The organism is Devosia sp. Soil_C_22, from assembly GCF_057657195.1.
The window spans coordinates 114,011-169,731 of record NZ_JBDGIY010000003.1; the positions used below are offsets into that span (position 1 = coordinate 114,011).

Annotated in this window: 56 protein-coding genes and 1 tRNA gene (1 of these 57 cut by a window edge); 13 read left to right on the plus strand and 44 right to left on the minus strand. The window is 65.1% G+C overall.

Going from position 1 to position 55,721, the window contains the following annotated elements; all coding sequences use genetic code 11:
- The 16 genes from AC3A6I_RS20635 to AC3A6I_RS20710 all read right to left on the minus strand — a co-directional run.
- Positions 1 to 416, minus strand: partial view of a methyltransferase gene (locus tag AC3A6I_RS20635; RefSeq protein WP_487545763.1) — the beginning only. The gene continues 607 nt to the left of window position 1, outside the view; 416 of the gene's 1,023 nt are visible here — the first part of the coding sequence; its start codon is at positions 414 to 416; the stop codon falls past the left edge of the window.
- A 60-nt stretch (positions 417 to 476) separates the two neighbouring features.
- The gene (locus tag AC3A6I_RS20640; RefSeq protein ID WP_487545764.1) at positions 477 to 2,162 is read right to left on the minus strand and encodes an alpha-amylase family glycosyl hydrolase; all 1,686 of its coding nucleotides are present in this window, start codon (positions 2,160 to 2,162) and stop codon (positions 477 to 479) included.
- A gap of 186 nt (positions 2,163 to 2,348) precedes the next feature.
- Entirely contained in the window at positions 2,349 to 2,705 is a 357-nt protein-coding gene (locus tag AC3A6I_RS20645; protein ID WP_487545765.1) for a hypothetical protein, read from the minus strand.
- 113 nt (positions 2,706 to 2,818) lie between these two features.
- Entirely contained in the window at positions 2,819 to 3,412 is a 594-nt protein-coding gene (locus tag AC3A6I_RS20650; protein ID WP_487545766.1) for a 6-phosphogluconolactonase, read from the minus strand.
- Complete coding sequence (locus AC3A6I_RS20655; protein WP_487545767.1) at positions 3,375 to 3,584, minus strand: hypothetical protein; 210 nt, start codon at positions 3,582 to 3,584, stop codon at positions 3,375 to 3,377. The genes AC3A6I_RS20650 and AC3A6I_RS20655 overlap by 38 nt, the downstream gene beginning before the upstream one ends.
- A 52-nt stretch (positions 3,585 to 3,636) precedes the next feature.
- The gene (locus tag AC3A6I_RS20660) at positions 3,637 to 5,463 is read right to left on the minus strand and encodes a glycoside hydrolase family 2 protein (protein ID WP_487545768.1); all 1,827 of its coding nucleotides are present in this window, start codon (positions 5,461 to 5,463) and stop codon (positions 3,637 to 3,639) included.
- A 115-nt stretch (positions 5,464 to 5,578) separates the two neighbouring features.
- Positions 5,579 to 6,991 carry an ABC transporter substrate-binding protein gene (locus AC3A6I_RS20665; protein WP_487545769.1) on the minus strand — a complete coding sequence of 471 codons (1,413 nt, stop codon included), beginning with the start codon at positions 6,989 to 6,991 and terminating at the stop codon, positions 5,579 to 5,581.
- A gap of 60 nt (positions 6,992 to 7,051) precedes the next feature.
- A complete protein-coding gene (locus AC3A6I_RS20670) occupies positions 7,052 to 7,909 on the minus strand; it encodes a carbohydrate ABC transporter permease (RefSeq protein WP_487545770.1) in 858 nt (285 codons plus the stop codon).
- Positions 7,906 to 8,853 (minus strand): carbohydrate ABC transporter permease, encoded by a 948-nt coding sequence (locus tag AC3A6I_RS20675; protein ID WP_487545771.1) that lies wholly within the window; start codon positions 8,851 to 8,853, stop codon positions 7,906 to 7,908. Before AC3A6I_RS20675 ends, AC3A6I_RS20670 begins: the two co-directional genes overlap by 4 nt.
- 20 nt (positions 8,854 to 8,873) lie before the next feature.
- A complete protein-coding gene (locus AC3A6I_RS20680) occupies positions 8,874 to 9,968 on the minus strand; it encodes an enolase C-terminal domain-like protein (RefSeq protein ID WP_487545772.1) in 1,095 nt (364 codons plus the stop codon).
- Positions 9,969 to 10,284: 316 nt separating this feature from the next.
- Positions 10,285 to 11,007, minus strand: a complete 723-nt coding sequence (gene kduD, locus AC3A6I_RS20685; protein WP_487545819.1) for a 2-dehydro-3-deoxy-D-gluconate 5-dehydrogenase KduD — start codon at positions 11,005 to 11,007, stop codon at positions 10,285 to 10,287.
- A gap of 38 nt (positions 11,008 to 11,045) precedes the next feature.
- Positions 11,046 to 11,903, minus strand: coding sequence for a 5-dehydro-4-deoxy-D-glucuronate isomerase (gene kduI, locus AC3A6I_RS20690; protein ID WP_487545773.1), 858 nt, complete (start codon positions 11,901 to 11,903; stop codon positions 11,046 to 11,048).
- 18 nt (positions 11,904 to 11,921) lie between these two features.
- Positions 11,922 to 12,776: a carbohydrate ABC transporter permease gene (locus tag AC3A6I_RS20695; protein ID WP_487545774.1), complete on the minus strand. Its 855-nt coding sequence runs from the start codon at positions 12,774 to 12,776 to the stop codon at positions 11,922 to 11,924.
- Entirely contained in the window at positions 12,773 to 13,693 is a 921-nt protein-coding gene (locus AC3A6I_RS20700; RefSeq protein ID WP_487545775.1) for a carbohydrate ABC transporter permease, read from the minus strand. Before AC3A6I_RS20700 ends, AC3A6I_RS20695 begins: the two co-directional genes overlap by 4 nt.
- Before the next feature lie 83 nt (positions 13,694 to 13,776).
- Positions 13,777 to 15,054, minus strand: a complete 1,278-nt coding sequence (locus tag AC3A6I_RS20705) for an ABC transporter substrate-binding protein (RefSeq protein ID WP_487545776.1) — start codon at positions 15,052 to 15,054, stop codon at positions 13,777 to 13,779.
- Positions 15,055 to 15,081: 27 nt separating this feature from the next.
- Positions 15,082 to 16,197, minus strand: coding sequence for a mandelate racemase/muconate lactonizing enzyme family protein (locus AC3A6I_RS20710; RefSeq protein ID WP_487545777.1), 1,116 nt, complete (start codon positions 16,195 to 16,197; stop codon positions 15,082 to 15,084).
- 225 nt (positions 16,198 to 16,422) lie between these two features.
- On the opposite strand from AC3A6I_RS20710, the gene AC3A6I_RS20715 reads away from it, so the two are divergent.
- Positions 16,423 to 17,103, plus strand: coding sequence for a GntR family transcriptional regulator (locus AC3A6I_RS20715; protein WP_487545778.1), 681 nt, complete (start codon positions 16,423 to 16,425; stop codon positions 17,101 to 17,103).
- Between the two features lie 62 nt (positions 17,104 to 17,165).
- On the opposite strand, the gene AC3A6I_RS20720 is transcribed toward AC3A6I_RS20715, so the two are convergent.
- Complete coding sequence (locus AC3A6I_RS20720) at positions 17,166 to 18,173, minus strand: LacI family DNA-binding transcriptional regulator (RefSeq protein WP_487545779.1); 1,008 nt, start codon at positions 18,171 to 18,173, stop codon at positions 17,166 to 17,168.
- Positions 18,174 to 18,347: 174 nt separating this feature from the next.
- Between AC3A6I_RS20720 and AC3A6I_RS20725 the strand changes: the two genes are divergently transcribed.
- Complete coding sequence (locus AC3A6I_RS20725; protein ID WP_487545820.1) at positions 18,348 to 20,249, plus strand: glycoside hydrolase family 127 protein; 1,902 nt, start codon at positions 18,348 to 18,350, stop codon at positions 20,247 to 20,249.
- Positions 20,250 to 20,404: 155 nt separating this feature from the next.
- Here AC3A6I_RS20725 and AC3A6I_RS20730 read toward each other — a convergent pair whose 3' ends face one another.
- Entirely contained in the window at positions 20,405 to 21,163 is a 759-nt protein-coding gene (locus AC3A6I_RS20730; protein ID WP_487545780.1) for a FadR/GntR family transcriptional regulator, read from the minus strand.
- Positions 21,164 to 21,500: 337 nt separating this feature from the next.
- On the opposite strand from AC3A6I_RS20730, the gene AC3A6I_RS20735 reads away from it, so the two are divergent.
- Positions 21,501 to 22,550, plus strand: a complete 1,050-nt coding sequence (locus tag AC3A6I_RS20735) for an L-idonate 5-dehydrogenase (protein ID WP_487545781.1) — start codon at positions 21,501 to 21,503, stop codon at positions 22,548 to 22,550.
- 47 nt (positions 22,551 to 22,597) lie between these two features.
- Here the strand turns inward: AC3A6I_RS20735 and AC3A6I_RS20740 are convergent, their stop codons facing one another.
- The 18 genes from AC3A6I_RS20740 to AC3A6I_RS20825 all read right to left on the minus strand — a co-directional run bounded on the left by AC3A6I_RS20740 (position 22,598) and on the right by AC3A6I_RS20825 (position 38,176).
- Positions 22,598 to 23,122 carry an RNA pyrophosphohydrolase gene (locus AC3A6I_RS20740; protein WP_487545782.1) on the minus strand — a complete coding sequence of 175 codons (525 nt, stop codon included), beginning with the start codon at positions 23,120 to 23,122 and terminating at the stop codon, positions 22,598 to 22,600.
- A complete protein-coding gene (locus AC3A6I_RS20745; RefSeq protein WP_487545783.1) occupies positions 23,122 to 24,240 on the minus strand; it encodes a divergent polysaccharide deacetylase family protein in 1,119 nt (372 codons plus the stop codon). Before AC3A6I_RS20745 ends, AC3A6I_RS20740 begins: the two co-directional genes overlap by 1 nt.
- Before the next feature lie 375 nt (positions 24,241 to 24,615).
- Complete coding sequence (locus AC3A6I_RS20750) at positions 24,616 to 25,983, minus strand: S41 family peptidase (protein WP_487545784.1); 1,368 nt, start codon at positions 25,981 to 25,983, stop codon at positions 24,616 to 24,618.
- 6 nt (positions 25,984 to 25,989) lie between these two features.
- On the minus strand, positions 25,990 to 27,387 hold the full coding sequence (locus AC3A6I_RS20755) for a murein hydrolase activator EnvC family protein (RefSeq protein WP_487545785.1): 1,398 nt from the start codon (positions 27,385 to 27,387) through the stop codon (positions 25,990 to 25,992).
- A 248-nt stretch (positions 27,388 to 27,635) separates the two neighbouring features.
- Positions 27,636 to 28,115, minus strand: coding sequence for a 23S rRNA (pseudouridine(1915)-N(3))-methyltransferase RlmH (rlmH, locus tag AC3A6I_RS20760; RefSeq protein WP_487545786.1), 480 nt, complete (start codon positions 28,113 to 28,115; stop codon positions 27,636 to 27,638).
- Between the two features lie 23 nt (positions 28,116 to 28,138).
- A complete protein-coding gene (gene rsfS, locus AC3A6I_RS20765) occupies positions 28,139 to 28,540 on the minus strand; it encodes a ribosome silencing factor (RefSeq protein WP_487545787.1) in 402 nt (133 codons plus the stop codon).
- 180 nt (positions 28,541 to 28,720) lie between these two features.
- Positions 28,721 to 29,344 carry a nicotinate-nucleotide adenylyltransferase gene (locus tag AC3A6I_RS20770; RefSeq protein WP_487545788.1) on the minus strand — a complete coding sequence of 208 codons (624 nt, stop codon included), beginning with the start codon at positions 29,342 to 29,344 and terminating at the stop codon, positions 28,721 to 28,723.
- 157 nt (positions 29,345 to 29,501) lie between these two features.
- Positions 29,502 to 30,797 carry a glutamate-5-semialdehyde dehydrogenase gene (locus AC3A6I_RS20775; protein ID WP_487545789.1) on the minus strand — a complete coding sequence of 432 codons (1,296 nt, stop codon included), beginning with the start codon at positions 30,795 to 30,797 and terminating at the stop codon, positions 29,502 to 29,504.
- The gene (gene proB / locus AC3A6I_RS20780; RefSeq protein WP_487545790.1) at positions 30,797 to 31,933 is read right to left on the minus strand and encodes a glutamate 5-kinase; all 1,137 of its coding nucleotides are present in this window, start codon (positions 31,931 to 31,933) and stop codon (positions 30,797 to 30,799) included. Before proB ends, AC3A6I_RS20775 begins: the two co-directional genes overlap by 1 nt.
- Entirely contained in the window at positions 31,933 to 32,976 is a 1,044-nt protein-coding gene (obgE, locus tag AC3A6I_RS20785; protein ID WP_487545791.1) for a GTPase ObgE, read from the minus strand. The genes proB and obgE overlap by 1 nt, the downstream gene beginning before the upstream one ends.
- The gene (locus AC3A6I_RS20790; RefSeq protein ID WP_487545792.1) at positions 32,973 to 33,530 is read right to left on the minus strand and encodes a GNAT family N-acetyltransferase; all 558 of its coding nucleotides are present in this window, start codon (positions 33,528 to 33,530) and stop codon (positions 32,973 to 32,975) included. The genes obgE and AC3A6I_RS20790 overlap by 4 nt, the downstream gene beginning before the upstream one ends.
- Before the next feature lie 2 nt (positions 33,531 to 33,532).
- Positions 33,533 to 34,072, minus strand: coding sequence for a GNAT family N-acetyltransferase (locus AC3A6I_RS20795; protein ID WP_487545793.1), 540 nt, complete (start codon positions 34,070 to 34,072; stop codon positions 33,533 to 33,535).
- A complete protein-coding gene (locus AC3A6I_RS20800; protein WP_487545794.1) occupies positions 34,063 to 34,701 on the minus strand; it encodes a GNAT family N-acetyltransferase in 639 nt (212 codons plus the stop codon). The genes AC3A6I_RS20795 and AC3A6I_RS20800 overlap by 10 nt, the downstream gene beginning before the upstream one ends.
- The gene (locus AC3A6I_RS20805; RefSeq protein WP_487545795.1) at positions 34,701 to 35,369 is read right to left on the minus strand and encodes a Type 1 glutamine amidotransferase-like domain-containing protein; all 669 of its coding nucleotides are present in this window, start codon (positions 35,367 to 35,369) and stop codon (positions 34,701 to 34,703) included. The genes AC3A6I_RS20800 and AC3A6I_RS20805 overlap by 1 nt, the downstream gene beginning before the upstream one ends.
- Positions 35,370 to 35,507: 138 nt before the next feature.
- Positions 35,508 to 35,777: a 50S ribosomal protein L27 gene (gene rpmA, locus AC3A6I_RS20810; RefSeq protein ID WP_487545796.1), complete on the minus strand. Its 270-nt coding sequence runs from the start codon at positions 35,775 to 35,777 to the stop codon at positions 35,508 to 35,510.
- 12 nt (positions 35,778 to 35,789) lie between these two features.
- The gene (locus AC3A6I_RS20815; RefSeq protein ID WP_487545797.1) at positions 35,790 to 36,581 is read right to left on the minus strand and encodes a 50S ribosomal protein L21; all 792 of its coding nucleotides are present in this window, start codon (positions 36,579 to 36,581) and stop codon (positions 35,790 to 35,792) included.
- Positions 36,582 to 36,962: 381 nt separating this feature from the next.
- A complete protein-coding gene (locus AC3A6I_RS20820; RefSeq protein WP_487545798.1) occupies positions 36,963 to 37,706 on the minus strand; it encodes an MBL fold metallo-hydrolase in 744 nt (247 codons plus the stop codon).
- Positions 37,707 to 37,717: 11 nt separating this feature from the next.
- Positions 37,718 to 38,176, minus strand: coding sequence for a gamma-glutamylcyclotransferase family protein (locus AC3A6I_RS20825; protein ID WP_487545799.1), 459 nt, complete (start codon positions 38,174 to 38,176; stop codon positions 37,718 to 37,720).
- A 112-nt stretch (positions 38,177 to 38,288) separates the two neighbouring features.
- Between AC3A6I_RS20825 and AC3A6I_RS20830 the strand changes: the two genes are divergently transcribed.
- Positions 38,289 to 38,378, plus strand: a tRNA-Ser gene (locus AC3A6I_RS20830).
- A 378-nt stretch (positions 38,379 to 38,756) separates the two neighbouring features.
- On the opposite strand, the gene AC3A6I_RS20835 is transcribed toward AC3A6I_RS20830, so the two are convergent.
- Genes AC3A6I_RS20835 through AC3A6I_RS20870 form a run of 8 tightly spaced genes read right to left on the minus strand, consistent with a single transcriptional unit; the run spans position 38,757 to position 46,162 of the window.
- The gene (locus AC3A6I_RS20835) at positions 38,757 to 40,016 is read right to left on the minus strand and encodes an NAD(P)/FAD-dependent oxidoreductase (RefSeq protein WP_487545800.1); all 1,260 of its coding nucleotides are present in this window, start codon (positions 40,014 to 40,016) and stop codon (positions 38,757 to 38,759) included.
- A 9-nt stretch (positions 40,017 to 40,025) separates the two neighbouring features.
- A complete protein-coding gene (locus AC3A6I_RS20840; protein WP_487545801.1) occupies positions 40,026 to 40,361 on the minus strand; it encodes a non-heme iron oxygenase ferredoxin subunit in 336 nt (111 codons plus the stop codon).
- Between the two features lie 41 nt (positions 40,362 to 40,402).
- The gene (locus AC3A6I_RS20845) at positions 40,403 to 41,503 is read right to left on the minus strand and encodes an amidohydrolase family protein (RefSeq protein ID WP_487545802.1); all 1,101 of its coding nucleotides are present in this window, start codon (positions 41,501 to 41,503) and stop codon (positions 40,403 to 40,405) included.
- A complete protein-coding gene (locus AC3A6I_RS20850; RefSeq protein WP_487545803.1) occupies positions 41,500 to 42,573 on the minus strand; it encodes an amidohydrolase family protein in 1,074 nt (357 codons plus the stop codon). The genes AC3A6I_RS20845 and AC3A6I_RS20850 overlap by 4 nt, the downstream gene beginning before the upstream one ends.
- 13 nt (positions 42,574 to 42,586) lie before the next feature.
- Positions 42,587 to 43,906: an ABC transporter substrate-binding protein gene (locus tag AC3A6I_RS20855; protein ID WP_487545804.1), complete on the minus strand. Its 1,320-nt coding sequence runs from the start codon at positions 43,904 to 43,906 to the stop codon at positions 42,587 to 42,589.
- Between the two features lie 47 nt (positions 43,907 to 43,953).
- Positions 43,954 to 44,814, minus strand: coding sequence for a carbohydrate ABC transporter permease (locus tag AC3A6I_RS20860; RefSeq protein WP_487545805.1), 861 nt, complete (start codon positions 44,812 to 44,814; stop codon positions 43,954 to 43,956).
- Complete coding sequence (locus AC3A6I_RS20865) at positions 44,811 to 45,746, minus strand: carbohydrate ABC transporter permease (protein WP_487545806.1); 936 nt, start codon at positions 45,744 to 45,746, stop codon at positions 44,811 to 44,813. The genes AC3A6I_RS20860 and AC3A6I_RS20865 overlap by 4 nt, the downstream gene beginning before the upstream one ends.
- Before the next feature lie 2 nt (positions 45,747 to 45,748).
- The gene (locus AC3A6I_RS20870) at positions 45,749 to 46,162 is read right to left on the minus strand and encodes a Rieske (2Fe-2S) protein (RefSeq protein ID WP_487545807.1); all 414 of its coding nucleotides are present in this window, start codon (positions 46,160 to 46,162) and stop codon (positions 45,749 to 45,751) included.
- A gap of 245 nt (positions 46,163 to 46,407) precedes the next feature.
- Between AC3A6I_RS20870 and AC3A6I_RS20875 the strand changes: the two genes are divergently transcribed.
- The 9 genes from AC3A6I_RS20875 to AC3A6I_RS20915 all read left to right on the plus strand — a co-directional run bounded on the left by AC3A6I_RS20875 (position 46,408) and on the right by AC3A6I_RS20915 (position 55,446).
- Complete coding sequence (locus AC3A6I_RS20875; protein WP_487545808.1) at positions 46,408 to 47,802, plus strand: aminotransferase-like domain-containing protein; 1,395 nt, start codon at positions 46,408 to 46,410, stop codon at positions 47,800 to 47,802.
- 495 nt (positions 47,803 to 48,297) lie between these two features.
- A complete protein-coding gene (locus tag AC3A6I_RS20880; RefSeq protein ID WP_487545809.1) occupies positions 48,298 to 49,047 on the plus strand; it encodes a GntR family transcriptional regulator in 750 nt (249 codons plus the stop codon).
- 37 nt (positions 49,048 to 49,084) lie between these two features.
- Positions 49,085 to 50,461, plus strand: a complete 1,377-nt coding sequence (locus tag AC3A6I_RS20885; protein WP_487545810.1) for an ABC transporter substrate-binding protein — start codon at positions 49,085 to 49,087, stop codon at positions 50,459 to 50,461.
- A 67-nt stretch (positions 50,462 to 50,528) separates the two neighbouring features.
- Positions 50,529 to 51,452: a DUF6772 family protein gene (locus tag AC3A6I_RS20890; protein WP_487545811.1), complete on the plus strand. Its 924-nt coding sequence runs from the start codon at positions 50,529 to 50,531 to the stop codon at positions 51,450 to 51,452.
- An 8-nt stretch (positions 51,453 to 51,460) separates the two neighbouring features.
- Positions 51,461 to 51,793: a hypothetical protein gene (locus AC3A6I_RS20895; protein WP_487545812.1), complete on the plus strand. Its 333-nt coding sequence runs from the start codon at positions 51,461 to 51,463 to the stop codon at positions 51,791 to 51,793.
- A 5-nt stretch (positions 51,794 to 51,798) separates the two neighbouring features.
- Positions 51,799 to 52,707: a carbohydrate ABC transporter permease gene (locus AC3A6I_RS20900; protein ID WP_487545813.1), complete on the plus strand. Its 909-nt coding sequence runs from the start codon at positions 51,799 to 51,801 to the stop codon at positions 52,705 to 52,707.
- Positions 52,704 to 53,591: a carbohydrate ABC transporter permease gene (locus tag AC3A6I_RS20905; RefSeq protein ID WP_487545814.1), complete on the plus strand. Its 888-nt coding sequence runs from the start codon at positions 52,704 to 52,706 to the stop codon at positions 53,589 to 53,591. Before AC3A6I_RS20900 ends, AC3A6I_RS20905 begins: the two co-directional genes overlap by 4 nt.
- 2 nt (positions 53,592 to 53,593) lie before the next feature.
- Positions 53,594 to 54,433, plus strand: a complete 840-nt coding sequence (locus tag AC3A6I_RS20910) for an amidohydrolase family protein (RefSeq protein ID WP_487545815.1) — start codon at positions 53,594 to 53,596, stop codon at positions 54,431 to 54,433.
- Entirely contained in the window at positions 54,433 to 55,446 is a 1,014-nt protein-coding gene (locus AC3A6I_RS20915; protein WP_487545821.1) for a zinc-binding alcohol dehydrogenase family protein, read from the plus strand. Before AC3A6I_RS20910 ends, AC3A6I_RS20915 begins: the two co-directional genes overlap by 1 nt.
- Positions 55,447 to 55,721 lie beyond the last annotated feature (275 nt).

The following is a 55,721-nucleotide window of genomic DNA, read 5'->3' on the forward strand; positions in this document are numbered from 1 at the left end:
CCGGTGCCGAGCGCCGCCGAATAATCGAAGATGCGGAACACCTCGGCCGCCTGCACGAAGGCGCCGGGGCTCTTGAGCAGCAACTCGAAGCGCTGGTGGATGTCGGGCGCGATCGCCAGCAGGAACCACAGCCTCGCCTCGAGCAGGTCCCGCACCACCAGGATCTGCCGGAAGCCCGCGGTGAGCGCCAGCACGCCCTCCCCCTCGACCACACCGGTCGCAGTCAGTTGCCCGACCAGCAGCGCCAGCCCGACCGGATGCAGCTCGCCCGCTCCTGGCAGATGCGCCACCGCGACCGGCCCGCCCTCCAGCCGATCGATCCAGCCCAGCCGCAAAGCCCGCTCGAGGCTGCGCGCCCCGACCTCGCTCGCCAGCAGCCGGTCGATGCTCCGGAACGGCTCAGCCGCCTCGCCCATGTCGTGCCCCTCGTAAGAGGGTCGATCGATAGCACGCGAGGCTGCGACGCAGCTATCCCGTCACCACGCCACGGCACTCCACGGACCGAGCCGCAGCACTTGACCGTCCTGCGAATACTCGCCGGTACAGGCGGGCACGCCGTCGAGCGAACAGTTCAGCACCCCAGCCTGATCGGACGGGTTCAGGGCCATCGTGAGCGTGCCGTTCTCGAACACCCAGCTCACCAGCAGGCAATTGCCGTAGCGATAGGATTTCGTGTCGAGATGGGGCGACGCAGAGAGTGGCCAGAGTTTTTCGCGGCGCCAGGCCGTGAGTTGCCGGAACCGCTCCAGCGCCGCCCGATGCTCGGGCGCCTCGAAGTCGCTCCAGCCAAGCTTGGCCTGCTCGAACGTGGCGAGATCGTTGGGATCGGGCAACCCCGCTTCCGGCACCGTCTCGTTGAACATCTCTTCCATCTGCTTGTAGCGGTCGTCCTGCTTGTCCCTGGCCGCTGCGTCAGGCAGATCGGTGAAGAATGGGAAGGGAGTGCGCAGCTGCCCTTCCTCGCCCATGAAAAACAGCGGGATCTGCGGGCCCAGCAGCGCCACGAAGTGCAGAAAATCGAGCTTGTTCGCGCCGATCCGGTCCGGCAGCCGCTTGCTGTCGCCACGGTTGCCGACCTGGTCGTGGTTCTGCACGTAGGTGATGAACGCATCGGCCGGCAGGCGGCTCGCCGGTTCGCCGCGTGTGTGCCCATCCGTCGGTCCGTCGACCTCGCCGTCGTGCACGAAGCCATCGGCCAAGGCCTTCTCAAGGTCGGCGATCGGGTCCTTGGCCGGATCGTCATACCCATATTTGGGCTCGCCGGTGACGAGGTGGTTGAGCACGTGATGGATGTCGTCGTTCCACTGCGCGACGAAATTCAGGGGTTCGTTCGTCTCCTCCGCCCGGTCGAGCCAGCTGGCGGCGTTGTCGACATTCTCGACGGTCAGCTTGGCATGGTCCTTGGCGCCGCGCGCGGCCTTGGACAGATCTCCGAGGAACTGGTCACGACGCCCGGTCTTGATCTCGTGGATGGCATCGAAGCGCAGCCCGTCGAAATCATACTCGGTCAGCCACATGATGGCGTTCTCGTAGTAGAACTGCCGGACCATCGGCTGCTCGAAATTCACCCCCGGCCCCCAGGGCGTCTCGACCTCCGGGTTGAACCACTCGGGCGCATAGTCGACGACGAAATTGTCCGTCTCGCCGAAGTGGTTGTAGACCACGTCGAGCACCATGCAGAGCCCGAGCTCATGCGCCCGGTCGACCAGCGCGCGCAGCTCCTCGGGCGTGCCATAGGCGGTCTCGGGCGCAAAGATCAGCGTGCCGTCATAGCCCCAGTTGCGCGCGCCCGGGAACTCGTTGATCGGCATGATCTCGAGGCAGGTATAGCCGGCATCCCGGAAATGCTCGAGCCGCCGGCGCAGGGCGTTGAACGTGCCTTCGGGCGTCACCGTCCCGACATGCACTTCGCAGATCACCGTTTCGTGCCACGGCCGTAGCGGGCCGCTGCGCTCCGCTCGCGGGATCGGGCGCCGGACGACGCTCCACCCGTTGGTGTGACCGTCCTGCTGCCGCGACGCGAGATCCGGGAATTCCAGCCCGCCGACCCTGAACCTGTACCGCGTGCCCGGTCCGACGCCTTCCACCATACAGTCGAGGAAGCCCTCGCCACTCGGCTCCATCGCTATTGGTTCACGGCCGTCGATCGACAGCTGCGCCATGGGCGCGCTCGGCGCCCACAGGCGAAACCGGGTGCCATGTTCCAGTACCAGCGGCCCAAACCTGTAAGGGTATGCATCCGCCACCCGCCCAGCGTCCTCGCCCGACCTGTCTTCCGTCAGTTCCAACATCTGTCCGCAACTTGCTTCACTGAGCCGCACGCCCTGCCACCGCCCCAGTCCGGGCGGCTAGGGGAAAGCCGGGTTCATCGGCGACGGATTGGGGTTGTCGGTGAGGTCCTCCTCCTCTCGCGCCGCCTCCACGGTCTCATCCTCGAACTCGCGTGCCGGCGCGGTCTCGGCTGGCACCGGGCCATTTGCCACGCGCGGCTCGCGCAACGTCTCCATCAGCTCGAGCCCGCGCCCGACCCGCTCGGCCACCGAGACGTCGAACCGTCCATCCGGTCCCGTTTCCTCGTAGTCTCGCAACTCCTCCACCGTCACGCCCGCCTCGGCGGCGAACACGTCGCGGTCGATGCCCAGCGCCAGGCGGCGGTTATGATCGCCCTTCGGCGAGCGCTCGGTAGGATTGGTGGGAAAGGTCATCGAAGCCTCCTTTGCATGCTGCAGGAAGAAGCTCCGACCGGCGATTTGGTTTCTACGATCTCGCCATCCGCCGACTCGGCGTCGGCATCCACCCCGGACGATCGGCTGGCCCGTCAGGCCGAGCGCTCGGCCGGCTGCCGCGACAGCCTGCCCGCCGCACCACGGTCGAGGAAGAGATGGCAGGCTGCATGCTGTTGCAGGATTGAAGCCGGGCACAGGTTGGTCACCGGGCCCTCGAGCACGCTCCTGACTGCATCCGCCTTGCGCTCGTCGGGCACGGTGACGATGATCTCCCGACTCGACATGATCCGTTGCACGGTCATCGACACCGCTTCGGTCGGCACGGCATCGAAGGTGGGAAACCAGCCTTCGCGCAGCTGCTGCAGCCGGCAAGGCTCATCGAGGACGACGCGCTTAAACGCGGCCGCGGTGTCGAAATCGGCCGGCGGATCGTTGAAGGCGAGGTGCCCATTCTCGCCGATGCCGGCAAAGGTCACATCGATCGGATGGCCGTCGAGCAGCCCGTTGAGGCGGGCGATCTCGGCATCGAGATCGTCGGCGTCGCCCGCGATGAAATGGAACGCGCGCAAGCTCGGCAAACGGTCGGTGAAACGCTCGCGCAGGTAGCGGCGAAAGCTCGCCGGCGCCTGGTCGGAAATGCCGACATACTCATCGAGGTGGAAGCCGGTGACGCGCGACCAGTCCACTTTCGTCGTGCCCGACCAGCGCCTCCAGCATTTCGAACTGGCTGGCACCCGTCGCCACCACCACATTGGCGCTGCCGCGCTGCTCGATGGCGCGCTGTATCGCCTCCGCTCCCCGCGCTGCCGCCGCCGCTCCACCATCAGCCTTGGCGGGATAGTAGTGGATGTCGATCATGCGGTCCTCGTCTGACGGGCCGGAGGAAGATGCCCCGGCATGCAGAGGGCGGCTACTTGCCGCCCTTGCTGAGCTCGATCGCCTTGCGCCGCGCGATGTCGAGATACTCGGTCGGCACCGCGTTGCTGGGCTGCCAGATGATCTCGCGCAGCTTGTCGACCGGGAGCTTCGGGTTACGGTGCTCGTCGTAGAGCCCGTTCTTTTCCTGCTGTGTGTCGGTGATCTGCGTGTAGCAGAAGCCCGAGAGCTCCGGGCTCTTGTAGATCGCCGCGAACAAGTCGCGCAGGATCTCCAGATACTCCTCCTCGCTGCCGACCGTCGCATAGCCCATCCAGTTCTGCCCGGCGGCCGGGTGGAAGGAAATGCCGCCGAACTCGGTGAGCATCACCGGCTGCTTGCGGTCGTCCTCGATCAGCCGCTGCCGCTTCCGGTTCGGCTTGAACGAAGCGAGCGTCGCGGCGATACCCTCGGCGCTGCCGAAGCGGTCGGTGAGCTGGTTGCCGTGCTGGGTGTAGTCATGGATGCCGACAATGTCGGAATAGGTATGCTCCCAGCCCTCGTTGGAAATCACCGGCCGGGTCGGATCGAGCGCCTTGGTGAGGTGGTAGAGCGAGGAGATATAGGCCTGCTGCGCCGGGTTGCGGGCCACATCCTCGACGCCCCAGCTCTCGTTGATCGGAACCCAGGTGACGATGCACGGGTTCGAGCGATCGCGATCGACGGCGCTCAGCCACTCGCGGGTGAAACGGTCGATGGCGGCCGGATTGAATTCGTAGGCGTTGGCCATTTCGCCCCAGACGAGCAAACCGAGATGATCGGCCCAGTAGAGGAAGCGCGGGTCCTCGATCTTCTGGTGGATGCGGCATGCATTGAAGCCGAGTGCCTTGATCAGTTCGACCTCGCGCCGCAGCGCGTCGGCGCTCGGTGCGGCGAGATGCGACTGCGGCCAGAACCCCTGCTCGAGCACGGAACGCACGAAGTACGGCTTGTCGTTGAGCAGGAACCGGCCCTCGCCGATACCGGCGCTGCGGAAGCCGAAATAGCTCGCGACAGCATCGGCCTGCTCGCCGCTATCGGCCAGCAGCGTTGCCGCCACGTCGATGATGTTGGGGGTCTCGGGCGACCAGTAGAGATCGCCGCGGCGCTGCCCGTTCCTGGCGCGCGGGATGCTGATGCTGGTCTCGACCGCATCGCCCGCCACCAGCACGTGCTGCACCGCCAGCACTTCCTCGCCCTTGCGCAGGCTGACCGACAGCCAGCCCTTGTGGGCACGGTTGAGCCGGGCCTCGACCTTGACGCTGTTCAGCGTGAGATCGGGGGTGAGGTGGAAGCTCGTGATATAGGTCGCCGGCACTGGCTCGACCCACACCGGCTGCCAGATGCCGGTCGTGCGGTCGTACCAGATGGCATGCGGGGTCGGCTCCCAGTCCTGCTTGCCGCGCGGCATGCTGCCATCGAGCGGCCGGTCTTCGGCGCGAACCACCACCACCTGCTCGCCCTCGACCAGCGCCGTGGTGACATCGGCGGAGAACGGCGTGTGCCCGCCCTCATGCGTCGCGATGAGCTGTCCGTTGACCCAGACGCGGGCGTTGTAGTCGACCGCGCCGAAATGCAGGATCAGCCGCTCGCCGGCCTGCTGCACGGCCGCGAACGTGCGGCGGTACCAGACCACCGGATGGTAGCTCTTGTCGTTGATGCCGGAGAGCTCGCTCTCGGGCGGGAACGGCACCTGGATCGGCCGGTCGAACCGCTCCGGCTGCACGAACCAGCGCGCGTCGAGCCCGACATCGTCGTCGTCGTAGGCGAACTGCCACGCGCCGCAGAGGTCGAACCAGCGGTCACGGGTAAGCCGGGGACGCGGATGCAGGATATCGGACATGGGAGATCTCGGTGGTTGGCCACTCTTCATGGGAAGATTCACGGGCACATCGCAAACGATTTTTCAAAAAAGGGAGTTTGCAACCGGGCGGGGAGACGCCCGGTTGCCTCGGGCGTCAGGACGGCACGTAGTCCTCACCCGGCTTCCAGTCGGCGAAAGCGTAGTCGTCGAGCGATACGGTGGCGCCCTTGGCGACCGCCGCGGCGATCGAGCGCTCGCGGTCCTGCTCGGACGCGGCGTTCAGCTGCGCCAGCGCTGCCTTGAGGTCGGGCACCTGGCCGGTCAGGACCCCCTGCAGGATCGCTCCGACGCTCGGGTTGATCGGCTTGGCCTCGGCCTGCACCATGGCGATGTCGCCGTTGCGCAGGATCGGGGTCGGGGCGTTGCGGACCGAGTCCTCGAAATACTGGACGATCCGCCGGTAGGCCGGGTGGACGCTGTCGTTGCCGAGCACGGCCGACACATCGGCCGGCGGCTGGTCCATGTTGCGGGCGAGACCGGCATAATACTCGTCGCTGGTCAGGTCGCTGAGCAGCTGATTGCCGCCTTCCGGGTTCTTGGATTGCGCTGACAGGAAGAACACCGGACCGGCCGGGCCGCGATAGAGCGAGGCTTCGTTGCCGTCGGGCGTGGGGATGGCCCCGACATCCATCTTGTCGGTGAAGTCGCTCAGGTTGTTGGCGACGCCGCCGGCGCACCACGGCCCATCGACGAAGAAGGCGGAGAGGCCGGTCGCCCAACGGGCACGGGAGGAGGACACGGTATACGTCTCGCTGCCCGGCACCATGTGCCCGTCGCGGTTGAGCGCGATGAAGAACTCGAAGGCGTTGAGATAGGCCGGATCGTCATAGGCGAAGGCGCCATCGGCGAAGCGGATGCCGTTGAGGCCCTGGAAGCCGGCGGCCTGGGCGAGGTCGTTGAGATGTTCGCCCATGCGCCCCGGGTTGCCGAGCGCGAGGGTATAGCCGAACGTCCCGGGCTTGTTCTTGGCCACCGCGGCGCAGGCGGCGCGGATGGCGTCATAGCTGCGCGGCGGGCTGGCCGGATCGAACTCCGCCGCCTCGGCCAGCGTGTTGTTGAACCACATGGCCGCGGTGTACTGGCGCGGGCTGAACAACGGGAAGCTATAGGGCTTGCCATCGAACGAGTGGACGCCCTCGACGATCTTGTCGCCGACCTTGGCCTTCGCAGCTTCGGAGAGCTCGATGGGCAGGAACCAGCCCTCGGCGGCAAGCGCCGGGGCGGGCAGGTCGAGGCCGGCCGTGGTGTGGATGTCGGGCAGCTGGTTGGACTGCTTGGCGAGCTGCAGCGCCTGGCCGAGCTTGGACACCTCGTAATACGTGAACTCGGTGGGAATGCCGGTCCTTTCGGTGAAGGCCCGCGCGAATTCCGGATGGAAGCGCTGGAGCGCGCCGAAATGGTCCCACCAGCGCAGCACCGGCGCCGATTGCGCGCGGGCCGGCAGCGCGGCCAGCGCCATTGCGGCCATCGACGTTCCGAGGAACGCGCGCCTGTTCAGATTGCTCATCTCAACCTCCCTTTTGTGGCGGCTCCCGGCCGCCGTTTGTGCCGGCTCCCCGCCGGCAGATCACGCTTTCACCGCACCGGCGATGCCTTCGACGAAATAGCGTTGCAGCAGCACGAACAGCACCACCACGGGCAGCAGCGAAATGACGCCGGCCGCGGCCATGCCGGACCAGTCGATGGCGTTCTCGCCCACGAAGGCCTGCATGCCGACGCTGAGCGTGCGCAGCTCCGGCCGGCTGAAGGTGAAGACCAGCGGCAGGAAGAACGCGTTCCAGGTGGCGAGGAAGGTCAGGAGCGCAACGGTGGCGGTCACCGGCAGCGCGAGCGGCAGCATGATCGATGCGAACACCCTGAGGAAGCCGGCGCCGTCGATGATCGCAGCCTCCTCGAGTTCCTTCGGCAGCTGTCGGAAATAGCCGGCATAGAGCAGGATCGCCGCGACGTTGGCGCCGCCCGATAGCGCCACGATGACACCCGCATGCGAGTTCATCAGCCCGAGCCGCATGGTGAGGTCGACCACCGGGATGATGGTGTAGCCGGTGGGCACGAACAGCGTCGCGACCAGGATGGCGAGGATCACCCGCGAGCCGAGAAATCTGTAGCGGCCGAGCACGTAGCCGGCGAGCGCGCAGCGTATGGTGACGATCACCACCGTGAAGGCCGTGACGATCACCGTGTTCCACAGATACTGGCCGAACTGCGCGTCGTTCCAGGCGCGCGAATAGTTCTGCCACTCGATCGTGCTGGGGATGAGGTTGAGCCCCGAGCTGAACACCTCGAACGAGGTCTTGAGCGAGGCCGACACCGTCCAGATGAACGGATAGACCCAGAGCCCGGCCCCAATCAGCAGGCCGATGGTGGCAAGCCACCACGGCGCCCGCTGCAGCATGTAGCGGCCCAGAGGCTTCGACGCGCTCACAGCTCGTTCCTCCGGCGCCGGGCGAAGCGCACGCCGAGCAGCTGCACCACGCCGATGACGCAGACGAGCAGACCGAACACCACCGCGGCCGCGGACGCATAGCCGAGCTGCGGGATGCTGGCGCCGAAGGCCCAGCGGTAGATGTAGATCTCGATGACCTCGGTGGCATAGAACGGCCCGCCGCCGGTCATGGTCAGCACCAGGTCGAACACCTGCAGCGTGTTCTCTATGGTCAGCAGCGTGATGATGATCAGGAACGGCACCAGCAGCGGCATGGTGATGTGCCGCAGCAGTGCGAACGGCCCTGCCCCGTCGATCCGCGCCGCCTCGTAGAGATCGCGCGGAATGGTCTGCAGCGCCGCCAGCCAGTAGACCAGCGTGATGCCAAAACCCTTCCACACGTAGACGGCGACCGTGGTCCACAGCGCCAGGTTCGGATCGCCGAGAAAGTTGAAGCCGCGCGGCGCAATGCCGGTCTCGCGCAACAGCACGTTCACCGGGCCGCTCACCGGATCGAAGATGAACTGCATCACCACCCCGACGATCGCCATGGTGGTGACTACCGGCAAGAAGAAGGCCGTGCGCAGCAGGGTGGACAGCGGCAGCTTGGGCGAGTTGAGGATGATTGCGAGCAGCAGCGCGCCGAGCACCCGCACCGGCACTACCGCCACCATGAACAGCATGGTGAGCCAGAACGAATTCCAGAACAGCGGATCGGCGAATACGGCGGCATAGTTGTCGAACCCGACGAAGCGCATGCCGGCGGTGAAGCCGTTCCACTCGATGAACGAGTACCAGTAGCTCGCGATGATCGGGTAGACCGTATAGGCCCCGAACAGCACGATGGTCGGTACGAGGAACAGCCAGATCCAGACGTCGCGGCTGCTGAGCACCGCACCGCCGGATGTCCTACGCGCGAGAGATGCTTCGCTGATCGCAGCCATGGGTCACCACCCGCGCGCCATCACGAGAACGCATCAGGCGTGAGCGGCAGGCCGAAGCCGGGACGCTGCGGCAGGCTCAGGACACCATCCTCGAACCGATAGGCGCCGGCATCGACATTGGCGATCGTGCCCGGCACACCCTCGATGATGTTGGCGCGGCCCAGGCCGGCCCCGATCTGGGCGGCATAGAGCGTCTTGAGCGGCCAGCCCCAAGCATGCGGCGAGATCGCAGCCTTGGTCTCGAGCACCGACGGCATGATGCGCCGCCAGGCGGTGAGGCCGTAATCGAGCACGTCCATCAGCAGCACGTCGATCAGGCCTTCGCTGGCGAGCTTGATGACCGCCGGCACGTTGGGCCGGTACTCGCCGTCGGCGATCAGCGTCTTGGGCGAGAACCGGTTCACCAGCTGGCGCAGCTCGAGCATGTCTTCGCGGCGTTCGGCGAACACCTCCTCGACCCAGTAGAGCCCGACATCGGCGGTCGCCTCGAGATATTCGGCGATGGCGTTGTAGGAATAGCCGTCATTCGGATCGACGAGGATGCGTGCGTCCGGATAGAGCTCGCGGGTAAGCCTGGTCGCCTGGATGTCGCGCTTCAGCCCCTCGGCATACGGCATCCAGCGATAGCCGCGGCCCAGCTTGAGCTTGAAATCGCGGAAGCCGAGCGAGTGGTCCTGCGCCAGGTTGCGCTTGACGGTGTCGATGCCAGAGGGCGCCTCGGGCGGATCGAGATCGTCGAAATAGATGCCCCCCGTATAGACCGGCAGCTGCTTTGCCCCGGCATCGCCCAGCATCGCGTAGACCGGCTTGTCGAGGATGATCCCCGCAAGGTCGTGCAACGCATAGTCGATCGGCAAGGCCTCGTCCGTGACGCCCTTGGCCGGGTCGATCAGCTCGTCGAGGGCGCGACCGACAAAGCGCTGCGGGTCGCCCAGCTCGCCCAGTGCCGGCCCCCAGCCGGTGGCGCCGCGATCCGTGGTCAGCACCACCACGCGATGCTTGCCGCCGGTGCCGTGCACACCTCGGAACGAGTTGCGGCCGACCACGCGCGGATAGACGCTGCCGACGGTCGCGATTTCCACCTTGGCGATGTGATGATCTGAAAGTTCAGCCATTAATCTTGCAGCCGCGCGGGCGCAGCTTCCTCCCATGCGGGATGCCGCCCAAGCGGCTCCTCCCGGTCTCAAAACTCATATGCGTGACGTCGCGGCACGGCGCTGGAAGACTTACCGATCCTCTGCTCGAGGGTTCGACCGTCTTCGTCCTTCAAACTGATATGGCAAAGTATGGTAGCATGAAGATACTGCGGTCAATGCGATTTTGGATGTATTTCATATCGCGGTTACGCCAGAATTCATGGAAAATAGCGTCACGCGCCCGGGATCGCATGATCTCGGCAGAGTGCGTCATAATCATACGATGAAAGCGGGTCTATCTCGCCAGCCACCCTCCGTCGACGGGAATGATGGCGCCGTGGACATAGGCCGAGGCCGGTGCGAGCAGGAACACGGTAGCGTCGCCGATATCGCCCGGCTGCCCCCAGCGCCCGGCCGGGATGCGGCCGAGGATGGCGGCCGAGCGATCGGCGTCGGCGCGCAGGGCCTCGGTGTTGTTCGAGACCACGTAGCCCGGCGCGATCGCGTTGACGTTGATTCCCTTGCCGGCCCACTCGTTGCACAGGATCTTCGTGATCCCCGCGACGCCGTGCTTGGCGGCCGCGTAGGAGGCGACACGGATACCGCCCTGGAAGGACAGCAGTGACGCAATGTTGACGATCTTGCCGCTTCCCGGACCGGCAAAGACGAGCCGGCCGAAGGCCTGGCACAGGAAGAACATCGACTTGAGGTTGACGTCCATGACGTCGTCCCAGTCCGCCTCGCTGAGCTCGGTCGCGTCGGCGCGGCGGATAATCCCGGCATTGTTTACGAGGCCATGGATCGGCCCGTGCTCGCGCCACGCCGCCTCGAGCATGGCGACGGCCTCGTCGCGCTGGCTCAGGTCGCACGCGATCGCGTCGATCCGGCCGCCGATGCCGGCGACCATTGCCCGCGTCTCGTCCATCGACGAGCGGCCGACCGCCAGCACATGGCCGCCGGCCCGCGCCACCGCGAGCGCGATGCCCTGGCCGATGCCGGTATTGGCGCCGGTGACCATGACCGTACGGCCCTCGAGGCTGAAAGCGGAGAGATCCGTCACCTCAGCTCTCCGACGGCCACCGGATCGACATCGGTATAGTCGACATTGTCGCCGGCCATGGCCCAGATGAAGGTGTAGCTCGCCGTGCCGACGCCCGAATGGATCGACCACGCCGGCGACAGGATCGCCTGCTCGTTGGCCACCACCAGGTGCCGGGTCTCCTGCGGCTCGCCCATCATGTGGAAGACGCGCGCCGCCTCGGGCAGGTCGAAATAGAGATAGGCCTCCATGCGCCGGTCATGCACATGCGCCGGCATGGTGTTCCACACCGAGCCGGGCTCGAACGTGGTGAGGCCCACGACCAGCTGGCAGGTCTTGGCCGGGCTGTCGGGATGGATGAACTGAAAGATCGAGCGCTTGTTGCAGGTCTCGGCCGCGCCCAGATCCACTCGCTTGGCATCGGCGATCTTGAGCAGGATCGACGGGTGCGCCTGATGCGCCGGCGCCGACAGCAGGTAGAACTTTGCCGGATTGCCGGCATCGTCCGAGGCAAAGCTCACCTGCTGCAAACCCATGCCCAGGTAGACCATGTCGCGCGTGCCGGCGACAAAGCGCTGCCCGTCGGCGTCGATGCTGCCCGGCCCGCCGATATTGACCGCCATCAGCTCACGTCGGTCGAGGAAGGCCTTCGTGCCGGTCGGCTTGATCGCCTCGAGCGCCAGCGGCGCCGTGGTGGGCACCGCGCCGCCGACGATCATGCGGTCATAGTGGGTATAGGTCAGCGTGATGCGGCCGGGGACGAACAGCTGTTCGATCAGGAAATTGGCCCGCAGCTCGTCGGTATTCATCAGGGCGGCGGCGTCGGGATCGATGGCCCAGCGGCTTTCGTAGTCGGTGTGGTCAGTCTCGCTCATTACTCTCTCCAGATGGCCTTAGCCTTTCACCGCGCCGCCCGTCAGGCCGGCGATGAGCTGGCGCTGCATGAGCAGGAACACGATGATGGCGGGTACGGTGGCGGTGATGGACGAGGCCATCAATTCGCCCCAGCTGATGCCGATGCCGTTCTCGTTGAACATGGCGAGCCCGACCGGCAGGGTGCGCTGGGCATCGTTGCTGGTCATGATCAGGGCGATGAAGAACTCGTTCCACGACTCGATGAAGGTATAGATGCCCACCGCCGCGATGGCCGGCCGCGCCGTCGGCAACGCGATGCGCCAGTAGACCCCCAGCCACGAGCAGCCGTCGATGCGCGCGCTCTCCTCGATCTCGCGCGGCAGGTCCATGAAATAGGCGCGGAACATGAACACCGCGAAGGGCAGGATGATCGCCACATAGGCGAGCACGAGACCGGCCGGCGAGTTCACCAGCTTGAGCGCCGTCATCAGGATGAAGAACGGGATCAGCAGCACCTGGAACGGGATGATCGTGGTGGTCAGCATGCCGCCGATGATCAGCCCGCGCCCCGGGAACGGCAGGCGCGCCAGCGCATAGCCGCCCATCGAGGCGATCAGCAGCGTCAGCACCGTGGTCGCCACCGCGATGATGAAGCTGTTGAAATAGTAAGTCGCGAAGGGCGCCGCGTTCCAGGCGGCGATGAAGTTGTCGAGGTTGAGCGTCGCCGGCAGCCAGCTCGGCGGCGAGGTGAAGATCTCCGCCTTGCTCTTCATCGCCGTGCTCACCATCCAGAAGAAGGGCGACAGCCAGACGGCGCAGAGCACGATGGTCAGGATGGCGATCAGCCCTTCGACCAGCGGCGAGCGCCGGTCATAGGCAGGAACGGCGTTCATTTCTTGCCTCCCTTGAGGATCACGGCCTGCCCGAGGCTGAGCACGCCGACCAGCACGAAGAACACCACGCCGACGGCGCCGGCAAAGCCGAAGTCGAAATACTCGAACCCCTGGCGGTAGAGGTAGATGAGCATCGTCTCCGTGGTGTAGAGCGGCCCGCCGCCGGTCATGATGAATATCTGGTCGAAGGTCTTGAACGAGCCGATCAGCTTGATGGTCATCACCACGAGCAGCGTCGGCCGGATGTAGGGCAGCGTGATGTGGATGACCCGGTGCCACGGGTTGGCTCCGTCGATCACCGCCGCCTCGTGCTGCTCCTGCGGCACGTTCTGCAGTGCCGCCAGCAGCAGCATCGAGGACAGGCCCGTGCCCAGCCACAGGTTGACGATGACGATCGACCAGCGCGCGAAATGCGGCGAGTTGAGCCAGGGGAAACCCGGCGACAACCCGGTGAGCTTGATGATCTGGTTGACCAGCCCGAACTCGGTGTCGAACATCCAGATCCACCCGAGCGCCGCGACCGCGCTCGAGATGATCACCGGCATGAATACGGCAAGTCGCAGCACGCGGGCGAGGAAGGTCTTGCGGTTCATCAGCAGCGCCATGCCGATCGACATCGCGGTGCCGAGCAGCACGTTCCAGACCGTATAGAAGAAGGTGTTGGTCACCCCCTGCCAGAAGATGCGGTCGGCGAAGATGCGCTCGTAGTTGGAGAAGCCGACAAAGCTGCTGTCGGTCGGCGACCAGCGCACGAAGCTCAGCCATACTGCATAGAGCAGCGGATAGAGCATCAGCACGACCATGACGACCAGGGCCGGCGTGGCCAGCGCCAGGCCGGCGAAACGGTCCATCAGGTCACCGGGGCTGCGGCGATGCCGCGCCGAGGGGCGTCCGCCCAGGGCGATTTCTTGTGACACGTCGGATTATCTCCAGGCGCTGTTCAATCGACGTCGGAGGGAGGCCAGGGAGCGGAGCCGAAGCCCCGCCCCCCGTCGCAGCGTCAGGGAGTCTGGCTGCGGGCCGCGAGCGCATTGGCGCGGGCGGCGGCATCGTTCAGCGCCTGGTCGGCGGTGACCATGCCGAAGGCGGTCTGCTCGAACGCGTCGCGCAGGTATTGCTGCACTTCGGTGTAGTGGTTGGTCAGCGGCGGCTCATGCGCCTCGAGGAAAGCCTCGAGATAGACCTTGGCCAGCGGGTTCTCGGCGTAGAACGGATCGTCCAGCAGTTCCTTGCGCACCGGCAGGCGGGCCATGGTCTGGAACCAGTTGCGCTGCCCTTCGACCGAGGCCATCCACTCCAGCACCTTGATCGCGGCCGGCAGCTTGGCCTCGTCGATATTGGCCATGATCGCAAGGTTGTCGCCGCCGGCAAAGCTCACAGATGTGTCGCCGGCATTCGGCACCGGGTGGCGCATGATGCCGAGCTCGAAATCGGGGGCGTCACGCTGCACGCGCTGCAGGATGCCGGGACCATCGATCTGCATGGCGATGCGCCCCTGCAGGAACTCGAGCTGGTTGTCGGTCGATGCGGCGGCGCCGATCGCCCATTCCGGGATCACCTTGTGCTTGAGGTGCATGTCCATCAGGTAGTTGAGAGCAGTGACGCCCGCTTCGCTGTTGAACGTGAACTTGAGGTTCGGGCGGTCGTTGAACTCGCCCCCGGCCATCCAGAAATACGGCATCCAGTGGAAGGTGGTGAGCCACGGCTGGCTCGGCACGAACAGCATGCCGTTCACGTCGATCTTGCCGTCGCCGTCGCGGTCGAAGGTCAGCGTCTTGGCCGCTTCGGTGAACTCGGCCCAGGTCTGGGGCGGATTTTCCGGATCGAGCCCGCGCTCGCGGAACAGCGCCTTGTTGTAGATGACCACCGAGGCGTCACCGCCATACGGAATGGCGTACTGCTTGCCCTCGAAGAAGCTGGTCTGCAGCGGCCCCTGCGGGAACAGGTCGGTCGACAGGTTCGGGTTGCCGGCGACGATCTCGTCGAGCGGCTTCAGCGCGTTCAACCGCGCGAAGGCCTCGGTCGCCACCACATCGAGCACCGTCATGTCGGGTGCGTTGTTGGCGGCCACGGCGGCGATCAGCTTGTTGATGTGGTTCTTGCCGCCCGGGATATACTCGACCACCAGGTCGATATCCGGGTTGGCGGCCTCGAACGCGTCGAACATCGGCTTGTTCGCCTCTTCGGCGAGCCGGGTCCAGATCGTGAGCTGTGTCTGCTGCGCGAATGCCGGCGTAGCCAGCATCAGCGCGAGCGCGGACAACATCAGTTTACGCATGGTCTTTGGTTCCTCCCAGTTGCAAAGCTAGCGCTGCGCGACGACGTACTGCTTGAGCAGGTCCTCGTTGACGGTGACCCCCAGGCCCGGCCCGGTGGGCACCGGCACGCAGCCGGTCTTGTCGGGTGCGAGACGGTCACCCAGGATGTCGTCCCGCAGCGGATTGACCGAGATGTCGTATTCCAGCGGGGCGGCGGTGAAGTGCGACTGGGTCTCGGGCCAGTCGGGACGATTGGCGAGAAAGTGCAGCGTGGCGACGCGCGCCAGCTGCCCGTCGAAGACGTGCGGGACGAGCCGCACCCCGTTGGAACTGGCGACATGCCAGTAGCGGGTCAGCCGGTCGATGCCGCCATGGCCGACGAGGTCAGGGTTGATGATGTCCATGGCGCGGGTGCGCACCACCTCGTCGATCATCACCAGCGGCATGCTCTCGGCACCCGCGACGGCCACGTCGATCGTGTCGCGCAATTCCTTGTGCGACCACACATGGGTGTTGACGAGCGGCTCTTCGAACCACGCGATGCGCTCGGGGTTGCGGATGCCACGGATCATGCGACGCGCCGTCGGCAGGTCCATCGAGCGATTGGCGTCGATGGCCAGCGGCACGCCGGCCGGCAGCGCGTCCACCACCTGGTTGACCCAGTTGATGTCGGTCTCGACGTCGTGCCAGCCGACCTTCATCTTCAGTGACGTGAAGCCCAGGTCCATGGCCCGCTGCGCCTCGGCGAGCGCATCGGCGACCACGTCTTCCGCTTCCGTGACGTTCTGCAGCGACGCATAGGCCGGCTGCGCGGCGCGATAGGTGCCGCCCCACAGGTCGGAAAGGCTCATGCCTGCGATCTTGCCGCGGATGTCCCACAGCGCGATGTCGATGCCGCCCGACAGCGACAGGTCGAACCTGCCGACGCGGTCGACGGTCTTCATCGCGTCGCGCAGCGAGCTGCCCTCGACGATGGCGACTGCATCCTCCCAGTTATTGGGTTGCGCCCGGTAGCCGAAGCAGTCGCCCCACCCCACCACCCCGTCGCTGGTCTCGAGGCGCACCACGGTGAGGACCCGCTGCACCTTGATGCCCTGCGCGTCGCCATAGCGCCGCTCGAGCGGAAAACGGAGCAGCCAGAAATTTGCCTTGGCTATCTTCACAGGACCTCCCCTACAGCCTTAATGCAGTTTAGTGTATGGTAGTCGACAACGCCCCGGGCCCGTCAACTCGATATTTCGGCGGACGAAATTCATTCCGCCGCTTGCATGTCGGGAAGTGTATGGTAGTGTAGGCCACTTTGGACGAGCCGTTAGCGCTATCGGCTGGTCGGCGCTATACTCAGCTCCCAACCATTCGGAGTCGCCTTGGGCCAGCAGACCGCAACTTTGCCTTTCAAGTTCGCTGAAGGCATTTCACCGGTGGCGGTGCAGCTCCGGATGGAGCTCCTGAGGGCCATCGTTTCCCTGGAACTCAAGCCCAGCTCGCGCATCTCGGAGAACGAGATCGCGCAGCGTTATGGCGTGTCGCGCCAGCCGGTGCGCGAGGCGGTGATCGCGCTGGCCCAGACCGGGCTGGTGAAGACCATGCCGCAGCGCGGCACGGTGGTCGTGCCCATCTCGATGCGCCAGATGCTCGACGCCCGCTTCGTACGTGAGGCCATCGAGGTCGCCGTTGTCCGTCAGGCGGCCATGGCCTTCGCCCCTGCTGCCCGGCTGCAGCTCAACAGCATCATCGACCAGCAGGAGATCGCCGTCCGCAGCTTCGATCGCGAGGCTTTCGTGCGCTACGACGAGGCCTTCCACCGCACCCTGTGCAACGGCATAGGCTCCGACACCGCGTGGGAGACGATCAAGAACGTCAAGGTCCACATGGACCGCGTCTGCACCCTGACGCTGAAGACCGCCGAGTCGATGACCCCGCTCATCGCCGAGCACAAGGACATCCTCGCCGCCATCGACGAGCACGATCAGGACGCGGCCGAGCGCGCCATGTCGCGCCATCTGCACGGCATCCTCAACTCGCTCCCCAAGATCGAAGCCGCCCATCCCGAGCTGTTCGACCGTTAGAGCAGTTCACGATCGGACTGAGCGGCGCCCACCCACAGATCCAGGCCGCCGGCAGGCCAGGCTCAGTTGGTCGAATCGCGCAGCACCAGCTCGCCGGCAACCATCTCGACGCCCGAATGCGGCTTGCCGGCGATGGCATCGAGCAACCGCTCCGCCGCGATGCGGCCGATCTGGCTCAGCGAGATGTCGATCGTCGTCAGCGCCGGCCGCGCCCCCGTCGCGATGATCTCCCAGTTGTCCGTGCCGATCACCGCGATGCCACTGGGCACCGATCGCCCCAGTTCGCGCAGCCCATCCACGACCCCGCGCCCGATCAGGTCGCTACCGCAATAGATCGCGTCGACCTCCGGGTGCGCGCGCATCACCATCTGCGCCGCCTGGCGGCCCCACGCCTCCGTCCAGTTGCCGAAATAGGCCGGGCCCGCTTGTTCCAAGCCAGCCGCGACGAGCACCGACTTGAGCCCCTCGCCGCGCAGTCGCGCCGCATCGAAATAGTCGGGGCCCGTGACATAGGCCACCGAGCGCCGGCCCATGCGCACAAAATGCTCCCCTGCCAGCGCGCCGATCCGGCGGTCGTCGATCACGATCGAGCAATCGCGCGGATCCGAGGATGGCGTCAGCGCATAGACGACGGGGAAATTGCGCTCGACCGCCAGCGGCTCGCGCTGGTTCGAGCTGCGTCCCGTGACGATGAAACCGTCGACCCGCCGCCCCATCAGCACGTCGATATAGTGCCGCTCGCGGATCGGGTCGTCGCGGCTGTCGCACAGGAAAACCGAGATGCGCCCTGCTCCGAGCGCATCCTCCGCACCCAGCATGACCGGCACGCTGAAGCGCTCGAAGCTGTCCGTCGTGATCACGCCCACCGTGAAGCTGCGCCGCTCGAATACGCTGCGCGCCAGTTCGTTCGGGCGGAAGTCGATTTCCTTCACCGCAGCCAGGATGCGCTCCCGCGTCGCCTTGCTGACCTGGCCGCGTCCGGTGAGGGCCTTCGAGACCGTTCCCGGCGACACGCCCGCCAGTGCCGCAACGTCCCGTATCGTCGCTCTGTTACGCGGACCACCGTCCAATCGCCATCTCCTTGTTTCCGGAAACAAGCTCCTAGTGACACAATCCCGCCTGTATAGGCAAGCGATGCAGCGGATGTATCGATCACAACGAAGACGGAAACATGTTGCTTCGTTTTCCACCTCATGTCACGTTCCGGCCGGTGAACTGACCAAGCAAGAGTGAGCGTCGTGACCATGTCCATGCCAACCGAGCCCGCCGTCGAAGCCACGCTGAGAAGCGCCGGGTCCGGGCCGGTCGACCCGATTGCCGCCACCACACTCAGGCCGCTGCCCCTCGACGCCATCCGGATCACCGACGGTTTTTTGCACAAGCTGCAGCGCGACAATGGCGCGACCTCGATCCGCCAGGGCCACGCCCATCTCGAGCACGAGAAGGCGTGGGTCAATTTCGAGAATGCCGCGGCGCGTCGTGTCGGCGAGCCGTATTACGGGCCGGTTTTCGAAGACGGCGAGGTGTTCAAGTGGCTGGAAGCGGTGGCCTGGGAGGAAGGGCGCGCCCCGGCCGCCGATCTCGCGGAATGGCTGGGCCGCTACAGCGCGCTATCGGCCCGCGCGCAGGCCGAGGACGGTTACATCTCTACATTCATCCAGGCGGCGGGCAAGCGCGGGCGCTACGAGCTGATCTCGCACGACCACGAGATCTTCGACATGGCGACGCTGATCCAGGCCGCGGTGGCCCGTTATCGCGCCACCCTCCGAACCGACCTGCTCGACGTGGCGCGCCGTGCCGCCGATCACATCGACGCCACCTTCGGCTGGGGCAAGCGCGAGGAGGTCTGCGGGCACCCGCTGATCGAGATGGCCCTTGTCGAGCTTTACCGCGTCACTGAGGAGAAGCGTTATCTCGCGCTCGCCTCGTATTTCGTTGAGAAGCGCGGCCACGGCACGCTGGTCGATCCGTCGTGGCACAATTTCGCCCTCACCTACTTTTCGGACCGCATCCCCGTGCGCGAGACCGAGTATCCCGAAGGTCATGCCGTGCGCGCCGTCTACTTCGCCTCGGGCGCCACCGACGTCGCCATCGAGACCGGCGACGCCGGGTTGCTGTCGGCCCTGCGCAAGCAATGGGACAACATGGTCGCGGCCAAGATGTACATCAACGGCAGCCTCGGCTCGCGCTGGGAGGGCGAGTCCTTCGGCGACCCCTACGAGCTGCCCACTGATCGCGGCTACGGCGAAACCTGCGCCGCGATCGCCTCGATGCAATGGAGCTGGCGCCTACTGCTGGCGACCGGCGAGGCCAAATACGCCGACCTGATAGAGCGCCAGCTCTATAACGCCGTGCTCTCGGGCGTATCGCTCGACGGCAGTCGCTATTTCTACGTCAACGCCCTGCAGGTGCGGGCCGGCGCCATTGCATCCGACAGCAAGATGCCCGCCAGCGGCCGCAAGGAATGGTTCGGCTGCTCCTGCTGCCCCACCAACCTGATGCGCACCGTCTCGACCATCCACCAATACGTCGCCACCAGCGCCGGAGGCGGCGTGCAGATCCACCAGTTCACCACCGCCGATATCCGCTCGGGCGCGACGCTGGTGAAGACGACGGCCAACTATCCATGGACCGGCGAAGTCACCGTCGAGATCGCCGAAACCGCCGCCGAACCATGGGAGCTCGCCATTCGCATTCCCGCCTGGGCCGAGGGCGCGACCCTCGCCGTCAATGGCGAGGCGCTGGCCGTCACCGCCGGCGAGTATGCCCGCGTCAGCCGACGCTGGCAGACGGGAGACAGTCTCACCCTGAGGCTGCCGATGGCGGCGCGGCAGGTCCACGGGCACCACCGCGTCGATGCCGTGCGCGGCGCCGTCGCCATCGAGCGCGGACCGCTGGTCTATGCCATCGAACAGGTCGACCAGACGCCCGGCGTGACCGTCGATGACGTCGAGCTGCTGCAAGGCCGGCAGGTGCTCGAGGAGCGGGCGCTGTTCGGCGGCATCCCGGCCCTGCGACTGCCCGCGCGCGTCGGACCGGCCGGCCCACCCGCCACGCTCACGGCCATCCCCTATTTCATGTGGGCCAATCGCGAGGTCGGACCCATGCGCGTCTGGCTGCCGCTGGCGGAAACGTCCGACAGATAGCGCGTTTCACGTTCGATACGGCCCACACAAACTCCGGCGTCATCCCCGCGAAGGCGGGAATCCAGTGGCCGCACACTCGGTGCCCGACTGGGTTCCCGCCTGCGCGCGAATGACATGGTGGGTGGGGCACCGCCTCAGGCTGATCGTGAAGTGCTCTAGCGCACGCGGTTCTGCGCCATGGCTCGCGACACGCGGGTGGCGCGTTCGGCCTCGGCCGCGGCGGCCATCTGCACCTGCTTGGACGACAGCAGCAGCTGGCGCGTCCTGGCCTCGGCCTCGTCCCCCCTGCGGGCGACGATGGCGTCGGCGATGGCGCCGTGCTGCTCGATATCGTCCTGCGACAGCGCCCGCCGCTTGCGCGCAATGCCGAACGACACCCGCAGCATGGCGGTCATCATCGTGGCGAAGGAGGCGATATAGTCGTTGCCGCAACTGAACAGGATGGCGAGGTGGAAATCGACATCTGCTGCCGTCGCGCTGTCCTGGTCCCCGCCCCGGCTCTCGTTCAGCCGCGCGAACGCTGCCGCGATCCGCTGATGGTCCTCTTCGGTCCCGCGCTCGGCCGCGAAATAGCTGGCGCGCGGCTCGAAGCATTCCCGCATCTCGTAGATCTCGCGCACCAGGTCGACCGTAACGCCCAGTTGCAGCCGCCATTCGACGACTTCGGCATCCAGCAGGTTCCAGTTCGTCCTGGGTTGTACGCGGGTACCCCTGCTGGGACCCACATCCACCAGGCCCTTGGCCTCGATGCTCTGGATGGCGCTGCGCAGCGTCGTCCGGCTGACGCCGGTCAGCTGCATCAGCTCGGGCTCGGTCGGCATGGTCTGTCCCGGCTTGTAGGTGCCGTCGAGGATTTGCACCGCGAGGGCCTCCGCCACCTGCATGCGGAGATTCTTGGGACCGTTGGCTGCCATCGAGCAACCCTCTTGCGTTCTGGAACTGCGGGCACTGATACACTGCGCCCCCAACCGGAACCAGCGTATGCAGCGACAGCCGCTGGATCGCTGCCACTCCGCCCGTCCTCGCTTCCCGTCCTTGATACTATGAAGATCGTCATATGACAGAGCCAGAGCCGATACGCGAGGCCTTCGCAACCGCCGGAAGCGAGATTGACCGAATGATCAAGCTGCACTATTCGATATCATAATATGTTGTGGAGAGGACTAGTCACCATGCTGCGGATGCGGATCGTGATCGATTACGAGTTCGAAATCGGGTCAGTCACCCTCGAACGCGCCTGATTGTCCATTCATGACTTCGCTGACACGCGCTATCATCGCCGGCGGGCCGCATGACCTGAGGATCGGCGAGGTGCCGGTCCCCGATGCGGGCCCCGGCCAGGTGCTGGTGCGCATCCACACCGGCGGCATCTGCGGCTCGGACCTGCATTACTACCAGCATGGCGGCTTCGGCACGGTGCGGATGAGGGAGCCATTGGTCCTCGGCCACGAGATCGCCGGCACCATCGTCGCCCTCGGCGGCGGCGTCACCGGCCTCGCGGTCGGGGATCGTGTCGCGGTGAACCCGAGCCTCCCGTGCGGCAAGTGCGAGCCGTGCCGCTCCGGCCATCGCAACCACTGCACCGACATGCTGTTCCTCGGCAGCGCCATGCGCAGTCCGCATGTGCAGGGCGGCTTTCGCGACCTGCTCGTCTGCGCCGCCGAGCAGGCCGTGCCGCTGCCGCCCAATCTCTCGTTCGCAGAAGCCGCGCTCGCCGAGCCCACCGCCGTCTGCCTCCACGCCCTCGCCCGCGCCGGCGACCTCGTCGGCAAGCGCGTGCTGGTCACCGGCGCCGGCCCGATCGGCATGCTGATGGTCGCCGTCTGCCGCATGGCCGGCGCCGCCTTCATCACTGTCACCGACCGCATCGCCATGCCGCTCGAGATGGCGTCGCGAACCGGTGCCGATGCCGTGCTCAATGTCGGCGACACTCCCACCGCCGTGGCGGACTGGGTCGCGGCCAACCGGAGCTTCGATGTGCACTTCGAGGCCTCCGGCAGCCCCGCGGCAACGCTCGATGGCCTCGCCGCGCTCGGCCCCCTCGGCATCTGCGTGCTGATCGGCCAGGGCGCCGAGGTGCCGCTGCAGGTCTCCAACCTGATCCGCGCCGAGATCGACATGCGCGGCAGCTTCCGCTTCGACCGCGAATACGCGATGGCCGTCGACTATCTGGCTTCCGGTCGGTTGAGCGTGGCGCACATCGTCACCGCCACTCTCCCCGCCGCATCCGGCCTCACCGCCTTCGACCTGGCGCTGGACAAGAGCCGCTCGGTGAAGGTCCAGCTCGACTTCACCGAGTAGCGCCAGCCTCAGCCACGCAGCAGGGGCAGCCACTCCTGGCCTTGGCGCTAGCCCCGCACGCCCGCCGGCACGTTGGCAAACGCCTTCACCACCTCGAGATAGGCGTCGCGCTTGAACGGTACGATCAGGTCGGGGAGCTTTTCCAGCGCTTCCCAGCGCCACTTGTCGAACTCGGCGGGGTGGGCACCGCCTCCGGGGGCATCGACTTCGATTTCGGCCTCGTCGCCCGTGAACCGGAAGGCGAACCAGCGCTGGCGCTGGCCGCGATACTTGCCCTTGAGCGCAATGCCGAGCGCGGCGTCGGGGAGATCGTAGTATATCCACTCCGGCGCCTCGGTGATCAGATCGACCGAGCGGATCGAGGTTTCCTCGAACAGCTCGCGAATGGCCGCCTCGAGCGGGGCCTCACCCTTGTCGATGCCGCCCTGCGGCATCTGCCAGGGGGAATCGTTGACGCTGGTATGCTCGGGATTGCCCTCGGGCTTGCGCCGGCCCACGAACACTTGGCCCTGGGCGTTGAACACGGCGATGCCGACGCAATCGCGGTAGGGCAGCTCTTCGCGGGTGACCATCATTCTTCTCCCATCAGCGCCGTCGCGGGCACGAGGTCGAAACCTCTCTCCGAGAGCGCGGCGGCCCATTCGCTAACCGCTTCGATGGAGACGGGCAAGGCGGAGATGATGCCGATGGCGCTGCCCTCCGCCTTGGCCCGCTGCTCGAGGGCGGCGAGCTCCTGCTGGATGCCCGAACGCGACGGGTTGAGGTCGAGCGGTGCGGTGACGCGGGCGAAGGGCACGCGGTTGGCGCGGGCGAGTTGCGGCGCGAGGGAGCGGTTGGATGAGCCATCGTCGAGATAGCCCAGGCCCCGTGCGCCCAGTTCCTCCATCATCGGCCCGAAATCGGCGCCCGACGCAGTGAAGCGCGCGCCCATGTTGTTGACGATACCGGCATAGCCGCCGAACTTGCTCATCACCTTGAACAGCCGGCTCATGTTCTCGCGCGGCGGCTGGCCGGTGAGCAGGGTGTCGGGGCCGGGGTCGTTGTCGGGATAGTCGAAGGGTTCGAGCGGCACCTCGAGGAAAATCTCGTGTCCCTCGGCGCGCGCCGCGCTGACCGTCTTGTCGAGCGTCCTGCCATAGGGCGCGAAGGCCATCGAGATGTCCTGCGGCAGGCTCTCGATCGCCTGCTGTGTGCTCTCGGTGTTTAGACCGAGGCCGGAGACGACGATGGCGATGCGCGGTTGTCCCGAGGTGATGGCGGGTCGCGAGTACATGTCGAACGGGGTAAGGCCGGTGCCGGATATGCGCGGAATAGGTCCGAACTCGGTTTCCTCGACCAGCTCGGGATCGATGGCGGCGGGATCGAGCACGGCGATGCTGCTGGCCGCGGTCCCCGGCTGCGGCACATCCTCGAGGGGGATCATGTCGGGATCGGCGGTTATGGTGGCGGTACCGTTGCTGACGCTGCCGGCGACGGCATTGCCGGTGCCCGCGGCGATCTGCGTGGTGGCCGACGGACGGCCTCCGGTCGGATCGTCGACAAGCAGCAGGCGCGCGCCGATGGCCAGCGCAAGGATTCCGACGAGGCCGAGCGCGATGCGGGTGACCGGCAGGTGTGGCAGGCGGCGACCACCCCTGTCCCTGGCCTTGCGGGCGCCATGGCGGCTGAGGGGAGCGCTGAGATCGGTCATCGGTCAGTTCCGGACGCGGCGGCAGGCCAGGCGAATCGTGGCCCGGGAGGATCGAGCGGAGAGTGCGCGGGGAATGGGTAAGGAAGCGTTAACCGTGTTTTGGCGGGCGGTCGGGAAGTTGGTGTGCTTGGTGCTCCACCCCCTCCTAGCGACGCTAGCTCGCTTACGCTCACAAGCTTTGCTTGCCTCCCCCATCAAGGGGGAGGTGGAGGCCGGTGGTTACGGCGCGGCGGGTGCCACAAACTCGATACGACACCTCCCCCTTGATGGGGGAGGCTGGGAGGGGGTGGGGCGGGAAACGCCGGGCCATCCCTGCCCAGAAACGGAAATCCCCGCTCGCGCGGGGATGACCTAGTGTTCGCAGTAGCGCTTGCCTCAGCCCGCGGCCTTGGGCGGGAAAGCGGCGTTGGTTTCGGTGCCTTCGAGCAGCTTGATGGCATACTGCAGCTGGTTGTCCTTATCGGCCTCGGCCGGGACATAGACCGACGAGCCGACGGTGGCCTTTTCCTCGGTGCCGCCGCCGATCTCGCCGGGCAAGGCGGCCTCGCCGATGATCTCGTCGCGGCCCTTGAACTCCTCGGGAACGTCCTGGGTGATGACGATATCGGGCTGGATGCCGGAAGCCTGGATCGAGCGATTGTTCGGCGTGTAGTAGCGGGCCGTGGTCAGCCGCATGGCGCCGTCGGCACCGAGCGGAATGATCGACTGCACTGAGCCCTTGCCGAAGGACCGCGTGCCCACGACGGTGGCCCGCTTATGGTCCTGCAGGGCGCCGGCGACGATCTCGGCCGCAGAAGCGGAGCCGCCGTTCACCAGCACGATCATCGGGATATTGGCGATCTTCTCGTCGAGCGGGTCCGGCTTGGCATCGTAGCGCGAACTCTCCTGATCGAGACGGCCGCGAGTGAGAACCACCGCGCCCTGCTTGAGGAAGGCATCGGAGACGAACACGGCCTGGTCGACGAGGCCGCCCGGGTTGTTGCGCAGGTCGAGGATGATGCCGCGCGGCGCCTTGCCGAGCTGCTTGTAGGCATCGTCGATCGCCTTCTGCACGCCCGGGAAGGCCTGCTCGGAGAAGCGGGCGAGGCGGATGACCGCGACGTCGTCCTGCATGGTGAGACGGGCGGCGCGGGTCGCGATGATGTCGCGGGTGAGCTCGAAGTCGAGCGGCTCGGTGACGCCTTCGCGCACGACCGTGACCTTGATCTTGGTGCCGACCTGGCCGCGCATCTTCTCGACCGCCTGGTCGAGGCTCAGCCCCTGGACCTGCACGCCGTCGAGCTCGACGATGAAATCGCCGGCGAGGATACCGGCCTTGGCGGCCGGCGTCTCGTCGATGGGCGAGACGACCTTGATGATCCCGTCTTCCATCTGCACTTCGATGCCGAGGCCGCCGAATTCGCCGGTGGTGTCCTCCTGCACGTCGGCATAGTCGACGGGCTCCATGTAGCCCGAATGCGGATCGAGCGAGGTCAGCATGCCCTGCAGCGCCGCGTGGATCAGCTTGCGCTCGTCCGGCGCCTCGACATATTCGGCGCGGATGCGGTCGAACACCTGGCCGAACAGCTCGAGGTCCGAATAGACCTCCTCTGCCGAGCGGGGCCCTGCATCCGAGGGGGTAGCGGCAGCGGTGGCGCCGTCTGCCGGGGGCGTCTGGTCCTGCGCGATCAGCGGGGCGCAGGCGAGACCGAGCGAGAACACTGCGGCCAGCGAAGCGACAATGCGGAGGGGCGTCAGGCGCATGAAGTTTTATCCACTCTGGGTTGGAACAGGAGCCGCGGACCACCAGCCGGTCGGGTCTACGGGCTCGTTGCTCTTTCGCATTTCAATATAGAGGGTCGGGCGGGAGACACCAGCGCTGGTCGCGACGGTACGTCCAATTGTCTGTGATCCCATGGTGCCGACGGGTTCTCCCATCATCACGAACTGGCCGATCTGCACATCGACCTTGGCCAGGCCGGCGAGAAGGATGGTGTAGTCCTGGCCCGCATTCAGAATGACGATTTGGCCATAATTGAGGTAGTCGCCCTGGAACAGCACCCAGCCATCGGCGGGGGCGACCACCTGGGCATCGGCGCGCGTCACCACCGATAGCCCGCGCGAGATGCCGCCAAAGCCATCGCCGGCGCCGTAGTCGATCACCGTCACGCCGGCTGACGGCATGGCGAGAAAGCCCTTGGCCTGCACGAACGGTACGGCCGGCTCGGTGCGGTTGGTGTTGGCCAGCGCAAGCCGCACGGTTTCCTGGTCGAGCACCGGGGCATTGGTGCCCGAGTTCGCCGCCGCGGTGGCCTGCGAGGCAGTGGCTACGGCGGCCGCGCGCTTCTGCAGCTCGTCTATCAATTGCTTGATCGAGGTGGCCTGGTCAGCCAGTGCCTGCGCGGCAGCCTCCTCGGCGGCCAGCGCTTCGTTGGCCCGGTTCTCATTCTCCTTGCGCGCAGCGATCAGCGAGGTGATGCGCAGCTGCTCTTCCTCGAGGATGTTGAGATTGGCCTCGAGTTGCTCCTGCTGGGCCAGCGCATCGGCCTTGATGCGGCCGAGCTCGCTGAGGTCGGCCTGTACCGCGGCGGCCTTGTTCTGCAGCTCGGGCAGAATGGTGGACATGAGGATAGCCGAACGGGCCGAGCCGAGCGCGTCGGACGGATCGACGATCAGCGCCGGCGGCGGGTTGCGCGAGATCCGCTCGAGCGCAGCCAGCACGTTGGAGATGGACGCGTCGGCGCCATCGAGGCGGCCGCGCACTTCGAGCTCCTCGACGATCAGGTTGCCCATCTTTTCCTCGAGCCCGGCGATATCGGTCTCGGCGCGCTTGACGCGCTCGGCCGCAGCGATGAGGGCGGCATTCTGCTTGTTGCGATCGCCCTGCATGTCGGCGATCTCCTGCTTGAGCGCATCGGCACGCTCCTTGGACACGGAGATCGAGGCTTCGATATCGGCGAGCGCCTTCTGCTGCGCAGCCATTTCAGGATCGGCAGGAGGTGTGGCCGTGGCCATGGCCGGCGTTGAGCCGTCGAGCGACGGGCGCAAGGCGGGATCGGCGACAGGCGTTTCTGCCGGAGCCTCCGCAGCAGGTGCGGCAGGCGGGGTCGCGTCCTGCGCGATGGCAGAGACACCGAGGCTCAGGGCCAGCACGGCGCCCGCAGCCAAACCTCCTCTCGACCAGCGGAATGCCGGCATCAACCCTCGCGACTTCAAGCGAATCAAGCTCACGCGAACATAGCGCAGAAGCCGCCTATCCGGACGGTTTGTCTTTTGCGTGGCTGAGGGGCGAGCACCGGGTCGTCGCCTCCCTCCCCCTTGCGGGGAGGGACTGAGGGTGGGGGTAGTGCGGTGATCACCGATGGCCCCCCACCCCCCGCCCCTCCCCGCAAGGGGGAGGGGAGTAGGCCGGTGCCCTACTCCCGATGATACGGATGCCCCGACAATATCGTGGTCGCCCGATAGAGTTGCTCGGCCAGCATGATGCGCACCAGCTGGTGCGGCCAGGTGAGCGGCGAGAAGCTGAGGGTGAGGTCGGCGGCTTTCACGAAGGCCGGATCGAGCCCGTCGGCGCCGCCGATGACAAAGCTCACCGCCTGGCGACTATCGTCGCGCCAGCGGCCGAGCTGCTGGGCGAAGGTGGCCGACGGCATGGTCTTGCCGTGCTCGTCGAGCGCGATGACGATGCCTTCGGGAACAGCACCGCGCAGCATGCCGGCCTCGTCGGCCTTGCGGCCGTCGACGGTGGCGGAGCGGGATTCGGCATATTCGGACACATCGAAACCGGTGAGCGCGAGCGGCTTGCCCGCGGCTTTCGCCCGGTCGAGATAGCGCGACACCAACTCGCGCTCGGGGCCCTGCTTCATCCGGCCAATGGCGGCGATCAGAATACGCAAGGCGTCAGCCGCTCAAACTGCGTTCAGCGGCCGTCGGCGGCGAAATCGACCGCCCACATCTTCTCGATGTTGTAGAACTCGCGCACTTCGGGGCGGAAGATATGGACGATGACGTCGCCGGCATCGACCAGCACCCAGTCGGCGTGCGGCAGTCCCTCGATCCGCGGCTTGCCGAAGCCAGCCTCGCGCAGGGCCTTCACCAGCTGGTCGGCAACCGCGCTGACATGACGGTTGGAACGGCCGGAGGTGACGACCATGTGGTCGGTCAGCGACGATTTGCCGGTGATATCGATGGCAACGGTCTGCTCGGCCTTGGCATCGTCAAGGCTCTGCAGCACCAGATCGATCATGTGGGGTTCGGCGGCAGCCACGGTTGCGGCTTCGGCAACGGCGGCGGTTTCGGTCTTCTTCTTGGGTGACGCCATCAAATGGCCTCAGCCCATGCAAGACGAGCACGGGTCATGCGTGTTTCAGCTGTCCTTGATTGTAGGGTCGAAGGGCTCGCAAATGCGCAGCTATCCGTTTGGTCCCAATCCGAGTGGCAATAGTCCACTACACCCTCAATATGACGCTTCGCCTGTCGAATCGCAAGGCGAGCGGTCGTATCAATTTGCTTCCGCCGTCCTCCGGGCCCGCAATGCTGTCGAAGACTGGGGCGAAGTGATGCCGTGAAGATACACCCAGGCGGGCGGTTCGCGCGTCGCGAGGGTCTCGGCTTCAGCCTCGGGCAGGCGGTGTTTTTTGAGCGCGGTGGCCGCCTTGCTGACGGTGGCGCGGAAGGTGGAGCCGGGCCGGGCGTAGACCGCGATCGGCATCAGCCTCGCGATATCCTGCCAGCGCTCCCAGCGATCGAACTGGCTCAGGTTGTCGGCGCCCATGATCCAGACGAAGCGCGTGTCGGGACAGGCCGCGACCAGCCATTCGAGCGTATCGACGGTGTAGTGGAAATCATGCACCGCCTCGACGCCGGTGGCATGGATGCGCGGGTTGGCGATCAGCTCGCGGGCGGCGCGGACGCGGGTTTCGAGCGGCGGCAGCTCGCCATTATTCTTGAGCGGATTGCCGGGCGTGACCAGCAGCCAGACGGCATCGAGCGCCAGCCGCTTCAGACACTGCTCGGCGACGAGCCGATGCCCCTCATGGATCGGGTTGAAGCTGCCGCCGAACAGGCCGACACGCAGGCCCGCGCCATGGGGCGGCAGGTCGGTGATGTCACGGGGGTAGGTCATGGGGCGGTGACGGCCGATAGAGACGGCCCCCTCCCGGCCTCCCCCACAAGGGGGGAGGTGCCTGCCGGTGGGGTGCGCACCAGCGTGCCACAATCACGGATCCACACCTCCCCCCTTGTGGGGGAGGTCGGGAGGGGGGTGGCCAAGCGCACAGGACTCAAGGCCGTGTCTGCCCCGTACCTTCGACGAGATACTTGAACGAGCACAGCTGCTCGACCCCGACCGGGCCACGAGCGTGGAATTTGCCCGTCGCAATGCCGATCTCGCCGCCAAAGCCGAACTCGCCGCCATCGGCGAACTGGGTCGAGGCATTGTGCAGGAGGATGGCGCTGTCGATCTCGTTGAAGAAGCGCGCCACGCTGGCCGCATCCTCGGTGATGATCGCCTCGGTGTGGTGCGAGGAGTACTTGCCGATATGGGCGATGGCCTCACCGACATCGGCGACGACCTTCACGGAGATGATCGCGTCCTCGTACTCGGTGCGCCAGTCTTCCTCCGTCGCCGCCCTGGCCCCCGGGATCAGCGCCATGACCGTGGCGTCGCCGCGGATTTCGCAGCCCTTGGCCACCAGCGCCTCGATCACCGGCTTCAGATGCGTGTCGACGACATCTTGATGCACCAGCAGCGTCTCGGTTGCGCCGCACACGCCGGTGCGTCGCATCTTGGCATTGAGCGTGACGCTCACGGCCATGTCGAGCTCAGCAGACTTGTCGATGAACGTGTGGCACAGCCCCTCGAGATGGGCAAAGACCGGCACCCGCGCTTCAGACTGGACACGGGCGACCAGCGTCTTGCCGCCGCGCGGCACGATAACGTCGATGCTGCCGCCGAGGCCGGCCAGCATCATGCCGACGGCGTCGCGGTCAGTGGTGGGCACGATCTGGACCGCATCCTCGGGCAGGCCGGCGGCGACGAGGCCCTCGACGAGGCAGGCATGGATGGCGCGCGAGGAGTTCACGCTGTCCGAGCCCCCGCGCAGGATCACGGCATTGCCGGCCTTCAGCGTCAGCGCGCCGGCATCGGCGGTGACGTTGGGGCGGCTCTCGAAGATGACGCCGATGACGCCGAGCGGGGTCGAAACGCGCGAAATGGTCATGCCGTTGGGGCGGGTCCATTCCGCCAGCACGCGGCCGACCGGATCGGGCAGTTCGGCGATGGTGCGCAGGCCCTCGATCATGCCGTCGATGCGCTTGTCGTTGAGCAGCAGGCGATCGAGGAAGGCTTTGCTGATGCCCTTTCCCTCGGCGCCCTTCATATCCTCGGCATTGGCGGCGAGCAGCGCGGCGCGGCGCGCGTCAAGCGCATCGGCGGCCTTGTGTAGCGCCAGCGTCTTTTTGGCCGGATCGGCGAAGGCGAGGATGTTGGCGGCGGCGCGGGCGCGGCGGCCGAGCTCGAGCATGGTCGCCTCGAGCGACTGCCCCTGCTCGCCGAACACGGCTTGAATGATTGCCATCAGACCTTGGCCTCCAGCCCCATCAGGACCACCATGTTATCACGGTGGACCATTTCGGAACGCGTGCCGATGCCGAGCAGATCGGTGACGGCGCGCGAATTCTTGCCCTTGACGATTTCGGCCTGCTCCCGGCCCAGCCCGGCGAGGCCGCGGGCGATCTCGCGCCCGTCGGGATCGTAAACGGCGATGGCGTCGCCGCGATCGAAATCGCCGGTGACGCGGGTGACGCCGATCGGCAGCAGGCTCCGACCATCGAGCAAAGCGCGGGCCGCGCCGGCATCGACATGCACCGCGCCGCTCAGTTCGAGCGTGCCCATGATCCAGCGCTTCCTCGCTTGGGCGCGGGTTTCAACGGGGGCGAACAGGGTGTGGCGGCCGCCTTCGGTCAGCGCCCGCAGCGGGTGTGCCTCGGTGCCCTTGGCGATGATCATGGCGGTGCCGGCCTGGGTCGCGATCTTGCCGGCCTCGACCTTGGTGGTCATGCCGCCGCGGCTCAGATGGCTCGCGGCACCACCGGCCATCGCCTCGATCTCGGCGGTGATGGCGGCAACGATCGGTAGGTGCCGCGCGTCCGGGTCCTTCGCGGGCGGGGCGGTGTAGAGCCCGTCGACATCGGAGAGGAGGATCAGGCAGTCGGCCTCGATCATGGTGGCGACGCGGGCCGAGAGCCGATCATTGTCGCCATAGCGGATCTCGGCGGTCGCAACGGAATCGTTCTCGTTGATGATCGGCACGGCCCCCAGCCCGAGCAGGGTCGAGATCGTGGTGCGGGCGTTGAGGAAGTAGCGCCGCTCCTCGGTAATGTTCGGCGTCAGCAGGATCTGGCCGGTGACGATCGAATGCCGGCCGAGCGCCTCGGCCCAGGCCTGCGAGAGCGCGATCTGGCCGGCGCTGGCGGCGGCCTGGCTCTGGTCGAGCGGCAGCACCTTGGCATCGAGCCCGAGTAGCCGCCGCCCAAGCGCAATGGCGCCGGACGAGACGATCACCAGCGAGACGCCCTTGCCGCGCAGTTCGGCGAGATCGTCGGCCAGCGCCGCGAGCCATTCGGTGCGCAGCTTCCCGGTCCTGCCGTCGACAAGCAAAGCCGAGCCGATCTTGATGGTCAGGCGCCGATAGGGCGCCAGCGCGTTGCTCATCAGGGCACCCAGTGCGGCTCGGTCTTGCGGCGCTCGGCTTCTTCGGCCTCGGCCACGTCGGCATCCATCTGCGCCAGCACCTTGAACAGCACCTCGCGCACACCCTGCCCGGTCACGCCCGATGTGGTCAGCACCTCGGTCTTGCTCAGCTTCTTCAGCTGCTTGACCTTTTCCTTCACCTCAGCAGGGTCGATGGCGTCGATCTTGTTGAGGACCACGAGCTCGGGCTTTTCGGCCAGCTCCTCGTTATAGGCGGCGAGTTCGCTGCGGATGGTCTTGTAGGCGGTCTTCACATCCTCCTGCGTGCCATCGATCAGGTGGACGAGGATGGCGCAGCGCTCGACATGGCCGAGAAAGCGATCGCCCAGCCCCTGCCCTTCGGAGGCGCCTTCGATCAGGCCCGGAATATCGGCGAGGACGAAGTCGCGGTCGTCCACCGTCACCACGCCCAGGTTGGGGTGGAGCGTCGTGAACGGATAATCGGCGATCTTCGGCTTGGCGGCCGAGACGGCGGCGAGGAAGGTGGATTTGCCCGCATTGGGCAGGCCGACGAGGCCGGCATCGGCGATGAGCTTCAGGCGCAGCCAGATCCACTTCTCGGTGCCGAGCTGGCCGGGGTTGGCGCGGCGCGGCGCCTGGTTGGCGGATGTCTTGAAATGGGCGTTGCCGAAGCCGCCATTGCCGCCGGACAGCAGCACGACTTCCTGGCCGATCTCGGTGAAATCGGCGATCAGCGTCTCGTTGTCTTCCTCAAACACCTGGGTGCCGACCGGCACTTTCATGATGATGTCGTCACCCTTGGCGCCATGGCGATCCTTGCCCATGCCGTGGTGGCCGGTGCTCGCCTTGTAATGCTGCTGGTAGCGGTAATCGATCAGCGTGTTGAGGCCATTGACGCAGCGCATGATGACATCGCCGCCGCGCCCGCCATTGCCGCCATTGGGGCCGCCGAACTCGAGGAATTTTTCGCGCAGGAAGCTGACCGAGCCGGCGCCGCCATTGCCGGAGCGGATAAAGACCTTGGCCTGATCGAGAAACTTCATTTGCTGCTTTCCTGGGCGCCCTGCCGATGCGCCATCCAGGCCGTTCGTGTCAGTTGCGTGTCGATATGGCGCACCTCCTCCCCGCGCGCAAGGCAAAGGCGCATGGAGGAGCCGATCTCGGTAAAGCCCAGCTTCTTCTGGATGGCCAGCGAAGGCTTGTTGAAGTGGAACACGCCGGAGGCGACGACCATGGCGGCCGTGGTCTCAAAATACCAGTCGATGCTGGCGCGTGCCGCTTCGCTCATGAAACCGCGGTTCCAGAACGGCTGGGCTAGCCAGTAGCCGATGACGATGCCCTCGATATCACGGTGGAAGCCGACGACGCCGATGGCGCCCTCGCCCGGCAGGTCGATGATGAAGTTGGTCTCCCCGGGCGGCGAGTCCGAGCGATGCGTGCGCAGCCAGCCCTTGGCGTCGGCGAGCCGATAGGGATAGGGCACCCGGCTGAGGTTGCCGGCGACGGCAAAGTTGTCGAGGAAACGGGCGACACGGGTAGCATCGTCCATGGCCGAAGGCCGCAGGATGAGACGCGGAGTGCGGAGGGTAACGTCCATCGCTACGCGCCTTCCAGGTTGCGGCATGCTGCTACGAAACGATCATGCGTCAACACGGTCTCGATGAGTTCAATGTCTCGCGCGAGCGCCAGGCTCGGAACGGTGCCAGATCCGCTGACGACGAAGCCGAGTTTCTCCTGCACCCTGAGCGAGGCAACGTTGCCGCTCAGAATGCCACTGCGCAACGGCTCCGCTCCGCCACCGGCAAAGTACCACTCGACGATGGCCCGTGCAGCCTCGGTAGCGATGCCGCGCCCCCAGAACGGGCGGGCGAGCCAGTAGCCGAGCCGTTCGACGATCCCCATCGTTCCGACATAACCTTCGACACCCTTCAGCGTGATGGCAAAGTTCGCGTGCGCAACCGTCGGCCGGGCAGGAACGGTCTCCAGCCAGCTGATTGCGTCGGCGATGGAATAGGGATGCGGCACACGCGGCAGCCAGCGGACCACCTCAAAGTCACCGATTCCAGCCGCAATGCCCTCGGCGTCCGAGATCTCGGGACGCCGGAGGAGCAGCCGTGGAGTCTCGATCACTATCGCCATTTGGGCTGCTCCAGCATGAGGTAGATCGTGGGCTTGCCGGCGGCGTTGCCGAGGGTGTCGAGGGCTTCGTGGGTGCGGATGAAGCCGGCCTTCTCCAGCACATTGAGCGAAGCGGCGTTGCTCGCCAAGGCCCGCGATTTGATGCGCGGGAAGAGTTTTGTGGCAAAGGTCGCCTCGAGCAGGGCCTTTACCGCCTCGCTCATGATGCCCTGGCCCCAGTACGGTTCGCCCAGCCAGTAGCCGAGTTCGGGCGGCGCGCCTTCGCGGAAGGTGAAGCCGACGATGCCGATGAAGCTGTCATCGAGCGTGATCGCATAGGGGCGCTCGTCGGGGCGCTGGGCGATGATCTCGATGAACCCGATCGCATCGGCCCGTGTGTAGGGATGCGGCAGCCGCGCCAGCACCTCGAAGATCTTGCGGTTGTCGGCCAGCTTTACGAGCTCGGGCACATCGCCACGGATGGGCGCGCGCAACACCAGCCTCGGTGTCTCGATGCGATGCGGCAGGGCGTCGCGCTGGCGGCGGGCAGCAAGCCGGGCCGTCGCTTCCGCCAGTTCCTTGGCTTGGGCGGCGGGGCCCGCGAGCCGGGTCCGCCGCCGGGGTAAGCTCTCGTCGTCGATCTCGCTCATCACGCTATCCTCAGCTCGGGCGCAGCGGCGAGCCGCCGGTCCTCGGTCCACACGATCACCTCGCCGTCGCGCAGCGCGCGATAGCGCAGCCCGCGGCCCATCAGGTGGCGCACGGCGCGGTCGGCGGCGGCGCTCTCGGTGTGCGGGGAGCGATAGTGCGGGACGATGGCGTGATCGATGAGGCCGAGCCCGTCCCAGACCGGTTCGGGATCGTAGCCGGGCGGCACCTCGTCGGGATCGTCCATCAGGTGGATGCCCTCGAGGCTGGGCGCAGCGATAACCGCCCCCGCCGAAAAGCCGCCATAGACGATCGCATCCTCTTCCAGCATGGCGGTGATGACGTCATCGAATCCCGACTGCTTCATGGCACGGCGCAGCACGAAGCTGTTGCCGCCCATGACCCAGACCAGGTCATAGGCCGAGAGTGCGTCGGCGAGCGCGTCGGGCCGGCCGAAATAGTGACGCAGGTCGAGTGGCGTGCCGGCGATGCCGAGCGAGGCCAGTTCCATCACCGGGTCGTAGACTTCGGTGCGGTAGAGCTCGCGCGCGCTGGCGGAGATGCCATCGAGCGCGTTCTCGATGATGGCGGCGCGGCGGCCGTTGCCAAGCAGTGCGAGTAAGGAACCGGCGCGGTCGCCGATCCGGTAGGAGCTCAGATACAGTCTCATTTTCAGCCGCCCTCACGACGAAAAAGGCAAAAGGGGAACCGGATTCCCGGCTCCCCTTCGCTTTTCGTCGCACGGCTGACTGCCTAGTCGCCTTGCCGGGGAGCTGGTCTCCGGCAGGGGTTGCTAGGCCTCACCGGGTTATTCTGCTGCTTCTGCTGCCGGGGTTACCGACACGTAGGTGCGCTTGTTGGCGCGGGCTTTGAAGGTCACGGTGCCGGGAACGGTAGCGTAGATCGTGTGATCGATACCCATGCCGACGCCGGAACCCGGATGCCACTGGGTACCGCGTTGACGGATGATGATGTTGCCCGGGATCACGGCTTCGCCGCCGAACTTCTTGACGCCGAGACGACGACCAGCCGAGTCACGACCGTTGCGGGACGAACCGCCTGCTTTCTTATGTGCCATCGGTAGGTCTCCTTATTCCTTGTCGTCAGCCTTGGCCGCCTTCTTGGCGGCAGGCTTCTTGGCTGCGGCAGCTTCCTGGTCGGCCTTGGCGCGCGGCGGCTTGCCGGCAACCAGGTCCTGGGCCTGCGCAACCCACTCTTCACGGGCGATGCGGCCCTTGAAATCCAGTTCTTCGTCGAAGCGGGCAACATCGGCCTCGCTCCAGGCTGCCACCTGCGTCAGGCTGGTGACGCCGGCTGCAACGAGCTTCTTTTCGAGCGCCGCGCCGACGCCGCCGATCAGCTTCAGGTCATCGGCAAAGCCGGCCGGAGCCGCTGCCTTATCGGCGGCGGGCTTCTTGGCGGCCGGCTTCTTTGCGGCGGCCGGCTTGGCGGCAACCTTCGGAGCAGCCTCGGTCACCGCAGCGGTGCCGGTCGCGGCGAGAGCGGCAATGCGCTTCTCGTGGCGGGCCTTGGCGATCTCGTCGACCTTGGTGGTCGGCTTCTTGCCGCCGGTCAGAATCTCGGTGATGCGGACCGTCGACAGGCGCTGGCGATGGCCGTTGCGGCGATCGTAGTGCTGGCGGCGCTCCTTCTTCAGGATGATGACCGTACGCTCTTTCTCGGTGGCGATGAACTGGCCGGCGACGAGCGCGCCATCGACCAGGGGAGCACCGATGGTGACATTGTCGCCTTCGCCGACCAGGAGAACCTGGTCGAAGGTGACGACGTCGCCGGGCTCGCCCGCGATCTTTTCGATCTTCACCACGTCATTGGCGGCAACCTTGTATTGCTTGCCGCCGGTCTTGATCACTGCAAACGTCATGCGCGTGCCGGGAAACCCGGCCTCCATTGTTTCGCGCCCTGTGGCGCCGCAGGCGATGCCTGATCCTGCGGCTTTCGGAAGTCGGCCGACGATAGAGGTGTCGGCGGCGGCCTCGGACAGCGGTTGAACAAACCAAAAATGCGCACCGGGAATCCCGGCACGCAAGTCGAGCGGCCTTATGACGGTTGGGTGACCCGGAGTCAAGCTTGAGCGGGTAGCGCGGACGATGAATGTACCTGTCGGAACAGCCCCATCCAAACCCACGGTGTCATCCCGGCGCAGGCCGGGATCCATCCTGAGATCTTTCCTCGTTCACGACGAGAACTGATCATCTCAGGATGGGCCCCGGCTTACGCCCGGTGACCGCGTGTCTGGGCCAGCCTAAGCGGCCGGATAGAAGCCGATCATCCGCACCTCGGCGGCATCGCCGACCAGCTCGGCAAAGCCCGCGGTATCGCTGTCGGCATAATGGTAGGGATAGACGATCCCCGGCTTGAACGCCTTCACCGCGTCGGCGGCGTGATCGACATCCATCGTGTAGGGCAGGTTCATCGGCAGGAAGGCCGCGGCGATCCCGGTCAGCGCGCGCATCTCGGGCGTGTCCTCGGTGTCGCCGGCGACGTAGATCTTCTTGTCACCGAAGGTGAAGACGTAGCCGTTGCCGACGCCCTGCGGGTGATACTGTTTCCTGTCCTCGGTGATGTTGTAGGCCGGGATCGCATCGACGGTGATGCCGTTCACCGTGGCGCTGGCGCCATTGGCAAGGCCGGTAGTGCGGGCCTTCAGCGCCTCGGGCACCTGGCCGGCCACATCCTCGTTGGCATAGATCGGCACGTTCTCGCCGGCGAGCTTCACCAGGTTGTCGGCATTATAGTGGTCGCCATGCGCATGGGTAATGAAGATGGCGGTCGGCGCCGGCAGGCCCTCAAAACTGTTCTCGGCCGGATCGAGGTAGAACACCTCGTCGCCGAAGCTGAGCGCGAGGCTCGCATGCATGACGGGGTGGATGCCGACATCGCCGGCGGAGGTGGCGATCATTTCGGCGGCATCCTGGGCAAAGGCGGGGCGAATGGCTGTAACGAGCGGCAGGGCGGCAAGCCCGGCGAGTATGGTGCGACGCTGCAAGGTAACTCTCCCTAATGAGGACGAACGGCGATGAGCCGCGTGCGGATATCGGCGGCACTCGCCGCCTCGGCAACGAGGACCTTGGGCTTGTGTTCCGCCTGCCAACGCGAAAGTGACCAGTCGTGAGCGTCCGCTGGCACGGCAATGACCGGCAGGTAGGCGTCGGCCTCGTGCAACTCCGGCTCGTCGGCCAGCATGGTGGCGATGGGTTGCCGCCGGTACTCCTCGCCCTCGAAGGCATCGAGCAGGTCGCGCTCGAACGGGCTGAGATCGGTGAGCAGCAATCCCTCGGCCGCGGCGCCCAGCACCCGGATCAAAGCCGGGTAGAAGCGGCCCGGATAATGCACCGCGCGAAAGCCCGGTGCACGGGCTGGATAGAGGTGCGCCGGCCGCAGCGGACGGTTCAGCACGCCGGCCAGCAGATCGGGGTCGCGCAGCGTGCCATAGACGAAGAGCGGAAGGCCGTTCATTTCTCGCTCATGGTTCGTTCACCTTGACGGTTGCAGAGGGACAGAGCCTATGCCATAAGCCCGCCCGTCTCGACCAGTCGTGCTGACGCGCGGCCCAGGACGTCGACCTCGCGGAGAGGTGGCAGAGTGGTCGAATGCACCGCACTCGAAATGCGGCGTGGGGGCAACTCCACCGGGGGTTCGAATCCCTCCCTCTCCGCCACTATCTCATTGATATTGCCAGCATTGTCGCTCTCCGAATTCCCTAATGGTGAGTTTGGTACTTGGCATTGGGGCGCTTCATTCCACCATCGGTTTGCTGCGCGACTTAGTGGCAGGCGGTTGAAAGTCCGCGTTGCCCCAATAGCGGAAATTAGGCCGCGCAAAGTTGATGACCTAAACCTCCAACTTCATCGGAAGCGCCGTTCGAGCGGCATGGCAGCGGACCTGCGCTACTCCAAGACCAAAGCCCAGACGAGGTCTGGGACGACGCGAAAGGGAGCCCCGGCAGCGACGACCGCCACGCGAATTCGCGCTGCACAGCATGCTCGCGGACTTTCAACGGCGCGAAGGCGAAGGATCACCTCGACCACATCCCGTTTCAGCTCACTGCAGTCGCAGCACTTGTACCTGGAAGCACGGTTTCCTTCGTGGCCTGGGCAACCAGACGCTGCAGGGAAATGGAACGGTCAGAGAGCTGATCGCCGCGAAAGCTGAGACCGGAGCGTATCATGCGGACGGCGCCCGATACTTCCTTTGGAGCATTGAAACCTACGGCCCCGACAACCCGGCAATCGGCGTCGGTGAAGAAGGTCGCAAAGCTGTCCGAGCGTCGATCACCCCTGTCCACAGCCTGCACTTGGCCGGCGCCCCTCGTGTCGCCCGCGAACTGCAGGTTGACGCCGTGCTGGTCGCTCCAGAACCATGGCACCGGCTCATACTCTTCCTGCGCGCCAGCAGCGATGCGCCCGACCATCGCACCGTGGTCCTGGGCGTGCCGCCAGCTCTCCAGCACCAGGTGAGCGTCGAAGCGGCTCGAGTGGAACTCCGCGACCTCGCCCGCCGCCATCACCTGCGCGTGGGAAGTTCGGCCCGATCCATCCACAAGGATGCCTCTGCGGGTCGCGAGACCGGATTGTGCAGCGAGCTCGATGTTCCGGACTATCCCCACGCCCGCCACAACGAGGTCGGCAGGCAGCACCCGGCCGTCGGTCAGCGTCACAGTCTTCGGTCCGATGGCCGCGACGGATGAAGAGAAGGCGAACTGCACGCCACGCTGCTCGTGCAGCTGCCGAACCAGGGACGCGAGCCCGGGGTCGAGGGAACGTGACATGGCACTCGCTTCCACGTCGACCACGGTCACCGAGCATCCGCGCGCCTTTGCTGAAGAGGCAATCTCGAGCCCGATGACGCCGGCACCGATGCACACGACGCTCTGGTCAGGCAAGAGACGCGCCCGAAGACGTATCGCGTCGGCGTACGAGCGCAGGGTGAGCGCATACTCACCGCCGGGTACCGCCAGCTGCCTCGGCCGGCTGCCGGTTGCCAACACGAGCCTGTCGAACGGAATGCCACCGCCGTAGCTAAGCTTCAGCCGCCCGGCCTCGAGGTCGATCTCCTCGACCCGGACGCCGGTGATTACCTCTACCGACTCGGCGGCGAAGGTCGCCGGCTCGAAGAAGTGGACAAGAGGGACCTCGTCCTCCGAGGCAATGAACCCTTTCGACAACGGCGGGCGCTCGTACGGCAGGGCGCCCTCGTCGCCGACAAGCACGATGCGCCCGCCAAAACCCGCGCGACGCATTGCTATTGCAGCGTGCGCGCCGGCCTGTCCTGCGCCGACGACGACGTTGATTGCCATCTCGATTTCCTACGCCGTCCCCTCGGGCAGGGCCACGAAGACATCTCCGTCACGCAGCTCCACCTTGAAGGTCTTGATGTCCTTCTTGAGCGGCTCGCAGAGAGCCTCGCCACTCGTCACGTCGAACCGTCCCGAGTGGAGCGGGCACTCGACCTCGCACCCCTCGAGCCAGCCATCGGACAACAGCGCGTATTCGTGGGTGCAGACGTTCGCCGTCGCGAAGATGCGACCGTCCTCCAGGTGGTAGAGGGCGAGCTTCTGTCCTTCGGCGGTCACCCCGAGCATCTCGCCCTCGGGGATATCGTCGACGCCGGCTACCCGCACCCAACCCATGACTTCACTCAATGCTGGCACTCCCGTGCTCTTCGAATTCCGACCTAAGTCCGTCAGAGGCGATACAGGTTCAGCGCGTTTGTGCGCATCACCTTGGCCATCTGGTCCTCAGGCATCTCTGCCTTGAAGGCGTATTTGGGGTCGTCATAGTCCCAGTGCGGGTAGTCGCTGGCGTAAAGGATGCGGTCCCAGCCGACCTGCTCGAAGATGTTGACGAGGTGCGCGGGCTCTTCCGGCTCCTCCACCGGCTGGGTGGAGAAATAGAAGTGCTCCTCGATGTACTCGGACGGCGGTCGCTTCACGTGCGGCAGCTCCGAACCCAGGGTCCGACAAAGCCGGTCAAGGCGTTTCTTGAGCGAGATCGACCAGGCGACCCCACCTTCGATGAGGATGAACTTAAGGCCTGGGAAGTGCTCGCAGACGCCTTCGAGCACGAGGCTCATCATCTGGGTCTGCATCGAGGCCACCAGCGACAGGTGCTCCTCGTTGTAATACGATGGCCAGCCACCGGCGGTGCGTGCGCCGGTGGGGCCGCCGACATGGATGCCGATCGGCAGGCCGTAGGCAGCGGCCTCCTCGAAGATCGGCCAGTAGCGTCGCCGGCCCAGCGGCTCCGCAGTCAGCGACACCAGCTCTACCTGCGCGTAACGCCGGTCGGCGGCGCGACGCCGGATCTCGGCGACAGAGGCGACGGTGTCCTCCTGCGCGACGACGATCGAGGCCCGCAGCCGGGGTTCGGGGTCGACGAAGGCATCGATCTGCCATTCGTTGACGGCAGCAACGAGGGCGGCGCCGTACTCGACATTGCGCGCCGAGTTGCCGAAGCCAAGCGGCTCGAGGATACCGAGAGCCACGTTGTTGCGGTCGAGATGCTGTTCCCGCATGAGCTTCAAGTCAGAGCCCGGCAGGGTGCCATCGTCGGGCCAGGCATCGCGGCGGGCGGTCGCCGGCATATAGCGCGGGTAGCCGTAGACGCTGGAGTACGGACCGTTATGGGGATCGCCGTACTGGTCCATGTGGTCGCGCCAGCGGCTCGATATGTATGGCTTCAACGTCTCTCCGCCACGGCTCGGCGAGGGGTGGATATCGGAGTCGATGATGCCGGTACCAATGGCCGAAACCTCGGCCGGCCGATCCAGGGTGTCGGTCGTCATGCCACTTGCTCCTGCAGGCGCTTGTAGGTGCGCAGGGGATTGTCCCGCTTGATCTTGCGGGCGAGGCCAGCTTCGATGCCCGCGGGCATCGGGTCGCTGCCGTCGAACTGCCAATGCGGATAGTCGGAGGAGAACAGCAGCATCTCGTCGCTCCCCAACTGCTCGACGAAACGCTCGAGGTCAGGACCGGCATCCGGCCCGTCGAATGGCTGGATCGTCAGTCGCACCCGGTCGCGCAGTTCGTCGATTGCCGACCGGTGCATCCAAGGCACCTCGCCGCGGACGCCGCGCCAGGTCTTGGTGGAGCGCCACATGTAGGGCACCACCCAACCCACGCCGGATTCGATCAGAACGAAGGTGAGGTCGGGGAACTTGCCGAACACGCCTTCCGACAGCAGGCTCTGAACCTGTGCCGAGAACATCTGCGGGGCGCTCGCATATTCCTGCGCCAAGTGGGTTGGCCAGCCGGTCGGGGTCGTCGGGTAGCGGTACATGCTACCCGCATGGATGCCGATCGGTAGGCCGTGGCGCTGCGCCGCCTCGTAGATGGGCCAGTAGTAGCTCCGCCCCAGCGTCAGCTCGTTGGAAACGAGCATCAGCACCTGGACAAATCGCTTGTCGGCGGCGCAGCGCTCGATTTCCTCGGCCGCCGCCACGGGGTTCTGGGCGGCGATAACGACGGAGGAGCGCAGCCTCGGCTCCTTGTCGAGCCATTCGGTGCGGACCCAGTCGTTCACGGCCGAACAGATGGCGCCGCCCATGTGGTCGCTCATGGCGACCTGGCCGCCATAGAGGGGATTGCAGATGGCCATGCTGAGCCCGAGGCCGTCGAGCGCCTGCTTCTGCACCGTTTCAAGGCTGGAAGCCGGCCGCTGTCCAGCCTGCCGCCAGTCCGGTCTGCAGGTAATGGGCGCGTTCGGCGGGTAGCTCGCCATTTCCATGCCGTCGATGGCACGGTTGACGAACTGTTCCTGCCAGTACTCGCTCATGAACGGCAGCAGGGCCGCCATCCCCGGAATGCCGGGATGGATGTCGCAGTCGATCGCCGCATCGGGCGCAGCAATGGTCATCTGGTGCTACCTTCTAGATTAGGTTGGCGCGGGTCAGCGTCCGCTTCCACTCCGCTGCCGCGGCATCCATCGCTTCCTGGGCGCTGGCCTGCCCGAGGAGCACCCGCGACATATGCGGGCGGATCTGCTGGTCAACGGTGGTGAAGATCGGGTCGGACGGCACCGGGAAGTCGACGGCGGTCTTGGCCTGCTCGGAGAACGCTGGGGCCCAGCCGTAGCGTTCGACCACCTCGGCGTCGTTCAGCACCGAGAAGCGCGGCGGAGCGTTGCCGTCCTTGGTGGTATTCTTCATCGCCGCCTTGGTGGTAGCCATGATGATGAACTGATACGCCCACTCCTTGTTCGGCGAGCTTTCGGGAATCGCCATGGCCCAGCCACCGTTCGGCGCCGCGCTCTGGTTGGGATCGGTCGCACCCGGAACACGGGACCACGCCCACTTGCCGCCGGTCTTGGACACGGTCGGATCGTTCATCGCAGTGCCGTAGGGCCCGATGGTGACGGTCATGGCGAAGCGGTCGGCCTGGGCGCCGGAAGTGAGGCCGTCCCACTCCCAAGTGGCGGACTCGGGCGGCACGACCTTGTCCTTAGCGATGAGGTCGCCATAGAACTGCAGGGAGTCGACCGCGGCCTTCTGGTTGATCAGGATCTCCCAGGTTTCCGGGTTGTAGTAGTTGCCACCCGAGGACAGCAGGAAGCAGTGCCAGCCGCGCACCATGGCTTCCGACTCGCGGCCGTAGACACCGATGCCGAAGCGGTCGGGCCCGAACTTCTCCGTCACAGCGAGGCCGGCGTTGCGGTACTCGGCGAAGGTCGAGGGGGCGGCAGTGATGCCCGCCTGCTCCAGCACTTCCGGCTGGTAGTGCATCAGGTAGGTCGTGTAGCGGAACGGCATGCCGATCTGGCGCCCGCCGATATTGTAGCCGGACATGGCGGCCGGCAGCACGTCGTCAAGGTCGAAATCGTCGGGGGTGCCGTGCTGCTGCATAAGCGCACCGAAATCGGTCATCATGCCGGACATGGTGTTGGCATTGCCGGTGTTGATCCAGGCAACGTCGATGCCGCCGCCGGCGGAACCGGCCTGCGTCTTGAGGCGGGCGGCAAGCGCATCCTGGGGCAGCCACTCGAACTCGACGGGGATCCCGTGCTGCTGCTCAAAGGCGGGGCCGATCTCTTCCTCGAAAGTACGGCGCCAGCTGATCTGCAGGCCGGTGACCACAATCTTGGCGGGCTTGCTCTGGGCAATCGCCGGCATGCCGAGCAGCGAGGTGGCAGCGGCGCCGAGGCCGGCAATGGCAGTGCCCTTGAGGAAACTACGGCGTGATGGACGGAACACTAGGGACCTCCCCCCTGGGTTGAACTTGGACATTCTCTCTTCCCTTCTCAGCCTTTCATGGCGCCGGACGACAGTCCGGAGATCAGATGGCGCTGAGCCACCATCGAAATCAGCAGCACCGGGGCGACGACGAGCATGCCGGCCGCCCCGAGGCGCCCCCATTCGACGCCGTCATCGGCGGTCGAATAGCTGGCCAACAGCACCGGCAGTGTCTGCGTGGAGTTGTTGGTGAGCACGGCGGCGAACAGGAAATCGTTCCAGGCGGTGAGCAGGCACAGGATGCCGATCGCCACCATGCCCGGCCGCGACAGTGGCAGCACGATGCGGACGAAGGCGGCCCAGCGGCTGGCGCCGTCGATGGTGGCGGCTTCCTCGATCTCGACCGGCAGATCCTCGAAGAAGCTTCGCATCACCCACACCACCAGCGGCAGGCTGAAGGTCGAGTAGGCCAGCATGACGCTGAAGCTGGTGCTCTTGAGCCCGACCACGTCGAACAGCATGAACATCGGGATCAGCACGGCGATCGGCGGCAGCATGCGCATCATCAGCAGGGCGTAATAGATCGAGGTCCGGCCGCGGAACTTGATGCGAGCCATCGCATAGGCGGTGGGCGTGCCCACGGCAAGCGAGAGCAGCACGGCGCCGAGCGCGGTGACGAGGCTGTTCCAGAGCGCCGGCAGGAAGTTGGAAGTCCGCAGCACCTGCTCGTAGTTCGCAAGCGTCGGCTCCCAGAAAAAGAGCGGCGGCGAGGTGAGTATCTGAAGGCGCGTCTTGAACGAGACGCCGAGGATCCAGACTATGGGAAATAGAAACACCACCGCGAGGAGGATGAGCCCAAGGTAGATACCCGCGTGAGCCAGGACCTTGCGGGTCCGCTTGCTTAGCGGCTTGGCCGTGGCCGTGCTCATCGGGCCTTCTCCAGGAAGCGGAAGACGAGAATGGGGAGCACGCACAGCGCGACCGAGCAGACCAGCATCACCCAGGAAGCGGCGGCGCCAAGCGTGAAGTCGAACTGCAGGAACGTGAGTCCATAGGTAAAGATTGACAGCAGGTTGGTGGCGCCGGCCGGCCCGCCACCGGTCATGACGTAGACGTTGTCGAAGGCGCGGAACTCGAAGATGGTGCGCAACAGTAGGGCCACGAGGATGGCTGGCTTCAGGGCCGGCAGCGTCACGTGCCAGAAAATCTGCCAGCGGCTAGCGCCATCGATCTGTGCCGCCTCGACTGGCTCGCTGGGCAGTGACCGCATGCCGGCAAGGAGCAGGATCGCGACATAGGGGGAGTTCTGCCAAATATTGGCCACGGCCACCGAGATGGGCGCCCAGAACGGATCGCCGATCCAGACGATCTTCTGGCCCAGCACGAAGTTGACGAAGCCGTATTCCGGATCGAGCAGCAGGCGCCAGCAGAGGGCCGCGACGATCGGGGTCATCATCATGGGCATGATCAGGATGGAGCGGGCGCCCTTCATGAAGGGCACGTCCTTGTTCAGCAGGTTGGCGATACCGAGCCCGATGACCATCTCGCAGGCGACCGTGACGGCCGTGTAGCCGATGGTGAGGAATAAGCTGGACAGGAAAGCCCCGTCCGTCAGCAGCATCTCGTAGTTCTCGAGCCCGACGAATCCGCCGCCGAACAGGCTCCGCTCAGGAGTCCAGCCCTGCAGGCTGAGAAAGAACGAGAAGGCCAGCGGCACGCCGAAGATCACCAGCATGATCAGCGTGGTGGGGACCACAGACAGCAGGTGGAAATACCGGTCGGCCAGGGCCGACACGTCCCGCGGGCGGCCGCCGCCCGAGCCGGGGCGCAGGTCAAGGGCTGCCGCTGCTTCGGAGGCCATCGTCAAGCCTCCACGACGACGTATTCGCCGTCGATCGAGACGGGGATGGTTTCTGCCTTGAACGGCCCCTGTACCAGCGTGGCGCCGGGCTCGACCTTCACGTCGAACTGCCGAATCTTGACGCTGTCCGGCGCACACCAGGACTGGCCGGTCCGAATGTCAAACTCCCAGCCGTGCCAGGGGCAGCGGATGAACTCGCCAGAACGGATGCACTCGGCCAGGCCGGGACCGTCGGAGACAGTCATGCCTGCCGTGATGCCGCGCGACAGCTCCGCGCTCTGGTGCGGACAGCGGTTCAGCAGCCCGTAAAACTCTCCGTCGAGGTTGAACAGCACAATCGGCCGCCCCTTCACGGTGACAGTGATACGGCCTCCCGGCTGGATGTCCGACGTTCTGGCGACCACGTTCTTGGCCATGCTGCGCTTGCCGGGCCGGCCGCGGTGACGCGTCCGGTGCCCCTCCCTTACTCAAAGTCAGGAGACCATAGAAAGCGCCGTTCTGTTATGGAATAGACAGCTTGCGATCAAATATACTAGTACAGTTTTCGGCCGGCCATGCGGTGGCCAGGGGCGTGCTTATTGCGCTCAAATGCCCACTTGACGACCGTTAGGGCGCATTATGTGTTATAATTTGTTGTGTTGGTAGGCCGGGTGTAGCACAGATGTTTCGCTACGAAGTCGTCACAGGACAGGTCCGCGAGTGGATCGTCGCGGGGGTGCTGAAACCCGGCGACAGGCTGCTCTCCGTGCGCGAGATGAGCGTGAAGCTCGGCTTCAGTCCGGTTACGGTGCATCAGGCCTATGGCCTGCTGCAGGACGAGGGCCTGATCGAGGCGCGCCCCCGGTCCGGCTTCTACATCGCCGAACAGTCGCGGCAGCTCCCGGAGTTCGGCGATCCCCTCGATGGACCGCCAGCCGAGGAGACGTCGCATGGGGCAGATTTTCCGCTGCCGCGCGACCGCAACCAGCTGCTAGGAGGAGGGCTGGGTAGCGCCTTCATCAGCGACGATCTGGCACCATACGATGAGCTCTACCGGCTCATGGTCGCCAACTTGCGCTGGGAGAACGCCAAGCTCGAGATGGCCAGCTGGCAGGGCCTAGACGTGCTCCGCGAGGCGATCGTCCGGCGCAGCGCCACGACGGCCTCCAACGCGCGGGCGCGGGATATCCTCGTTACCTCAAGCCTTCAGTCTTCCGTCGGCGTTTGCCTCGACCTCCTCGTGCCCGAGGGTGCGAAGATACTGGTCGAGACGCCGACCGATACCGCAATCGTGTCGTCGGTACTATCAAGAAACATCACGCCGGTCGAAATCTACTCGCACCCGCGGTTCGGGGTCGATCCGGAGCAGTTCCAGTACCTGATGGAGCACAACGACATCGCGGCCTGCATCGTTTCTCCCTGCAACCACGCGCCGACCGGCATCTCCTATCCGCTTGAGGTAGCCCGGCGAATAGCGGAGACTGCCTCGAAGCATCGTGTTCCAATCATCGAGAATCTCTCCGGGCAGGAACTGGCTTATGGCGCTGTTCCGTACGACCTCAGTCAGTTCGACAGGCGAAACACGGTGGTGCGGGTCGGGGGGGTCATCGATTCACTCGGCCCGCGCTTCGGCCTTGGATGGATATCCCTGCCCCGCCGCGACCACTGGAAAGTCGAGTTGCGGGAACCCCGACTTGCAGGGGAATGGGCGCGGCAGAAGGCCTTGGCTACGTTCCTTTCCGGCCGATCCTACGAACGCCACCTGCGGCGGCTTCGTGAGACAGTCGGGGTGCGAACCCGGAAAGGCCTCGCGCTGATCTTTCAGCACTTTCCTGACAACTGCACCGTCTCCCGCCCGGCCGGCGGTTACATGTGCTGGATACGTGGACCCAAGAACTTCGATTCCGTCGCATCAGAGCGTCTGGCACGAGAGCGTGGCACCTCATTCAGCCCCGGCCCACTTTTCTCGGTGACGCGTGCGTTTGGAAACTTCATCGCGCTGAACCTTTCCAATCCCTGGACGGAGGAGCGAGAACAGGAATTGGTATCGCTCGCCGGCATTCTGGCTGCCGGATAGGTACCTCCGCGAAGACCCCCTCAATTCTACCGCCTCCACCACGTTCCCCGTCATTCATCGTGCAGTCCAGCATGGGAAGAGGCACCTGCTACTTTGAGTCCGGCCGACACGGATCCTTGGATGATCCACTGACAACGACCGCTTCGGGCCAGAACCAGCAGCTGGCGTCTTACGCGCGGTTGCTTAGCGAAAGCGCCTGCTCTGCCCAAGCTTCATCACACCCCAGCTCCGGTGGATCAGCTCGAACTCGGCGTTGCATCTTCCATCTCTCAGGAAGGGCTTTATCCCTTGATCGGTGTAGACCTGTGCGCATTCATCCGACAGACGACGCACGTGCCGCTGCACCCGCGGCAGCGTCGGACTGCGCCTTTGATGAAACGGGATGCGACTCGCACGGCGAGAACCGATAAGCGGTCAGTCTGGCCCTAATGCCCACCTTCAGTGGCTTCAAATCCCATCTTGTATACAAGTACACTTGTGTGTATAGGTCCCGCCATGGACACTATCAAATCCCCTTCTGCGCTAAGTGAGGCCCCGGCCGGCGAGCAGGTATATGCCCTGCTGCACAGAGCCATTGTCGGGTTGCAGATGCTGCCGGGACAGCGGATCAGCGAGAATGCGCTGTCGGCGCAGATGTCAGTGAGTCGCACGCCAATCCGCGAAGCGCTACAGCGTCTTGAGAGGCAGGGGCTGATCTTCATTTTGCCGCAACGCGGCACATTCGTCGCGCCACTCAACCTGCAGGCGATCCGCTCGGCCTATTTCACACGCCTCGCGCTTGAGAAGGTCGTCGCCACTGAGGCCTGCCGCCTTCGCAGCGAACGCGATCTGATGCGATTGAAGGGAGCGATCACCGAGCAAGAAGCGGTGCTGGCGTCATCCCAGCGCGAGGACTTCTTCGATCTCAACACCGCGTTCCATCGGCAACTCGTGGAAATCTCGGACCTCACCGGCATGGAGTCGGTGCTGGAGAGTGCGCGCAACCATCTCAATCGCGTGCGGCTCGCTCACCTCGATCATGCCGGTCCATATCCGCTGGCGCCCATCATCGAGGAGCACCGCGCGATAGTGGCCGCCATCGCGGCCCAGGATGTGATGGCCGCGGAGTTGGAGATGCATCGCCATATCGAGAAGGTGCTGCCGCGCTACGACCTGCTGCTGGCCAAGAGGCCTGAATTCTTCGAGCTGCCGGGGGAAATCACCGGCCCACCAGGCGGGCGGCACTCCACCAGCTTTCACAACTAGGCCCCAGTAAGGGGTCGTTTTCAGGGGAGGACTGAAAATGAACCACCACGATCATTTGTCGCGGCCATTCCGCATCAACCGACGGGCGCTGCTGCAAGGAGCAGCGGCTCTGGCCGCGGGCATGGCCCTGCCGGCCGGCAAGGCCTTCGCCCAGGACACGGCGGATCCGGCTTCGCTCAAGCGTGCCGGCGGGACGCTGCTCAACTTCCGCGCCTGGGAGCGCTATCCGGCCAGCGACGTTCCAGGGCTCAACCTGTTCCTTGACCAGAATCCAGATCTGTCGATCGAGTGGTCCAGTGCCCCCTTTGCCCGGTATCGCGATCGACTGATTGCCGAATTCATAGGCGGCACCCCGCTGGACGTTATCCAAGTGCCGGAAACGGAGCTAGCGAGCTGGGCAGAAAGCGAATGGCTGGCGCCGCTAGACGACATGGAGAATGTCGAAAATATCATTGCCGCCGCCTCGCCCGGCAATGTCGAGGCCAGCCGCGGACCTGACGGCAAGCTCTATGCGCTGCCCGTCTTCGCTGACGCATTTGGCTTCGCCTACAATACCGAGGCCTTTGCCGCCGCAGGGTTCGAGAAGCCCGGTGCTACGCTCGACGAACTCCGCTCGCAGATGGAGGCAATCAAAGCCGCCGGCGTCGATCCCTATCCGCTTAGCTTGGGGCTGAAAAAGCAGCCGGGTCAGTTCTGGAGCCTGTGGTCGACGCTTTACGCCTCGGGTGGAGACATGTTCGACGAAGCAGGCCAGCCGCTGTTCGACAAGGCCGACAGCCCATTCAAGCCGATCCTTGAATGGTTCGTGGCGGCCTACAACGACTGGAAGATCGTCAGCCTCGAAGATCTGCAGCGCGACTGGGGCGCGGCGCGCACGGGCATTCGGTCCAATCAGATCAAATCAGGCTACATGGCGCAGTATGCGCTCACCGAGTTTAACGCCAAGCCGGACTCTGCCGTGACCGGCAAGATCAAGATGGCGCTGGTGCCGGGGCTCAACGGCAACGATATCGGGACGGTCGGTTACTGCCATGGCGCCGGTCTCGCCGCCGCCACGCAGAACAAGGATGCGGCCTGGAGGGCGCTCTACGCCTATGCCGGTCCGGGCGCCGATGACAAATGGACTCTGACAGAGATGCGCGCGCTTGATCAGGGCGGCCGCTGTCCATTCCCGCAGGTTTATGACTCGGCCGAGTTGCAAGCGCTGATCCAGACCATCACCGTCAACGACTCCGCCGACTGGGTGAAGCTGTCGACGATGTCGCGACCCAAGCGCGGCATCAAGGCGGCTTGGTATCCCGAATGGGAGCAGGGCTTCATGACCCACATCCAGGATGCACTGCTCAAGTCGACTTCAGTCGATGCGGCGATTACTGCCTCTGCCGACCTCGCCCGTCAGCTCTCGGTCGGCTGATCCCATTCAACATCTTACTGGGAGCGGCAGCGCCGCCCCCAGCACTCTCTCCCGGAGCCCTTCTTCGATGACCGACACCGATTCAATGCGCAAGGCATTGGTCGCGGCCGACCCGCGCCTTTCACGTTACAATCCGCTGCCTCGCATCCTCTTTTTTGACGACTTCGATGAGGGGGTGAACGGCTGGACCGAGCTGATCGGCAACCATGACGGTGACCCCGATAAGATCCGTCCCATAGTTGGCGATATGCGCCCCGCGCAGCTCAGCAATCTCAGCTTCTGGGATGTCGGTACACACGGAACTGTGGATGGCAATTACGCACTGAAGATCGCTACCCGCGCCAAGGCCAACCACATGGCGCTGGCTATCAAGCGGCTTACTTATGTGAAGCCCGGCAAGGTGCAGTTCGAGACCTACTTCACGCTCAAATCGGAGAGCTGGATAGGTGAGCGGCCAGGCCACCAGAAGTTCGATGGCAATATCGATCCGAGCGTCATGGATTTCGGCGATTTCTGTATCGGCAACGATGTCTGCGACTCCGAGTACGGACGGCGATACCACTGCGCTTTGCGCTATGTGAACACCGATCGGCACGGCGCGCTGCAGCGCAAGTGGCAATACAAGACCAGTCTGCAGACCACTACTAAGATGGAAATTGCCGGCAATCCCGCAGTTGCCGACTACCATGTCGCCGATCCGGACGACTGGGAAGACATCCCCGGTGGGCAGCAGAACCTCTGCTACAACGAGATCCCCACCAAGGTGAACTGGCACTACCTGCGCTACGTCTTCAACACCGAAACGGGCTCCAACGTAGAGCTGCAGGTCAACGACAAGGTCATGGACCTGCGGTCCATTCCGGTGCCGCGCTATCCGCACGGCTACTGGGGGCTGGAGCGGCTGATGAATTTCTGCATCGATGTTCACACTCATCGCGACGTCCGGAACTTCCTGTTCCTCGACTCCTGCCTTGTCTCCGTCGAGTGGTGAGGTCCGACATGCTCCGCCGATCCTTCACTGCTGTCATCGAGCGCAACATCGCCATCAGCGACGGCTTTACTACCGAACCCTATGAGACCGCCTGGGTCGATGAGGCACGCTGGTTCGTCCACGTTCTCGAGGCCGCCTCCGGCGCGAAAATCACCTACGCAGCAGAGACATCGCCCGAGGGACTGACCTGGTGTGCGCACGAGGCGCCCTCCTCCAGCCACACGTGCATCGGCCTTTCGACCCTGCCGCTCACGCAAGTCGGGCCCTGGCAGCGCTTGCGCTTCCGCGTCGAGGGAGCCGAAAGCGTGCGCGCCATTGTCTATCTTACGCTTAAAGGTTGACGACGATGGCTACCGCCCGCTGGCGCACCAACGACCAGCCGCAGCCGTTCCTCGCCTTCGTGCTCAATTCGCCGGCGATCCTGCTGCTCCTGCTGCTGGTCTTTTATCCGATCGTCTATTCCTTCTGGCTGTCGCTGCATGAGTACAATCTGCGACGTCCAAGGCAGGTCGAGTTCATCGGGCTTGCCAACTACATTGAGATCTTCGGATCGCCCCAGTTCTGGAGCGCGGCTCGAACGACGCTGATGTTCTCAATCGGCTCGATCGGGCTCACCGTGCTGCTTGGCACCCTCTTGGCCCTGCTGCTCAACGAGAGGTGGCCGGGGCGGGGGTTGCTGCGCGCCATTGCTCTCATCCCCTGGGCCATTCCGCCGGTGGTCAATGGTCTCGTTTGGCAGTGGCTGTTCGAAGGACAGAACGGACTTATCAACCACATTCTCCTCAGTTTTGGGTTCATCGACACGTACCAGGCTTGGCTGGCACAGCCGGCGACAGCGCTGCCGGCACTGGTCATTGCGCAAGTATGGAACCACGTACCCTTCGTCGCCATCGTCATGCTGGCCGCTCTACAGACCATTCCCGGCGAACTCTACGACGCCTCGAGGGTCGACGGCGCAAACGTGTTCCAGCGCTTCTTTTATGTCACCTTTCCCTGGCTCAGCCATTCGCTCCTGCTCGTACTGATCACCCAGACGATGGTGGCCCTGCGCACCTTCGACATCGTCTATGTCCTGACCGGTGGCGGGCCAGGTGACTCCACCACGGTTATCGCCTGGCTAACCTATGTTACGACGTTCAGCTTCACCGATTTCGGCAAGGGCAATGCCTATGCCTACATCATCGCGCTCGTCACGATGACGCTCTCGGTTTTCTACATCCGCATGCTCTGGAAGCGCGGGGAGATGGCGAAATGACCACACCCCTCATGCGGCGCTTGCGCACGCTGCTGCTCATGTTCTTCGGCCTGATGTTCTTCCTGTTTCTGTTCGGACCGTTCTACTGGATGGTGGCGACGAGCTTAATGACCGAGCAGGAGATGCTCTCCATCCCGCCCAAGCTCATCCCCTCGACGCTATCCTTTAACAACTACATGGCTGTCCTGGGTCTGGGCGATCCGGAATTCCTTGCCGAGGCGCGCAGCCGTGCACCGGCGGTCTTCGAGATCCGGCAGGCGCTAACCAATTCTCTGATCGTTGGGGTCTGCGTGGCTATCGCCAATATCCTGATCGCGACACCAGCTGCCTATACGTTCTCGCGTCTGCGGTTCAGCTTCTCGCTACCGCTGCTGATGGTTTACCTGGGAACCCGCATGGTGCCGCCGATCATGCTGGTGGTGCCGATGTTCCTCATCGTGCGACAGCTGGGGTTGATCGACACGCCGCTAGCGCTGATCGCAGTTTATTGCGCACTCACGCTGCCGTTCTCGGTTTGGCTCCTGCAGTCCTATTTCCGGACTATGCCGGTGGAGCTGGAGGAGGCAGCGGTGATCGACGGCGCCTCCCGCTGGCAGACCATCCGGCTCGTGCTGCTGCCGATCTCTGTGCCCGGGCTCACGTGCGTCGGAATTCTCGCCTTCATGGGATCATGGAGCGAGTTCCTGTTTGCAGTGACTTTCGGCAAGACCATTGCTAGCCGTACACTACCAGTGGTGGCGGCGAGCTTCGTCGATACAGCATCGATTCAGTTCGACTATGTGATGGCGGCGGGTGTCATCACTGCGTTGCCGCCGTTCCTGCTGGCGCTAATTTTCCAACGCTTCATCGTCAGCGGCCTGTCGTCGGGCGCGGTCAAGGGCTAAGCGTGGCACGGTTCGATACTCACGTTCACCTTTGGAGCCGGGGCGACGGCAATCGCGTGCGCATCCGCGAGCGTGTGCCGGAGCTTGACCGAGATTTCGGCCTGACTGAGTTGCTGCCGCAATTCGCCGAGGCTGATGTGGAGCGCATCGTTCTCGTCTCAGCGGCACAAAGCGAGCGTGAGCCGGCAGGCCTGCTCGAGGTGGCACGGCGATATCCCGACCTCATTGCCGGCGTCGTCGGTTGGCTCGACGTTAGCGATCCCGAGTTCACGGCCAAGGTCGCCAGACTGGCTACCGAGCCGGGGTGGCTCGGAATTCGCCTGCCGATCGTTCTCGAAGACGCCACGGCTTTTATGGCTCGACCGAGCATTGACGCTGCGCTTGACCGTCTAGCGGAGGCCAATGCGGTCGTACAGGTGCTCGTCAACCCGTCGCAGATCGGCGCCATTGCGCCGCTCCTCGAGCGGCATCCGGACCTTCGTCTGATTGTCGACCATGCCGCCAATCCGGACGTCGGCCGGCCGTTCGCCCGCGAGTGGCTTGATGGCATCCGCCGGCTCGGCGATTTGCCCAATGCCGCCTGCAAGGTTTCCGCATTCTGGCTGCCGGGATTGCCCCCTCCAACCCAGGATCAGTTACGGCCATTTGCTGACCAAATCCTCGCAGCGTTCGGTCGCAACCGGATCGTTTCAGCCAGCAACTGGCCGGTAACGACCATGCTGACTTCCCCCAAGCGGATATTCATGAGCTGCGAAGCGATTTTTGGTCTGCGTCCCGATGAATTCTACGCCAACGCGGCCTGGATCTATCGCCACCCTACAACAGGAAAGTCACCCTCATGATGCAGGCGCTTGTTTGTCGCAGTCCCGGAGAACTTGCCCTCGAGGCCCGCGACCTGCCGATGGTTGGAGCCGGTGAGGCCGTGGTACGAGTACGTCGCGTGGGCATCTGCGGTACGGACTATCACATCTTCGAAGGCAAACATCCCTTTCTGCAGTATCCGCGCGTGATGGGGCACGAGCTAGCTGCCGAAATCGTGCAAGCGCCCGACGGGTCAGGATTTTCGGCAGGCGATGCGGTCATCGTCAACCCGTACCTGAGTTGTGGCCGCTGCGTAGCGTGCCGCAAGGACAAGCCAAACTGTTGCACAAGGATCGCGGTCCTTGGCGTGCACCGCGACGGCGGTATGACGGAGTATCTTTCACTGCCGGTAGGCAACTTGCTGCCGGCAAGCGGGCTGACGTTGGACCAATGCGCTACCATCGAGTTTCTCGCTATTGGTGCTCACGCGGTTGGCCGCGGCGGCGTTGTGGCCGGCGACAGGGCACTGGTAGTCGGGGCCGGCCCGATCGGACTCGGTGTGGCGATCTTCGCCAGGTTGGCTGGCGCATCTGTGCATCTACTAGATCGCGACGCTGGACGGCTCGAGGTCATCTCCTCGATAGCCATGGCGGACGGAACGATCATCGCTGACGACAATGCTGACGCCGCAATAGCCACCGCCACCGCCGGCGAAGGCTTTGACGTGGTCTTTGATGCAACAGGCGCCACGCCGTCTATTCATCGGGCTTTCGATTTCGTCGCGAACGGTGGACGGCTGGTGCTAGTCAGCGTGGTCAAGGATCCGATCAGCTTTTCGGACCCGGATTTTCATCGTCGCGAGATAACTCTTTACGCGAGCCGTAACGCCACAATGGCCGATTTCGCCACCGTCACGGCTGCCGTCCGCGCGGGAGAGGTGCCGGTAGATAGGATCATAACGCATCGAACGTCCCTGAAGGGGACGGTCGTCGATCTACCCCACTGGGCACAGAACAAGACGGGGTTGATCAAAGCCGTGATCACCATCAGCTAGCGCACTTACCTGCGCTTCTGCTGTGGAACCCGCAAAGCTCAGGTCGTCTGACGGCCATGGCCGAAGCCTCATCGAACTACGGGGCTTGTATCGCCAAACTTCTGGTCTGCAGCCCAGCAGAGGGATGCTCCGTCGTCGTCAGCGGCCTCGCGAGAAGGCCGAGTGTAGGACATCGAACACCTTAGGCGCGGTCTCCCTACTCGAACCAGGAGGTGTCCGGATACTGGTACTTCCTGGCGACATCCTCGTTGAGCTCGAGGCCGATGCCGGGGCGG

What these genes read in the sequence shown, in the direction of transcription:
- AC3A6I_RS20640 (WP_487545764.1), bottom strand. Translation starts at nt 2,162, where the DNA reads ATGGCGCAGCTGTCGATCGACGGCCGTGAACCAATAGCGATGGAGCCG.
- AC3A6I_RS20645 (WP_487545765.1), bottom strand. Translation starts at nt 2,705, where the DNA reads ATGACCTTTCCCACCAATCCTACCGAGCGCTCGCCGAAGGGCGATCAT.
- AC3A6I_RS20655 (WP_487545767.1), bottom strand. Translation starts at nt 3,584, where the DNA reads ATGATCGACATCCACTACTATCCCGCCAAGGCTGATGGTGGAGCGGCG.
- AC3A6I_RS20660 (WP_487545768.1), bottom strand. Translation starts at nt 5,463, where the DNA reads ATGTCCGATATCCTGCATCCGCGTCCCCGGCTTACCCGTGACCGCTGG.
- AC3A6I_RS20665 (WP_487545769.1), bottom strand. Translation starts at nt 6,991, where the DNA reads ATGAGCAATCTGAACAGGCGCGCGTTCCTCGGAACGTCGATGGCCGCA.
- AC3A6I_RS20675 (WP_487545771.1), bottom strand. Translation starts at nt 8,853, where the DNA reads ATGGCTGCGATCAGCGAAGCATCTCTCGCGCGTAGGACATCCGGCGGT.
- AC3A6I_RS20680 (WP_487545772.1), bottom strand. Translation starts at nt 9,968, where the DNA reads ATGGCTGAACTTTCAGATCATCACATCGCCAAGGTGGAAATCGCGACC.
- kduD (WP_487545819.1), bottom strand. Translation starts at nt 11,007, where the DNA reads ATGGTCACCGGCGCCAATACCGGCATCGGCCAGGGCATCGCGCTCGCG.
- kduI (WP_487545773.1), bottom strand. Translation starts at nt 11,903, where the DNA reads ATGAGCGAGACTGACCACACCGACTACGAAAGCCGCTGGGCCATCGAT.
- AC3A6I_RS20695 (WP_487545774.1), bottom strand. Translation starts at nt 12,776, where the DNA reads ATGAACGCCGTTCCTGCCTATGACCGGCGCTCGCCGCTGGTCGAAGGG.
- AC3A6I_RS20705 (WP_487545776.1), bottom strand. Translation starts at nt 15,054, where the DNA reads ATGCGTAAACTGATGTTGTCCGCGCTCGCGCTGATGCTGGCTACGCCG.
- AC3A6I_RS20725 (WP_487545820.1), top strand. Translation starts at nt 18,348, where the DNA reads ATGTCCATGCCAACCGAGCCCGCCGTCGAAGCCACGCTGAGAAGCGCC.
- AC3A6I_RS20730 (WP_487545780.1), bottom strand. Translation starts at nt 21,163, where the DNA reads ATGGCAGCCAACGGTCCCAAGAATCTCCGCATGCAGGTGGCGGAGGCC.
- AC3A6I_RS20735 (WP_487545781.1), top strand. Translation starts at nt 21,501, where the DNA reads ATGACTTCGCTGACACGCGCTATCATCGCCGGCGGGCCGCATGACCTG.
- AC3A6I_RS20740 (WP_487545782.1), bottom strand. Translation starts at nt 23,122, where the DNA reads ATGGTCACCCGCGAAGAGCTGCCCTACCGCGATTGCGTCGGCATCGCC.
- AC3A6I_RS20745 (WP_487545783.1), bottom strand. Translation starts at nt 24,240, where the DNA reads ATGACCGATCTCAGCGCTCCCCTCAGCCGCCATGGCGCCCGCAAGGCC.
- AC3A6I_RS20750 (WP_487545784.1), bottom strand. Translation starts at nt 25,983, where the DNA reads ATGCGCCTGACGCCCCTCCGCATTGTCGCTTCGCTGGCCGCAGTGTTC.
- rsfS (WP_487545787.1), bottom strand. Translation starts at nt 28,540, where the DNA reads ATGGCGTCACCCAAGAAGAAGACCGAAACCGCCGCCGTTGCCGAAGCC.
- AC3A6I_RS20770 (WP_487545788.1), bottom strand. Translation starts at nt 29,344, where the DNA reads ATGACCTACCCCCGTGACATCACCGACCTGCCGCCCCATGGCGCGGGC.
- AC3A6I_RS20775 (WP_487545789.1), bottom strand. Translation starts at nt 30,797, where the DNA reads ATGGCAATCATTCAAGCCGTGTTCGGCGAGCAGGGGCAGTCGCTCGAG.
- proB (WP_487545790.1), bottom strand. Translation starts at nt 31,933, where the DNA reads ATGAGCAACGCGCTGGCGCCCTATCGGCGCCTGACCATCAAGATCGGC.
- obgE (WP_487545791.1), bottom strand. Translation starts at nt 32,976, where the DNA reads ATGAAGTTTCTCGATCAGGCCAAGGTCTTTATCCGCTCCGGCAATGGC.
- AC3A6I_RS20790 (WP_487545792.1), bottom strand. Translation starts at nt 33,530, where the DNA reads ATGGACGTTACCCTCCGCACTCCGCGTCTCATCCTGCGGCCTTCGGCC.
- AC3A6I_RS20795 (WP_487545793.1), bottom strand. Translation starts at nt 34,072, where the DNA reads ATGGCGATAGTGATCGAGACTCCACGGCTGCTCCTCCGGCGTCCCGAG.
- AC3A6I_RS20800 (WP_487545794.1), bottom strand. Translation starts at nt 34,701, where the DNA reads ATGAGCGAGATCGACGACGAGAGCTTACCCCGGCGGCGGACCCGGCTC.
- AC3A6I_RS20805 (WP_487545795.1), bottom strand. Translation starts at nt 35,369, where the DNA reads ATGAGACTGTATCTGAGCTCCTACCGGATCGGCGACCGCGCCGGTTCC.
- rpmA (WP_487545796.1), bottom strand. Translation starts at nt 35,777, where the DNA reads ATGGCACATAAGAAAGCAGGCGGTTCGTCCCGCAACGGTCGTGACTCG.
- AC3A6I_RS20815 (WP_487545797.1), bottom strand. Translation starts at nt 36,581, where the DNA reads ATGACGTTTGCAGTGATCAAGACCGGCGGCAAGCAATACAAGGTTGCC.
- AC3A6I_RS20825 (WP_487545799.1), bottom strand. Translation starts at nt 38,176, where the DNA reads ATGAACGGCCTTCCGCTCTTCGTCTATGGCACGCTGCGCGACCCCGAT.
- AC3A6I_RS20835 (WP_487545800.1), bottom strand. Translation starts at nt 40,016, where the DNA reads ATGGCAATCAACGTCGTCGTCGGCGCAGGACAGGCCGGCGCGCACGCT.
- AC3A6I_RS20845 (WP_487545802.1), bottom strand. Translation starts at nt 41,503, where the DNA reads ATGACGACCGACACCCTGGATCGGCCGGCCGAGGTTTCGGCCATTGGT.
- AC3A6I_RS20850 (WP_487545803.1), bottom strand. Translation starts at nt 42,573, where the DNA reads ATGACCATTGCTGCGCCCGATGCGGCGATCGACTGCGACATCCATCCC.
- AC3A6I_RS20860 (WP_487545805.1), bottom strand. Translation starts at nt 44,814, where the DNA reads ATGAGCACGGCCACGGCCAAGCCGCTAAGCAAGCGGACCCGCAAGGTC.
- AC3A6I_RS20865 (WP_487545806.1), bottom strand. Translation starts at nt 45,746, where the DNA reads ATGGCCTCCGAAGCAGCGGCAGCCCTTGACCTGCGCCCCGGCTCGGGC.
- AC3A6I_RS20870 (WP_487545807.1), bottom strand. Translation starts at nt 46,162, where the DNA reads ATGGCCAAGAACGTGGTCGCCAGAACGTCGGACATCCAGCCGGGAGGC.
- AC3A6I_RS20875 (WP_487545808.1), top strand. Translation starts at nt 46,408, where the DNA reads ATGTTTCGCTACGAAGTCGTCACAGGACAGGTCCGCGAGTGGATCGTC.
- AC3A6I_RS20880 (WP_487545809.1), top strand. Translation starts at nt 48,298, where the DNA reads ATGGACACTATCAAATCCCCTTCTGCGCTAAGTGAGGCCCCGGCCGGC.
- AC3A6I_RS20885 (WP_487545810.1), top strand. Translation starts at nt 49,085, where the DNA reads ATGAACCACCACGATCATTTGTCGCGGCCATTCCGCATCAACCGACGG.
- AC3A6I_RS20890 (WP_487545811.1), top strand. Translation starts at nt 50,529, where the DNA reads ATGACCGACACCGATTCAATGCGCAAGGCATTGGTCGCGGCCGACCCG.
- AC3A6I_RS20895 (WP_487545812.1), top strand. Translation starts at nt 51,461, where the DNA reads ATGCTCCGCCGATCCTTCACTGCTGTCATCGAGCGCAACATCGCCATC.
- AC3A6I_RS20900 (WP_487545813.1), top strand. Translation starts at nt 51,799, where the DNA reads ATGGCTACCGCCCGCTGGCGCACCAACGACCAGCCGCAGCCGTTCCTC.
- AC3A6I_RS20905 (WP_487545814.1), top strand. Translation starts at nt 52,704, where the DNA reads ATGACCACACCCCTCATGCGGCGCTTGCGCACGCTGCTGCTCATGTTC.
- AC3A6I_RS20915 (WP_487545821.1), top strand. Translation starts at nt 54,433, where the DNA reads ATGCAGGCGCTTGTTTGTCGCAGTCCCGGAGAACTTGCCCTCGAGGCC.